The 57,671-nt window shown below is 44.3% G+C and carries 48 protein-coding genes (1 of these 48 running past the window's edge); 19 read left to right on the forward strand and 29 right to left on the reverse strand.

Annotated features, from left to right (window positions below; genetic code table 11):
* Nucleotides 1–964: 964 nt before the first annotated feature.
* Together ACRD7A_RS07575 and ACRD7A_RS07580 are read right to left on the reverse strand one after the other, a co-directional pair.
* Nucleotides 965–1,576 carry a hypothetical protein gene (locus ACRD7A_RS07575; RefSeq protein WP_430810863.1) on the reverse strand — a complete coding sequence of 204 codons (612 nt, stop codon included), beginning with the start codon at nucleotides 1,574–1,576 and terminating at the stop codon, nucleotides 965–967.
* 9 nt (nucleotides 1,577–1,585) lie between these two features.
* Complete coding sequence (locus ACRD7A_RS07580; protein WP_430810862.1) at nucleotides 1,586–2,056, reverse strand: hypothetical protein; 471 nt, start codon at nucleotides 2,054–2,056, stop codon at nucleotides 1,586–1,588.
* 227 nt (nucleotides 2,057–2,283) lie between these two features.
* On the opposite strand from ACRD7A_RS07580, the gene aroB reads away from it, so the two are divergent.
* The 3 genes from aroB to ACRD7A_RS07595 all read left to right on the forward strand — a co-directional run bounded on the left by aroB (nucleotide 2,284) and on the right by ACRD7A_RS07595 (nucleotide 5,831).
* Nucleotides 2,284–3,357 carry a 3-dehydroquinate synthase gene (gene aroB, locus ACRD7A_RS07585; protein WP_430810861.1) on the forward strand — a complete coding sequence of 358 codons (1,074 nt, stop codon included), beginning with the start codon at nucleotides 2,284–2,286 and terminating at the stop codon, nucleotides 3,355–3,357.
* 65 nt (nucleotides 3,358–3,422) lie between these two features.
* A complete protein-coding gene (locus ACRD7A_RS07590) occupies nucleotides 3,423–4,661 on the forward strand; it encodes a 3-phosphoshikimate 1-carboxyvinyltransferase (RefSeq protein WP_430810860.1) in 1,239 nt (412 codons plus the stop codon).
* 573 nt (nucleotides 4,662–5,234) lie between these two features.
* Nucleotides 5,235–5,831: a porin family protein gene (locus ACRD7A_RS07595; RefSeq protein WP_430810859.1), complete on the forward strand. Its 597-nt coding sequence runs from the start codon at nucleotides 5,235–5,237 to the stop codon at nucleotides 5,829–5,831.
* 82 nt (nucleotides 5,832–5,913) lie between these two features.
* On the opposite strand, the gene ACRD7A_RS07600 is transcribed toward ACRD7A_RS07595, so the two are convergent.
* The 7 genes from ACRD7A_RS07600 to ACRD7A_RS07630 all read right to left on the reverse strand — a co-directional run bounded on the left by ACRD7A_RS07600 (nucleotide 5,914) and on the right by ACRD7A_RS07630 (nucleotide 11,375).
* Nucleotides 5,914–6,960: a type I restriction endonuclease gene (locus tag ACRD7A_RS07600; RefSeq protein ID WP_430810858.1), complete on the reverse strand. Its 1,047-nt coding sequence runs from the start codon at nucleotides 6,958–6,960 to the stop codon at nucleotides 5,914–5,916.
* On the reverse strand, nucleotides 6,944–7,723 hold the full coding sequence (locus ACRD7A_RS07605; RefSeq protein WP_430810857.1) for an ion transporter: 780 nt from the start codon (nucleotides 7,721–7,723) through the stop codon (nucleotides 6,944–6,946). The genes ACRD7A_RS07600 and ACRD7A_RS07605 overlap by 17 nt, the downstream gene beginning before the upstream one ends.
* 102 nt (nucleotides 7,724–7,825) lie before the next feature.
* Nucleotides 7,826–8,449: a GTP cyclohydrolase I FolE gene (folE, locus tag ACRD7A_RS07610; RefSeq protein WP_430810856.1), complete on the reverse strand. Its 624-nt coding sequence runs from the start codon at nucleotides 8,447–8,449 to the stop codon at nucleotides 7,826–7,828.
* 107 nt (nucleotides 8,450–8,556) lie between these two features.
* Nucleotides 8,557–9,267 (reverse strand): peptidase associated/transthyretin-like domain-containing protein, encoded by a 711-nt coding sequence (locus ACRD7A_RS07615; protein ID WP_430810855.1) that lies wholly within the window; start codon nucleotides 9,265–9,267, stop codon nucleotides 8,557–8,559.
* A 135-nt stretch (nucleotides 9,268–9,402) separates the two neighbouring features.
* Nucleotides 9,403–9,966, reverse strand: coding sequence for a nitroreductase family protein (locus ACRD7A_RS07620; RefSeq protein ID WP_430810854.1), 564 nt, complete (start codon nucleotides 9,964–9,966; stop codon nucleotides 9,403–9,405).
* A gap of 103 nt (nucleotides 9,967–10,069) precedes the next feature.
* Complete coding sequence (locus ACRD7A_RS07625; protein WP_430810853.1) at nucleotides 10,070–10,645, reverse strand: superoxide dismutase; 576 nt, start codon at nucleotides 10,643–10,645, stop codon at nucleotides 10,070–10,072.
* Nucleotides 10,646–10,772: 127 nt separating this feature from the next.
* Entirely contained in the window at nucleotides 10,773–11,375 is a 603-nt protein-coding gene (locus ACRD7A_RS07630; protein ID WP_430810852.1) for a superoxide dismutase, read from the reverse strand.
* Nucleotides 11,376–11,701: 326 nt separating this feature from the next.
* Between ACRD7A_RS07630 and ACRD7A_RS07635 the strand changes: the two genes are divergently transcribed.
* On the forward strand, nucleotides 11,702–12,997 hold the full coding sequence (locus ACRD7A_RS07635) for an MATE family efflux transporter (protein WP_430810851.1): 1,296 nt from the start codon (nucleotides 11,702–11,704) through the stop codon (nucleotides 12,995–12,997).
* 82 nt (nucleotides 12,998–13,079) lie between these two features.
* Here ACRD7A_RS07635 and ACRD7A_RS07640 read toward each other — a convergent pair whose 3' ends face one another.
* Nucleotides 13,080–13,991, reverse strand: coding sequence for a proline dehydrogenase family protein (locus ACRD7A_RS07640; protein ID WP_430810850.1), 912 nt, complete (start codon nucleotides 13,989–13,991; stop codon nucleotides 13,080–13,082).
* Nucleotides 13,992–14,299: 308 nt separating this feature from the next.
* On the opposite strand from ACRD7A_RS07640, the gene ACRD7A_RS07645 reads away from it, so the two are divergent.
* Nucleotides 14,300–18,685 carry a PKD domain-containing protein gene (locus ACRD7A_RS07645; RefSeq protein ID WP_430810849.1) on the forward strand — a complete coding sequence of 1,462 codons (4,386 nt, stop codon included), beginning with the start codon at nucleotides 14,300–14,302 and terminating at the stop codon, nucleotides 18,683–18,685.
* 11 nt (nucleotides 18,686–18,696) lie between these two features.
* A complete protein-coding gene (locus ACRD7A_RS07650) occupies nucleotides 18,697–19,752 on the forward strand; it encodes a PorP/SprF family type IX secretion system membrane protein (RefSeq protein WP_430810848.1) in 1,056 nt (351 codons plus the stop codon).
* Between the two features lie 97 nt (nucleotides 19,753–19,849).
* Here ACRD7A_RS07650 and ACRD7A_RS07655 read toward each other — a convergent pair whose 3' ends face one another.
* The 4 genes from ACRD7A_RS07655 to ACRD7A_RS07670 all read right to left on the reverse strand — a co-directional run bounded on the left by ACRD7A_RS07655 (nucleotide 19,850) and on the right by ACRD7A_RS07670 (nucleotide 22,571).
* A complete protein-coding gene (locus ACRD7A_RS07655; protein WP_430810847.1) occupies nucleotides 19,850–20,257 on the reverse strand; it encodes a hypothetical protein in 408 nt (135 codons plus the stop codon).
* A 122-nt stretch (nucleotides 20,258–20,379) separates the two neighbouring features.
* Nucleotides 20,380–20,808 carry an Hsp20/alpha crystallin family protein gene (locus ACRD7A_RS07660; protein ID WP_430810846.1) on the reverse strand — a complete coding sequence of 143 codons (429 nt, stop codon included), beginning with the start codon at nucleotides 20,806–20,808 and terminating at the stop codon, nucleotides 20,380–20,382.
* 497 nt (nucleotides 20,809–21,305) lie between these two features.
* A complete protein-coding gene (locus tag ACRD7A_RS07665; protein WP_430810845.1) occupies nucleotides 21,306–21,899 on the reverse strand; it encodes an outer membrane beta-barrel protein in 594 nt (197 codons plus the stop codon).
* Between the two features lie 27 nt (nucleotides 21,900–21,926).
* Nucleotides 21,927–22,571 carry a DUF4136 domain-containing protein gene (locus ACRD7A_RS07670; RefSeq protein WP_430810844.1) on the reverse strand — a complete coding sequence of 215 codons (645 nt, stop codon included), beginning with the start codon at nucleotides 22,569–22,571 and terminating at the stop codon, nucleotides 21,927–21,929.
* A gap of 143 nt (nucleotides 22,572–22,714) precedes the next feature.
* On the opposite strand from ACRD7A_RS07670, the gene ACRD7A_RS07675 reads away from it, so the two are divergent.
* Entirely contained in the window at nucleotides 22,715–23,185 is a 471-nt protein-coding gene (locus ACRD7A_RS07675; protein WP_430810843.1) for a hypothetical protein, read from the forward strand.
* 25 nt (nucleotides 23,186–23,210) lie between these two features.
* On the opposite strand, the gene gdhA (ACRD7A_RS07680) is transcribed toward ACRD7A_RS07675, so the two are convergent.
* From gdhA (ACRD7A_RS07680) to ACRD7A_RS07690, 3 genes are all read right to left on the reverse strand, one after another.
* The gene (gene gdhA, locus ACRD7A_RS07680; protein ID WP_430810842.1) at nucleotides 23,211–24,548 is read right to left on the reverse strand and encodes an NADP-specific glutamate dehydrogenase; all 1,338 of its coding nucleotides are present in this window, start codon (nucleotides 24,546–24,548) and stop codon (nucleotides 23,211–23,213) included.
* A gap of 185 nt (nucleotides 24,549–24,733) precedes the next feature.
* Nucleotides 24,734–27,712 carry a PEP/pyruvate-binding domain-containing protein gene (locus ACRD7A_RS07685; protein WP_430810841.1) on the reverse strand — a complete coding sequence of 993 codons (2,979 nt, stop codon included), beginning with the start codon at nucleotides 27,710–27,712 and terminating at the stop codon, nucleotides 24,734–24,736.
* Nucleotides 27,713–27,740: 28 nt separating this feature from the next.
* A complete protein-coding gene (locus ACRD7A_RS07690) occupies nucleotides 27,741–31,958 on the reverse strand; it encodes a PEP/pyruvate-binding domain-containing protein (protein WP_430810840.1) in 4,218 nt (1,405 codons plus the stop codon).
* Between the two features lie 225 nt (nucleotides 31,959–32,183).
* Between ACRD7A_RS07690 and gdhA (ACRD7A_RS07695) the strand changes: the two genes are divergently transcribed.
* A complete protein-coding gene (gdhA, locus tag ACRD7A_RS07695; RefSeq protein ID WP_430817939.1) occupies nucleotides 32,184–33,536 on the forward strand; it encodes an NADP-specific glutamate dehydrogenase in 1,353 nt (450 codons plus the stop codon).
* Between the two features lie 83 nt (nucleotides 33,537–33,619).
* Here the strand turns inward: gdhA (ACRD7A_RS07695) and ACRD7A_RS07700 are convergent, their stop codons facing one another.
* From ACRD7A_RS07700 to ACRD7A_RS07735, 8 genes are all read right to left on the reverse strand, one after another.
* The gene (locus tag ACRD7A_RS07700) at nucleotides 33,620–34,093 is read right to left on the reverse strand and encodes an ExbD/TolR family protein (protein ID WP_430810838.1); all 474 of its coding nucleotides are present in this window, start codon (nucleotides 34,091–34,093) and stop codon (nucleotides 33,620–33,622) included.
* 1 nt (nucleotide 34,094) lies between these two features.
* Entirely contained in the window at nucleotides 34,095–34,670 is a 576-nt protein-coding gene (locus ACRD7A_RS07705) for an ExbD/TolR family protein (protein ID WP_430810837.1), read from the reverse strand.
* 39 nt (nucleotides 34,671–34,709) lie between these two features.
* Complete coding sequence (locus ACRD7A_RS07710) at nucleotides 34,710–35,165, reverse strand: hypothetical protein (protein WP_430810836.1); 456 nt, start codon at nucleotides 35,163–35,165, stop codon at nucleotides 34,710–34,712.
* Between the two features lie 8 nt (nucleotides 35,166–35,173).
* Nucleotides 35,174–35,986 carry a MotA/TolQ/ExbB proton channel family protein gene (locus ACRD7A_RS07715; protein WP_430810835.1) on the reverse strand — a complete coding sequence of 271 codons (813 nt, stop codon included), beginning with the start codon at nucleotides 35,984–35,986 and terminating at the stop codon, nucleotides 35,174–35,176.
* A gap of 320 nt (nucleotides 35,987–36,306) precedes the next feature.
* Complete coding sequence (locus ACRD7A_RS07720; protein WP_430810834.1) at nucleotides 36,307–37,335, reverse strand: asparaginase; 1,029 nt, start codon at nucleotides 37,333–37,335, stop codon at nucleotides 36,307–36,309.
* Nucleotides 37,336–37,352: 17 nt separating this feature from the next.
* Nucleotides 37,353–38,117 carry a TatD family hydrolase gene (locus tag ACRD7A_RS07725; protein ID WP_430810833.1) on the reverse strand — a complete coding sequence of 255 codons (765 nt, stop codon included), beginning with the start codon at nucleotides 38,115–38,117 and terminating at the stop codon, nucleotides 37,353–37,355.
* A gap of 145 nt (nucleotides 38,118–38,262) precedes the next feature.
* Nucleotides 38,263–39,603 (reverse strand): NADP-specific glutamate dehydrogenase, encoded by a 1,341-nt coding sequence (gene gdhA / locus ACRD7A_RS07730; protein WP_430810832.1) that lies wholly within the window; start codon nucleotides 39,601–39,603, stop codon nucleotides 38,263–38,265.
* Between the two features lie 346 nt (nucleotides 39,604–39,949).
* A complete protein-coding gene (locus ACRD7A_RS07735; RefSeq protein ID WP_430810831.1) occupies nucleotides 39,950–42,871 on the reverse strand; it encodes an FAD-binding and (Fe-S)-binding domain-containing protein in 2,922 nt (973 codons plus the stop codon).
* 109 nt (nucleotides 42,872–42,980) lie between these two features.
* Here ACRD7A_RS07735 and ACRD7A_RS07740 point away from each other — a divergent pair, with 109 nt between their 5' ends.
* The 9 genes from ACRD7A_RS07740 (at nucleotide 42,981) to queG (ending at nucleotide 51,113) form a co-directional block, all read left to right on the forward strand.
* Nucleotides 42,981–43,421 carry a group III truncated hemoglobin gene (locus ACRD7A_RS07740; RefSeq protein ID WP_430810830.1) on the forward strand — a complete coding sequence of 147 codons (441 nt, stop codon included), beginning with the start codon at nucleotides 42,981–42,983 and terminating at the stop codon, nucleotides 43,419–43,421.
* A 288-nt stretch (nucleotides 43,422–43,709) separates the two neighbouring features.
* A complete protein-coding gene (gene sufB, locus ACRD7A_RS07745) occupies nucleotides 43,710–45,158 on the forward strand; it encodes a Fe-S cluster assembly protein SufB (protein WP_430810829.1) in 1,449 nt (482 codons plus the stop codon).
* A gap of 48 nt (nucleotides 45,159–45,206) precedes the next feature.
* Nucleotides 45,207–45,959: a Fe-S cluster assembly ATPase SufC gene (gene sufC / locus ACRD7A_RS07750; RefSeq protein WP_430810828.1), complete on the forward strand. Its 753-nt coding sequence runs from the start codon at nucleotides 45,207–45,209 to the stop codon at nucleotides 45,957–45,959.
* A gap of 98 nt (nucleotides 45,960–46,057) precedes the next feature.
* On the forward strand, nucleotides 46,058–47,443 hold the full coding sequence (gene sufD / locus ACRD7A_RS07755) for a Fe-S cluster assembly protein SufD (protein WP_430810827.1): 1,386 nt from the start codon (nucleotides 46,058–46,060) through the stop codon (nucleotides 47,441–47,443).
* A gap of 120 nt (nucleotides 47,444–47,563) precedes the next feature.
* Nucleotides 47,564–48,784, forward strand: coding sequence for an aminotransferase class V-fold PLP-dependent enzyme (locus tag ACRD7A_RS07760; RefSeq protein ID WP_430810826.1), 1,221 nt, complete (start codon nucleotides 47,564–47,566; stop codon nucleotides 48,782–48,784).
* A 50-nt stretch (nucleotides 48,785–48,834) separates the two neighbouring features.
* Nucleotides 48,835–49,257, forward strand: coding sequence for a SufE family protein (locus ACRD7A_RS07765; RefSeq protein ID WP_430810825.1), 423 nt, complete (start codon nucleotides 48,835–48,837; stop codon nucleotides 49,255–49,257).
* A 105-nt stretch (nucleotides 49,258–49,362) separates the two neighbouring features.
* The gene (locus ACRD7A_RS07770) at nucleotides 49,363–49,680 is read left to right on the forward strand and encodes an SUF system Fe-S cluster assembly protein (RefSeq protein WP_430810824.1); all 318 of its coding nucleotides are present in this window, start codon (nucleotides 49,363–49,365) and stop codon (nucleotides 49,678–49,680) included.
* 51 nt (nucleotides 49,681–49,731) lie between these two features.
* Nucleotides 49,732–50,184, forward strand: coding sequence for a hypothetical protein (locus tag ACRD7A_RS07775; protein ID WP_430810823.1), 453 nt, complete (start codon nucleotides 49,732–49,734; stop codon nucleotides 50,182–50,184).
* A complete protein-coding gene (gene queG / locus ACRD7A_RS07780; RefSeq protein WP_430810822.1) occupies nucleotides 50,184–51,113 on the forward strand; it encodes a tRNA epoxyqueuosine(34) reductase QueG in 930 nt (309 codons plus the stop codon). The genes ACRD7A_RS07775 and queG overlap by 1 nt, the downstream gene beginning before the upstream one ends.
* 51 nt (nucleotides 51,114–51,164) lie before the next feature.
* Here the strand turns inward: queG and lpxA are convergent, their stop codons facing one another.
* From lpxA to ACRD7A_RS07800, 4 genes are all read right to left on the reverse strand, one after another.
* Nucleotides 51,165–51,953, reverse strand: a complete 789-nt coding sequence (gene lpxA / locus ACRD7A_RS07785) for an acyl-ACP--UDP-N-acetylglucosamine O-acyltransferase (protein ID WP_430810821.1) — start codon at nucleotides 51,951–51,953, stop codon at nucleotides 51,165–51,167.
* A 66-nt stretch (nucleotides 51,954–52,019) separates the two neighbouring features.
* Nucleotides 52,020–53,417 carry a bifunctional UDP-3-O-[3-hydroxymyristoyl] N-acetylglucosamine deacetylase/3-hydroxyacyl-ACP dehydratase gene (locus ACRD7A_RS07790; protein WP_430810820.1) on the reverse strand — a complete coding sequence of 466 codons (1,398 nt, stop codon included), beginning with the start codon at nucleotides 53,415–53,417 and terminating at the stop codon, nucleotides 52,020–52,022.
* Nucleotides 53,418–53,457: 40 nt separating this feature from the next.
* On the reverse strand, nucleotides 53,458–54,483 hold the full coding sequence (gene lpxD / locus ACRD7A_RS07795) for a UDP-3-O-(3-hydroxymyristoyl)glucosamine N-acyltransferase (RefSeq protein WP_430810819.1): 1,026 nt from the start codon (nucleotides 54,481–54,483) through the stop codon (nucleotides 53,458–53,460).
* A 128-nt stretch (nucleotides 54,484–54,611) separates the two neighbouring features.
* The gene (locus ACRD7A_RS07800) at nucleotides 54,612–55,868 is read right to left on the reverse strand and encodes an HD domain-containing protein (protein ID WP_430810818.1); all 1,257 of its coding nucleotides are present in this window, start codon (nucleotides 55,866–55,868) and stop codon (nucleotides 54,612–54,614) included.
* A gap of 165 nt (nucleotides 55,869–56,033) precedes the next feature.
* Here ACRD7A_RS07800 and rimP point away from each other — a divergent pair, with 165 nt between their 5' ends.
* The gene (gene rimP, locus ACRD7A_RS07805; protein WP_430810817.1) at nucleotides 56,034–56,498 is read left to right on the forward strand and encodes a ribosome assembly cofactor RimP; all 465 of its coding nucleotides are present in this window, start codon (nucleotides 56,034–56,036) and stop codon (nucleotides 56,496–56,498) included.
* A gap of 15 nt (nucleotides 56,499–56,513) precedes the next feature.
* Nucleotides 56,514–57,671, forward strand: partial view of a transcription termination factor NusA gene (gene nusA, locus ACRD7A_RS07810; protein WP_430810816.1) — the 5' portion only. 78 nt of this gene lie beyond the right edge of the window; only the first 1,158 of its 1,236 coding nucleotides appear in the window; it begins with the start codon at nucleotides 56,514–56,516; its stop codon lies off the right edge, out of view.

The following is a 57,671-nucleotide window of genomic DNA, read 5'->3' on the forward strand; positions in this document are numbered from 1 at the left end:
CACTCATAATGATTCTAAGATATATAATTTAGAGCCATATATCTTAACTTACTGTCCTTACAAATGTAGCAGGTTCAACCGATTTCGGCAGAAAGTTAATCTGTGTTCATCTGTGAAATCTGCGAACAGAAATTGAATCCCCCTGAGGCGTTTGAGTTGAGGGTTGCTGATAAATTAATCCCCCTTTGCAAAGGGGGATAATCCTTTTTAGCTAGTTATGTAGCACATAATCAACGCTACAACAGTGACTTCCACAGGAAAGTAATCTGTGTTCATCTGTGAAATCTGCGGACAAAGGTCAATCCCCCTGAGGCGTTTGAACTGAGGGCTGTTGATAGCTTAATCCCCCTTTTCTAAAGGGTATAATCCTATTTAATTAGTTACATAGCACATAATCAATACCATAACACCGATTTCGGCAGAAAGTTAATCTGTGTTCATCTGTGAAATCTGCGAACAGAAATTGAATCCCCCTGAGGCGTTTGAGCTGAGAGCTGTTAATAAATTAATCCCCCTGTGCAAAGGCGGATAATCCTTTTTAGCTAGCTAAATGACACATAATCGAAACTATAACATCCTCTTTCCGCAGGAAAGTAATCTGTGAGCATCCGCGTAATCTGCGGACAGAAGTTCAATCCCCCTGAGCGTTTGAGCTGAGGGCTGTTGATAAATTAATCCCCTTTTCTAAGGGGTATAATCCAATTTAGCTAGTTACACAACACATAATCAAAACTATAACATCCACTTTCTGCAGGTAAGTAATCTGTGAGCATCCGCGTAATCTGTGGACAAAGGTCAATCCCCCGGAGGAGTTTGAGTTGGGAGCTGTTGATAAATTAATCCCCCTTTTCTAAGGGGGATAATCCCTTTTGATTAGCCAAAGATCACATAATCAACACTATAAGCTTCTTTTACTGAAGAATTCGTTTCATTCGCCGTAATTCAACCAATCCGCAAACCTATATCAGAAGCGAAGGTGTGGTATGCGAAAGGTGATACCCGTGGTAACCAAGCCCATGTTACCGTGTCCAAGCTCCAGTAACATACAAACATTGTCGGTTACAAAGTAGCGAACCCCGAACATAGGACGCACATTAAATTTTAGCTCAGACTGCTCTGCGCTATTAAAATGTTGCATACTTTGATTCCACACATCTTCTTCCCTTACTTTTTGCCATTCCAGCATACAACTTAAGCCGGCATAGATATCCCAGTCACCCAGAAACACATTGTAATTAGTCCATTGCTCTATCCAGCCTGCCACATGCACATTGGCTAGCGCGCCAAGGGCAAAATTAGAATAGCGATGCACATTGCTCGCCAGGGTATCGTTCACATACTTATCACGACTCAAGCCCATCAATGCTCCCACACTCAAGAAATCAGTAAGCCCCTTTTCGGCAGCCACAGAAATGGGAGGTACCTTATGAATACTGTATCCATCCCAATCGTTACGATCGCTGTAGTCGGCAAAAGAAATCTTAGGACTAATATACCAGTCCTTATTGCTAAATTGTCCTGCGGCATTTACATAAGCCACCAAAAGAAGCATTAAGACTATTACTCTGTTAATCATTTTGTTTATCTATTTCAACTTTGACAGATGTGCGGCGTACTCTTTCAAAGCGCTAATGTGCTGTTTGTGACAAGCACTTAAGCCCACCGCCGGAAACGTGGCAATACGCCCCTTTATCCGTCCGCAAATTAACAAAGCAGCGCCCACATTACCTAATCCCGCTCTCACTTTCACAGATTTGATGCGATCAACAGGTATCACAATGCGTTTATACTCCCGCCAGAATGGAAACAAACTGTAATATTTCACATCCAGCTTAGCAGCATTACCCTCCACCTCAACATAGCAAAATCCACCTGTGTAATACAAGGCGATCACAATGATAAGAAAGAGCCAAATCGCCATTTCCACCATCTTATCACTCGTCTCAATCCACAAATAGTTAATACCAATGGGCACAATGGCCAGCATTACTAGAATACGCAAGATCGTACTTACACGTCGTGCTTCCTTTTTATTATCAAATTTAATATCCATCATCTCCTTACTTAAAGCTAACAGAACCCCTGTCAACTTTCAATATGACATTTATCACTCTTGTTTAATCACAAATCATCGCATTTTACCAAAGCCTGATAAAAAGATATTTTCAATCGCTAAAAATAACTATTTTTGCAAGCATGGCAGTCATTATATCATTTGTGTTTTACCATTGACAGCGCCAACCTAAGAATTAAAACAGCTTGTATCATCATTAACCGTGTGGCATGTTTCCGTTAGTATCAAAAGAATCGAAGGTATTTATTGCAGAAAATTTAGTGGACGATCTTAAGCAACTGATCAGTGACTACCCTCAGGACAAGGTTTTTTTACTGTCCGACGAAACAGCCTACCACCATTGTTTCTCTAAAATTGAGAGGGTGAGCGCACTAAGTCCGGAACGCACCCTTATCATTCTATCGGGCGACCACAACAAAGGCATCGACTCTCTGTCGAAAGTATGGCAGTTACTGAGCCGCGGTGGTGCCGACCGAAAATCACTGCTCATCACCCTGGGTGGTGGCATGCCCTGCGACCTGGGTGGCTTTGCGGCTTCAACCTTTAAGCGCGGCATCGATTTTATCAACCTGCCCACCACCCTGCTATCGCAAGTTGATGCTTCCATAGGAGGAAAAACAGGGATCAACTTTGAAGGCTATAAAAATGAGGTGGGTGTCTTCAATCAGGCAAAAGCTGTCCTCATCGATACCGCTTTTTTAGACACACTAGATTCAGAAAATATCATATCCGGTTTTGCCGAAATGATTAAACACGCCTTTATCTATTCACCCGATCACTGGGAACACCTAAAGGCCTTCAATCTGAGACAGCCCGACTACCAGCAGTTAAAAAAGCTGGTGGCTAACTCCATCAAGATCAAAGCTTATTTTGTGGAGAACGACCCGCTGGAGAAAAATATACGCAAGGCACTTAACTTTGGGCATACGGTTGGTCATGCTTTTGAGAGTCTGGCTCTGCACGAAAAACGCCCCTTGCTGCATGGCTATGCGGTAGCCTTCGGCATGGTATGTGAGCTTTACCTGTCGCACCTGCGCCTGGGATTCCCATTGGTTCAGGTAGAGACTTTGGCTCGACAGCTACAAGAGATATACGGCCATTTTACATTTAATGAAGAAGACTACGAAACGCTGTATCAGTTAATGACGCATGATAAGAAAAATGAAGCCAACCAAATTAACTTTACTCTGCTGGAAACCGTCGGACAAATAAAAATAAATTGTGGAGCCACGAAAGCGGAAGTATTTGATGCCCTTCGCTTCTACAAGCACCTCAACCAGTAAAATCATCGCTATCATAACCTTCGTTGGGAAGGGCTCATATCATTATCAATACAAAAATCAAAAACATGAAATATCGTTTATCGACCCAAAATACAAGTGGTAAAATAGAAGTACAACTGCCCTCATCCAAGAGCATCAGTAACCGACTCCTCCTCCTCAATGCACTTAGCTATAGCCCCTACGAGATAAAAAACCTATCGGATAGCGATGACACCAAAGCAATGCTGGGCGTTCTCAATGCCAACAGTAATACCTTTGATGTGGGCGCCGCCGGCACTTCCATGCGTTTCCTTACTGCGTTTCTTTCGAAAATAATGGGCGAATGGATATTAACCGGATCGGAACGTATGAAGCAGCGCCCCATCAAGACACTGGTGGATGCGCTCAATAAGCTGGGTGCGAAAATTGAATATATGGAGAATGAGGGCTACCCCCCACTTCGCATCTTTGGCAGCAACCTGGAAGGTGGCGACCTGGAACTACCCGGCAACGTAAGCAGTCAGTATATATCAGCCTTATTAATGATTGCCCCCACTATACAAAATGGTCTTCGTCTCACCCTAACGGGCGACATCATATCAAGACCCTACCTGGAGATGACCCTGGCACTGATGAAGGACTTTGGTGTAACGAGCCATTGGAAGGGAAATGTAATCACAGTACCTGAGGCAGCCTATCAGCCCAAAATTATGACGGCCGAATCGGATTGGAGTGCCGCCAGCTACTGGTATCAGATGGCAGCATTGAATCCCCAGCTGGAAATCACTTTGAAAGGGCTACGTAAAATAAGTCTGCAAGGCGATGCCAACGTAAAGACCATGTTTGATAAGCTGGGGGTTAAAACCAAATTCTCGCAGAAAGGAACCGTACTTAGTAACACCGGTGTACGTCCCACACGATTCAGCTATAACTTTATTAACGAGCCCGATCTAGCACAGACACTGGCGGTTACTTGCTGCCTACTTAATGTTCCTTTCAATTTCACAGGCCTTCAAACGCTGAAAATTAAAGAGACTGACCGTATCAGTGCACTTATCAACGAGCTAAAAAAAATGGGCTTTGTACTGCAAAGTAACCAGCGCGATAACCTAAGCTGGGATGGTGAGCGATGCGACTACGATCAATCGGCACCAGTGGTGATTGATACTTACAAAGATCATCGCATGGCCATGGCCTTTGCACCTGCTGCCTGCTGTTATCCTAATCTGGTTATCAACGATCCCATGGTAGTAAGCAAATCCTACCCCAACTATTGGCAGGATATGGCTACAGCAGGTATCATCAACGAAACGGTGGAAGGATAATTTGGGAACAAAGATTCAATCCCCCTGAGGCATTTAAGTTGAAGGCTGTTGATAAATTAATCCCCCTTTTCTAAGGGGGATAAGCATATTTGACTAGTTACATAGCATATAATCAGTACCATAGCATCCGCTTTCCGTAGAAAAGTAATCTATGTTCATCCGCGAAATCTGCGGACAAAGGTCAATCCCCCTGAGAGGTTTGAGCTGAGGGCTGTTGATAACGCAATCCCCCTTTTCTAAGGGATAAGCATTTCTTAACTTGTTATATCTTTAATGAATAGCACCTTACATCTTGTTATCGAATAAACAATTCGTTTAATTCGCGGAATTCATGATCCTCATTTTTCACTCAGCTCTTCCTGATTTATTGTATTTTATAGTAGACGAGTTCAGAAATACTCATAAATGCACATTTTTTCTTACGTGTAGCAGATTCCACAGCTGTCATATTAAGGCAGAAAAAAAACATTATTAACCTATCGTCATAAAACAAGCCCTTGTTTAATCCTACTCGCACAAGATTATGATTATACGGGCAAGTTACATGTGGCTATTGATTAACAAATTATAGACATGAAAAAGATTATTTTTTGCTTAACGCTAATCGCGCTAGCAGCCGGAGCATCTGCTCAGGATCGTATTGCGCTGGGATTAAAAGCAGGCTTTAACTCAACAAAAATCAACCTAAGCGATGTACCGGATAACACCACCATAAAAAATGAAGCCAAGAGCGGCTTTCTCTTTGGTGCCTATGGTCGCATTCGCTTGGTAGGAAGCTTGAGCTTTCAGCCCGAGATGTACTATGCTAAGAAAAAATCCAATGCCAATGGAATGATTGGAGATAATTCATTCAATAACAACGTTACCTATCACACATGGGATATTCCCCTATTGGCCAACCTACAACTAATTGATCTCAAAATACTAAAGATATATGGTGTAGCTGGTCCGGTAGCCTCCTTTAATGCTAAGACGACATCGGATCTGCCGACATTGGAAGACCTTGACAAAACCAACTGGACCCTTCAGGCCGGACTAGGTGCCGAAGTGTGGCGTCTAACAGCCGATTTCCGTTACGAATGGGGCATCAAAGATATCTCGAAGGCGCAAGTAGGTCAGAAAACCGATGTTCTTACTTTTTCACTGGGCTATAAGCTGTTTGGTATTTAAATACCCTTGAGAAATAACATTAATAAATAATAAAACCGGCATTAACGCCGGCTTTATTATTTATTTTCCTGCAACTGACTTACTAGTTCAAATGACGAAGTACAGTATCAATTAATTTGTCGGCATGCAAAAATATATCATCCAACTTCTCAATTAATACTCGTTCTTCCTTCTTATCCTCATCGAAAAGCCCCAAATACTTTTTACCACCATTTAAATGTAGTCGACAAATCGGCTTACGATTATTATCATCTACTAAGACTCCAAAATAAGATTGGGTATCGCGATAAACCACTCTATCTGCATCAATTTTTGTCCTAACGATTGACCGAACAATATGATAACCCTCTATCTCTTCTTCTGTTGTCTCAATTTTACTAATAGCAACTTCTTCTTGCGACTCCTCAACTAACTCTTCTTCCTTCTTCAAAGCAGAATGTAACCTATCATTCACAAGCTCTTTAATGGATTGATTTGTAGCCTTCTTAACAATTCCCGTCAATTGCTCTATAACTTTTGCAGTTAATTTTCCTGAATATATCTGTTTGCCAAAAAACCTAACAAATTCTTCACTTGGTTCATTTAGCTCCTTCTCTAATATCTCCTTAATTGCCGAAGAATACTTTAACTCACTTGCGCTATCTATAATTTTATCAACATCAAAACTAGCCTTTTGAAACTTTTTTAATTCATTGACTTCATGGTCCTTTAAATTTTCAAAATCAATAATTAGAAATGGTTCATCATCCATCTTATTTGACTCCTCCAAATCTGTATAAAAGCGATACTCAGCGCCGTTTGTTAATAAACCAAAACGAGCCTTACTGACATGAAAATACCTATGAAGCTGTGAGTTATGCACATCCAAATTCTCTTTCCAATGCTTGCACTCAATAATCATTATTGGCGTATTTTCTTGAAGAATTGCATAGTCAACCTTTTCACCTTTCTTGGTGCCAAGATCTGCTATATATTCAGGGATAACTTCCATTGGATTAAAAACATCATATCCTAACAATTGAATGAAAGGCATGATTAATCCATTTTTGGTAGCTTCCTCTGTTTGTAAGTTCGGCTTAAGAGTTAAAACCCTATCAGTAAACGCTTTTAGGTTAGTTTGAAAATCCATTTTTGTCAATTTTTTCGATAAGATTATTTATTTGAAGTTCTAATGTACCAATTTTTTCCTTAAGCTCATCATTATTATCACTTACCATTGCATCTACAAATATTGAATTAACCAAAGATAAGCCAAGAATACCTCCACTTAATACCACGAAAATAAAATACAAATGTCCAAAAAAAGCTTTTGTATGACCCAGACTAGAAACGACAGATTCAGACACTTCATACCACCCTTCCACTGTAAACATTTTAAAAATTGTGTACATGGAACACAATGGATCGCCAAAATAATCAGGAGCAGTTTTCGCAAATACTTGATGTGAAAAAATGCTGATGATGAATATATATACAATAAACCCAATTATAACTATAATAGATGCCTTAAGCGCACGCTGAACTCCTCTTAACAATTGGTCTATTCCAGGAACAAATTTTAAAAACCTAAACGTCTTAAAGACCCTAAAAACTCTTAATATCAAGAGGTAACTAAAGTCAATCTGTGAAATATCAATAAAAATTGTTATCAATGTCGGTAGTGAAATGACAATAAGCAAGAAGTCAAATACATTCCATCTCGACTTAAAATAATTAGCCCCGTAAGTTTGTATCTTGACTAATAACTCCCCGAAAAATAGAATGGTAATAATATTATCAATGCCCCTAATCGTATAATTTTCAGGCGTAAAACCCAATACAAAAATTGTTAGTGCATTAACAAGAATTAAAGAAAGAATAAACCAATCTTGTAAAAATAATCTTTTAATCATGACTCTATTTTATGTGTGTAACTATCTATATTACAAACATAAAAAATCCCACCAGGCATCAAGCAGCCGTAGTGGGATTATTACTATAATTCGTTTATTAGCTTAGTGCAAATTGGCACTGATTATCTTCATAAACTCTTCCCGTGTTGCCAGGTTTTTCTGGAAAGCACCGGTAAAATCGGAGGTGGTAGTTACTGAATGCTGTTTCTGCACTCCCCGCATCTGCATGCACATGTGTTGGGCTTCAATCACCACGGCTACACCCAGTGGGTTAAGGGTATTCTGAATACACTCCTTAATTTGGGTAGTTAAGCGTTCCTGTACCTGCAGACGGCGGGAGAAAGCCTCCACTACACGTGCCAACTTACTTAAACCGGTAATATGGTGACGTGGTATATAGGCTACATGCGCCTTACCAAAAAAGGGCAGCATATGATGCTCACACATCGAATATAATTCTATATCTTTCACCACTACCATCTGCTGATAATCCTCACGAAACATGGCAGATTTAATGATCTCCTCAGGATCCATATGGTATCCCTGTGTGAGAAACTGCATGGCTTTGGCCACACGCAAGGGTGTTTTCTCCAATCCTTCACGCTGCGGATCTTCACCCAAAGCGCTCAATATCTTATGGTAATTAGCTGACAACTCTTGTGTGGTATCATCATCGTACGATTCCACTTTTGTATAACCTTGCTTTCCGTTTAAAGTAAATTCCATTGTGATGTATTTGATTGTACGCTAGCTTGCGCAATGCAAAATTGCTTATTTTCTTTGAATAATCAGACGATATTTTTCTGTTTTAAGCACTTGGGCATACCTTTTATTTAGGGAATAGGCTGATTAGCAGCCCTTCGCTGCTCATAAATGCGTAATATTAGATCCAGTTCGTTACGATTGAGCGGCTGCACACCAACTGCCCGTATTTTTTGTTCACTCTTGGGAAGGAAGAGACGCATCTGTGCCATATTATCGGGTGTGATGCCCAGTGTTTGGTTGGGTGGTATTTGTGTTTTATAAATGGTACTCCAGGTGTGCTCCTGAAGCACCATACGTTGATTCATCTCTGCATCCATGCGCAAAGGCGTTTGTGTTAAAGCCTGCCGGGTTGAGGATCGAACATTATTCGTGGCGTAGGCTTGCTCAGGAGTTATCACCAACGGCATAGTTTTGGCCTGAAGTGCCAGATTCTCATATCGAGGCATTACAATAACCTCCCCAATCTGTATGGTGTCGCGCGCTAAGAAAACCCCCAAAAGGTAATTACGATGTTGCATAGAATCATTAATCTGCACGTAAGTATCTTTATAGCCCAAATGAGAAAAACGCACTACTTCACCCCGCTTGGCCCAGAATGAAAACTGACCGGCTTCGTCAGACATAAAAGTATCGGAATGAAGATTGAATCGCGAATAGGGCAAAACCAGCAAACTGTCCTGCTCAAGCACAACGCCGGTAACACGCACCGAGTCGGGTTCATTTACCTGAGACATGGCCAACAGGGGACACAGTAATAAGAGGGCCGATAAATACTTCATAAACGTGGGTTTTTGAATTGTTAACATTGCCTTTGCATAACTATAACAAGCTAAGAAGCGCATTGTTGGCAAGGTAACCCCACGAAAAAGCCCGGCACTAACATTACCGGGCTAAAAACAAAATTAATCAGGTAATTAAACGATTACATCCTTCAGATCTCTTTTAGGCACATGATGAATCTGATCTACATCGCGCCAATACTTAACATCATCATCCTTCATGGCTTCCAGCTGAACCACCTCTTTGGGCTCACCCAGCGCTATAACGTGCACAATCTTTAGGTTATCGGACAAACGCAACTCGCGATGTAACTGAAGCCGGTTAAGTGATCCTACAATACATCCGCCCAATCCCTTTTCAACGGCACCCAGCAAAATACTTTGCGAGGCTATGCCGTCATCACAGAAGTAGTTGGCTGAGATATCCGTATCATTCAAAAGGATAATATAAGCAGCAGGACGCTCTCCCTTCTGCGGACCCGGCCAGTCTTTCAGATAACCTGCCCACGCCAAATGAGGAAAAATCTTATCGTTAATTTCGGGTGAATTAGACAAGAAATATTTAAGCGGTTGTGCATTACGGGCCGAAGGCGATAGACGAGCCAGATCTACCAGTTCGTGCAAAACCTCCATGGAAACAGGTTTATCCTCATGAAAGCGTCTGTAACTACGGCTCTTACGAATTAAATCTTTCAGCATAAGATCGAATTTTAGTGATTGATATTAGGGTGCTAAAAAGCGAGACTTAATATACAAATAATGTAATCAAGTCTCGCTTATAATTCGCTTATTTTTTTATTGCTTAGTAACGAGCCGAAATGCGCTCCCAATCAAGAATACTAAAGAATTCTTCGATGTATTTGGGACGTAGATTCTGCTTATCCAGATAATAAGCATGCTCCCACACATCACACGTAAGAATTGGTGTTAAACCGTCGCGTAAAGGATTACCGGCATTTCTCTCCTTCACAATGGCAAGACTACCATCCGCTTTCTTCACCAGCCAGGCCCAACCCGAACCAAACAAGGTTGCCGCTGCAGCCGAAAATTCTTCTTTGAAATTATCAAAGGATCCAAAGGATGCATCAATTGCATCGGCCAGTGCACCTGTAGGCTGCCCGCCACCATTGGGCTTAAAAGACATAAAGTAGAAGGTATGATTCCAAACTTGAGCACCATTATTGAAAATGCCACCCTCCGATTGCTTAACGATCGTTTCCAGGTCAGCGTTCTCAAACTCAGTACCCTTCACCAGCGTATTCAGGTTATTAACATAAGCCTGATGATGCTTACCATAATGAAATTCCATGGTCTTCTTTGAGATAACAGGCTCCAGCGCGTCGAGCGCATAAGGTAATTTTGGTAATTCGAAGTTCATATTTGTCCGTTTTAAAGATTTGTCTTTGTGTTGAACAAACTTAACATTTTTATGTTTTCAAAACCCTTAAAAATTCAAAAAGGGAACTCACGTTTGAATTCCCTTTTTCCCAGACAAAATGAACAAACTAAACTTTAAAACGTCTCGTTACTTCGTCCCAGTTGACAACATTCCAAAATGCACCAATATAATCGGGACGTCTATTTTGATAGTGTAAGTAATAAGCATGCTCCCATACATCTAATCCTAAGATGGGTGTACCTTTCACCTCAGCGATATCCATCAAAGGGTTATCCTGATTAGGCGTAGAGCTCACCACCAGCGAACCATCGGTCTTCTTCACTAACCAGGCCCAGCCTGAACCAAACCGTGTGGCTGCCGCCTTGTTAAAAGTATCTTTGAAAGCCTCGAACGAACCGAAAGCCTTGTCGATGGCTGCCGCCAACTCACCACCGGGTGCACCACCCCCGTTGGGTGACATCACGGTCCAGAATAAGTTATGGTTATAAAACCCGCCACCATTGTTACGCACTGCTACCGAATGATTCGACACATTGGCCAAAATATCTTCGATAGGCTGTGTGGCCAAGTCTGTTCCCTCAATCGCGGCGTTAAGGTTATTGGTATAGCCAGCATGGTGCTTGCTATGGTGTATCTCCATGGTACGTGCATCTATGTGCGGCTCGAGCGCATCATAAGCATATTGTAATTTTGGTAATTCAAAAGCCATATTTATTAATGCTTAACAGGTTTAAAATTTGTTTACGATTCAAAAATAGAAACTATTTAGAATTAGTCCAAATAAATTAAAGATATTTTTGTCTTTTATTTAATTTACACCAACACTATGGCCTCTATTAATTACTAACCAGGTAGTTACCAGCGCAGTAGTGAGCTCAATAAGTTTTAGGGAAACGTTCTCTAGCGTATGATGCCTATAAAGAACGATTCCGTAAATACTTAATTAAAGTGGAATTTTCAGAACTTACTACTAGGCAATCAAGAGGATAGCATTTCAAGACATAAAAACTATCTTTGCCGGTTTAAACATACACTATGAATAAAGATATCCTGAAACTGGCGCTACCAAATATATTAACCAACTTAACTGTACCCCTATTGGGCATGGTTGATATGCACCTGATGGGTTATCAGGACAGCTCGGTATTTATGGGCGCTGTAGCACTGGGAAGTGTGATCTTTAATTTTGTGTATTGGGGCTTTGCCTTTCTGCGAATGAGCCTGAGCGGCATGGCGGCGCAGGCATACGGAAGTAACGATAAGCACGAAATGGCCATGATGCTTTTCCGGGGTCTTTTTCTTGCCTTTAGTGCCGGTCTGCTGCTTCTACTATTACAGGATGGCGTAGTGGCGCTAAGCTTAAAAATACTAGAGGGTAGCAATCAAGTAAAAACCCTGGCGAGCGATTATTTTTATGTACGTATCTGGGCGGCTCCACTGGCCATCGCTCTGATGGTGATTAACGGCTGGTTTCTGGGCATGCAAAACGCCATTTATCCTATGATCATATCCATCACCATTAATGTGGTTAACATCAGTGCCTCCTACTTTTTTGTACGGGCACTGGGTATGAAGGTAGAAGGCGTTGCACTGGGATCGGTAGTGGCCAACGGGGTAGGTTTTATCCTATCACTAGTCCTGTTTCTTAGACGCTATCGCTTTATCCTGGGCGAATTTCATCTAAAGACCGTTTTCAAGAAGTCCGGACTGCTGCGTTTTCTCGATGTGAGTGGCGACATCTTCCTACGCACACTGTGTATCATCGTTGTTTTCACCTTCTTCACCTCTAAGTCGGCTGGCACCGGCGACCTCATACTGGCTGCCAACAGTGCATTGCTACAATTTCTATTTTTATTCTCCTACTTTCTGGATGGCTTTGCCTATGCTGCCGAAGCACTGGTGGGTAAGTTCACCGGCGGACGCAACCTCAAGGGCATAAAAAAAGCTGTGCGCTATCTGTTTGGTTGGGGACTGGGCTTTGCATTGATATTCCTTATCGCCTACTCACTGGGCGGTCCATATCTACTGCTGCTCTTCACCAATCAGCCCGATGTTATTGAGACTGCCCTGGAATATTTACCCTGGCTGATGATATTACCCCTCACGGGTTTTGCCTCATACATCTGGGACGGCATTTACATCGGAGCCACCGCCTCGCGATTAATGCGCAACACCATGCTATTGGCCACGCTTATTTTCTTTGTCGTATTCATCTCTTGCCGTCCCAGCTTGGGCAACAACGCCCTATGGCTGGCTATGAACTGCTTTATGCTATCTCGCGGCCTCTTTCAAACGCTTCTTTACAAAAAGTTATCAATTTTTAAGTCCTGAGACCCGATCCATAGAAAATAAATAGATCCCGGCATACCTAATTTTATGGCACTGCCGGGAATAACGTACACCCAACGTTAGATCATCCTCTTATAAATAAAGATTTAATTATGTGTGCAGCCATTTTCGGGTTTTCCTTCAAACGACGGGTGCTATAACCAAACCAATCCTTTCCGTAAGGCACGTATATTCGCATCTTAAAGCCTTGATCAATAATCTCCTGCCTCAATTCAGGCGTTACACCATAGAGCATCTGAAACTCAAATTGCTCTTTAGCAATACCGTACTGCTCAATAATTTTCAAAGATCCTTCCACCAGCTTACGATCGTGCGTGGCAATACCTACATACACATTATTCTTTAGCAGGTACTCCAAATCCTTTAGATAATGCTCATTAACACGCTGATAATCTTTGTAGGCAATCTCCTCCGACTCCACATAAATACCCTTACAAAGTCGATAATTAAGAGGTACATCAGCAGTTTGCAAATCCATTAAAGCCTCCAGATCGCCCATGGTACGCTTGAGGTAAGCCTGAAAAACCAAGCCTACATGCCTGGGATAGTCAGCCTTTAAGCGTCTGAATAAATCTATCTCCATGTCCACACACTTTGAGTCTTCCATGTCGATGCGAACAAAATTATTGGCTGCGGCAGCCCTGTCTACAATCTCACGTACCAGCTCATAACAGATTTCAGGGTCAATTAACAGACCAAAACTTGTAGGTTTCAATGAGTAGTTACCCCGTATTTTATCGTCCTCAAAACGATCGATAATACGCAAGTATTCATCCTTATTTTGTCGCGCCTGATCCAGATTGGTTATGAACTCACCCAGCAGATCAACAGTTACCAGCATCCCTCTTTCATTCAGCTGTTGCGCAGCCATTATGGCTTCGTCAATGGTTTCGCCGGCAATGTATTTCCTGGAAAACAGCCATACAAACTTCTTCGGGAAATAGGGCAGTGTGCGCGCTATTAATTTATTCATCATTGTAGATTTTCATTTTAGTTAGTTCTGAAAAAAGTTGCTATTTACCGGAACATAAAAGCAATAACTGCGTAATACCGACAGGTGTCAATAGCAATGATAAATATTCCCGGGAAGTGATTTTGAATTCTTTAGGTAAATTTTGGAACACTTTCGAAGATAAAAAATGACGAAACTCATCTTTTAGCCAAAGTACATCATTGCATGATATAAATCATCATAATAAGTGCAGCTTATAGTCGTACACAGTGCGAATCAATAATATACACCTGTTCGGCAGAAAATAACAGGGTCATCGTATTAAAATGCTTATGGACGGTAAAATAAAAGCGGTTTTAATAGTATTCGGCATACTATTTTCTTTTTTTCCTGGCAAAGCGCAGGAGTGCAATGTTAATGTACTAACACGTGGGGGAGATTTCACACCACTTAACTTGTGTGCACCTGTTACCATCGAATGGGAACCCTTTTATACGCTGGCCGAAGATATCCAGGGCCGCCAAGTTGAATTTTTATTTGACTGGGATGATGGCTCGGTTGAATATGTTACCGCATCACTGATTGATGCAGCCGCTAAAAAATGGGCCATACCCCTTATTACACACACCTACGACAGTGACAAATGCCATTACAAACCTGCACTTTATATTGTAGTTGACGGAATAGTTTGCGAGAATTCTTTGCGTTCTGAAACCGTGATTGTGTGGGATACTGATGATCGAAATGGGGGCACAATATCCATTAATCCAAAGGTTTTCCCAATCTGTATTGGCAACAGCGGCAGTGTTACCTTTATGGATGAGAGCGAGTGGAATTGTGTGCCGCCCGTTGAAGATGACTCGCCCAATAACTATAAGCGATGGATACAATGGATATATGGGACCAACAATGGATCAGCGAACTTTATCAATAATGCAGAGGTTAACGGAGCTGTGCGTAGCTATCCTTACGCAGGCAGTATTGATGTTACCACAGAGCCCATATTAGGACCTTCCACTCCCTGGAATGAAGCATTGCCCATATATGTTCCGGCCGGACATGCAGTGGGCGATGCATTTGAAATAACGCTCAACAATTGGAACTATTGCAATCCCTACGATCAGGGTTTCCCCCCGGTGAGCTCCACTGCCATCGTACTCATTGTTGACAACCCTGATGGCAGTATCAATCCCTCAGGCCCCCTTTGCGAGAATGATAATCCCATTAACCTAAGCGCGGTTACGCCCGGTGGTCAATGGTCGGGTCCCGGAATTACGGATGAGTGGAACGGCACTTTTGACCCCTCATTAGCCGGCCCCGGCACGCACACCATCAACTATTATGTGGAGGATGGCAATAGCTGTAGCGCCACCGGATCAACCACCATAACCGTATTGGATTCGCCCCTGGCCACCCTAAGCACAGGAAACGAGGCCCATCTCTGCCCGGGTACACAATTGCAAATAACAGCTAATAACACTCAGGGCACAGCACCCTATACGCATTTATGGACCGGTGACACTGCCCCCTTGAGCGAAACAAACATCCACAATCCTGAGTTCCTAAGCATTAACGAAGGCACTTACATGCTTACTTACCGCGTTACCGATGCTCTGGGATGCTTCGATGAACAAACCATTAGCATTGGGGTGGATTCGGTAAACATTAGTTTTACCAATCAACACCTGAGCCTTTGCTCGGGCATCACTCAGTCATTAGAGCCCAAACCAACAGGTGGCTCCGGCACTTTTGTCTATCATGAATGGCGCGGTGATCGTCTGGACTTGCTCTCGGCCACCAATATTGAAAATCCTGTTTTTAATTCGACTACCCCCGGAAAGTATAAGTACCTATATATTGTGCGCGATGAGTACGGCTGTGAAGATATGGACAGTATTTTTGTGGAAGTACACGAACAGCCGGCCAGTCAGGCGGGGCCCAACGCAACGGCATGTGGCCTAAGCTACACCTTAAAGGCAGTGCCCTATGTGGGTAATGGACAATGGCATGTTAGTACTGGTGCCGGTTCCGTTAGCTTCTCCGACATTAATGCGCCCAACGCCACCGTTAGCGTGGATCAGTATGGCGATTACAGCTTTATCTGGACCGAAAACAACAACGGCTGCGTAGATGCGGATGAAGTAACCATTACCTTTGTGGAAATACCCCATCCGAAAGTGATGGCACCCCGCGACACCTGTGGGCTCGAGCATAAACTGCGAGCTACCCATGATATTGGTATCGGACAATGGCAGTTGGTAAACGGCCCCGGTCTGGCCATCATTAACGATGATCTGACGCCGACCACCACGGTAAGCGTGGATACACCAGGTGATTACACTTTTGAATGGACGGAGGACAATGTGGGCTGCCTGGGTAGCGCCGATGTTACGCTCACCTTCTATCCCCTGCCCAAACTACAACTACAAGCCTTTGACAATGAACAATGCGGCCCTTCGGAAATCACGTTCATCAATAACTCGAAGGATGCCGATCAGTATCTTTGGGACTTTGGCGATGGCTACATATCCAACCAAAAAAATCCCAGCCATATCTTTGTCAACACTACAGTAGAACCCATTGACTATACCATTCAACTAAGTGCAAGCAACAGCTATGGCTGTGCCGACACCAGCGAATACAATATACGCGTATTGCCCACTCCTGTGGCTAAGTTTGATAACGAGGACGAGCCAGCTTGCAGTCCTCTGTCTATTGATTTCAACAATCAATCGGAAGGAGCCACACATTACCAATGGCTGTTTGGCGATGGTAACAAAGACAGTACCGAACATGTGAGCCACACCTTTGTGAATGCCGAACACTATGTACAATCCTTCAACGTAAGTTTGGTGGCCAGCAATACGTATGGATGCCGCGATACGATAAACAAATACATTACCGTATATCCAACCGTGAGCTATGCTTTTGATGCAACACCCCTCGAAGGCTGCCATCCCCTGCAAGTAGACATGGTGGCCCAACCCGGCGCCTACACCTACCAATGGGTTTTTGGTGACGGACAAAGTCTGGACGGGGCAAATATCGCTTCCCACATTTTTCATAACAAGAACGAGGCGCCACAGGAATTCACGATTAAGCTGCATACGAGCTCGGTATTTGGCTGCCGCGACTCATCGGAAGCCAAGGTGCGGGTACTGCCCTCTCCCACCAGCCACTTTGAGCTGTCGGATAACGAAGGCTGCTCACCATTTGACGTAGCTTTCACAAACCTATCATCGGGAGGCAACAGCAGCATCTGGTCATTTGGCGATGGCACAAGCACTGAGACAGGCGGAACGGGCAATGCCAGCCACCGCTTTGTTAATTCGGAACTTGCTCCCATTACTTATCAACCCCAATTGGTGGTAAAAAACAGCTACGGATGCAGCGACTCCAGCCGTCATCATTTGAATGTGTTTCCAAAAGTAACTGCTTCCATTTCCGATGGTGGCGCCGGCTGCACACCTTATTCCGAGAGCTTTTTGAACAATTCCATGGGTGCCAATCAGTTTACATGGGACTTTGGCGATGGTAATATATCCAATAGCTTCAACGGACATAACACCTACACCAACAGTAGCTTTGATGATATAAATTACAGGGTGGAGCTCATTGCTGAGTCGCCTTACGGATGTAGCGACACCGCGCACACAAACGTGCTGGTATACCGCCGCCCTGTACCTGAGTTTTCATTGACACCGCAGGAACTGCAAATGCCGGAATCCACCATTACCATTACCAACCAAACACAAGGCTCCAACTGGCAATACAAATGGCAGTTTGGCGATAATGAAACCAGTAATGCTCAGCACCCGGGTACGCACAGCTATGGCGCATCGGGCGACTACGAGGTATGGCTAAAGGCTAGCGGAGAACATTGTGCCGATTCACTGATGCAAACAGTACTGATCTACCCCACCTTGCCGGCGCTTGATTACGGCCCTAATGCTGAGGGGTGCCCGTCTCTCGATGTACAATTTTACAATAATACGGTGGATGCACATACCTATTTCTGGGATTTTGGCGACGGCAATGTGTCATCTGAGAAAGCGCCTTTACACAGCTACCATACACCGGGCAAATACCGCGTTAAGCTGATTGCCGAAGGGCCGGGTGGTATGGTTGAGGCCGATCATGTGGAGGTATGGGTTTACGATCGTCCATTGGCCAACTTTGAAGTACGACCTACCTTAGTTAAACTGCCTGAAACGGTCTCATTTATTAATAAATCAGAAGGGGCAGTGAGTTACCTCTGGGATTTTGGTGATGGTCAGCGCTCCAATGACCATTCGGTGCAATATCTTTATGAGCATCCGGGCATATACGATGTAAGCCTACAAGCCACCAGCAACAAAGGCTGTACTGCCGAGTACATTATGCGCGAGGCCGTAATTGCGGAAGAAGCAGGGAGTATTCTCTTCCCTAACGCCTTTACTCCGAATCCCTCAGGGCCATCAGGCGGACACTATCAGGCAGGATCGTCAGATAACTATGTATTCTATCCCTTTGTACATGAAGGACTAGTAGAGTATGAACTGCGTATTTACACGCGCTGGGGCGAGCTTATTTTTGAGAGTCATGATATTAACATTGGCTGGGACGGCTATTATCGCGATAAGATATGTCCGGGCGGCGTGTATATCTGGAAGGTGAACTGCCGCTTCTCCAATGGCAATATGGAAGTAAAAACAGGCGATGTAACACTCTTCAGGTAAGGAATAGCACAATGAGAAAAGCAATATATATACTATTAATACTAAGCAGCCTAATCGCCAGGGGGCAGGATCCACATTTTTCACAGTTCTATGCCAACCCACTGTACCTAAGCCCGTCACTGGCCGGTGCCACCGATGGGGGGCGTCTTATTGTGAATTATCGCAATCAGTGGCCCGAGGTATCCAAGGCCTTTTCTACCTACGCCATTTCATTCGATAATTTCTTTGCCTCCTTCAACAGTGGCATCGGTTTCTCGCTGATGCAGGACAGAGCCGGCAGTGCAGGATTAACCACTACGCAGGCTGCATTTCAGTATTCCTACAACCTGATGATAACGGATTACTGGCAGCTGGTGCCAGCCATACAATTTGCCTATGGTAATAAAAAAGTGGATTTCTCAAAGGCCATATTCCCCGACCAGCCCCCTTCAACAGGCGGTTCATCGGGCGCCTACAACCGACTTAGTAACGAACAGGTTCATTATATCGACCTGGCCTCGTCGGTATTTCTCTACTCGCCCAAATACTGGGTTGGACTAACGGTTGATCACCTGGCCAAACCCAACTATACCTTTCTCAACGAAGAATCAAAAGCCGAATTGAAATTCACATTATTTGGCGGCATGAACATCTGGCGCGAGCGTAGCAGGCATAAATCCAACCGCGCCTTCTCGGCCAGTTTCCGCTATCAGAAACAAGCGGAATTTGATCAGCTAGACCTGGGTGTATACTGGCACAACGCGCCATTGGAGATTGGTATGTGGTACCGGGGGCTTCCATTAATCAATAAAGTGGAGGGCAGCAAAGCCGCTAACCAGGATGCCATTATCGCCCTTTTAGCCTATGACCTGGGCCCCTTACGCGTTGGTTACAGCTACGATATTGCCATTGGCAGTCTGGGGTGGTCAACAGGTGGAGCCCATGAACTGTCCCTGATTTTTGAGTTTAACCAGCGTAGTCGCCTGCGTTCAGGTGGTCGTCGTCCGGCAGTACCCTGCAGCGAGAGCGCTAACCCACTGAATAGCATCGGCGGGAAATACACCCGTAAGAAGCGTCGATTGTATTAGCAAAGAATTCTATAAATTTTAGGGAGCAGTTCTCTCGCGTAAGATAGTTATAATGAACCGTTCCGTAAATGCTTCATTAATGTGAAACTTTCAGAACTCACCACTCCTCATCATCGTAGTCATACGGATCCACCTCAGAGTATTGCAGATCCAGATCCAGATGATCATATTCATTACCATAGAAAAGGCGATAGAAGGTAAGGGTTACCTTTTCGGTGCTGCGCGAAGAAAGATAGGAAATATAAGCATATTGCTTCTCTATAATTTCCCCGTCTTTGCTTAAGGTAGCACACAGACGCACATCGCATGCAGCCCGGGATCCCTTATTTCGAATGCTTACATCCAACTGCGATCTATTGGACGAAAGGCGCCGCATGTCCGATTGATCTACAACTTCGCAGCGTGCATTATAAAGAGCATCATCAATTATATCCTCGATGATCTGCTCGCACGAAAGCAAAGACAAGCACACAAAAAACAGGGCAAAAAAACTTAGTTTCCTCATAGCTAAATACTGACTTTACTATTTGACAATTAAAGAAGATAAGGCACGTATGCTAAGGGATGCACTTAAAAACAAAAGGCCACCCTAAGGCAGCCTTCCTCTTACATTTATGAAAGAATAGTTTAGAAAATATTGATCATACGCTTGGGCTTCACTTTCGCCTCATCTTTTTTCGGCAACCGGATGTTAAGAATACCATTCTCGTATTTGGCCGAGATCTTTGATTCATTAACCGCATCTTTGGGCAGAACAAAACTGCGTTGAAACGAGCCGTAACCAAATTCATAATGCGAATACTGATGCTTTTCTTTCTTCTCCTCACAACTTGCCGAAATGGTCAGACGATCGTTATCTACCTCAACATTAAAATCCTTTTTATTGTAACCGGGTGCAGCCACTTCAATGGCAAAAGCATCTTCCATCTCTTCAATATTCACCTTAGGTGTATCGCAATTACGAGTATTGGATTCATTAAAAAAATCATTCGCCCACAGGTGATTCAACATGCTTGATGTTTGAGGAAATCCGTTGTTAAATTTTACCAGTCTCATAATATTATCTCCTATTGTTAAAAGTTTAATACTCCTTAATATCTTTCTGGCCTATCTATTTCAATGATGATGCCAACAGCAATAGTGAGTAACTTTGACACAGAAATACCTTACACTACTGACCATTTGTCGCCTAATGAGCTTTAATGCTGTCATAGTGTCACAAATAACCATGTATCTTCTCTATTAAACTTAATATTGTATTAATAAATCCCTAACATGCATTAGGGCGAATATGCTGATATTTGTATTGTCATGAGAGAGTCACTTTCTCTAGACATTTCCTGTGTGCAGAGAGGTTGTTAACAGCAACCTCTTTTTCTATTAGTAGTGATATCCATAGGAGAATATGTTTAATATTTACGCCCACATAAAGAAAAACGCAAAGACTATAGAGGAATAAATTCTGTGAAACATCCCTTTACAATCTTTACGTTTTACTTACTTCACGATGCTGCAGAATTTCGCAGCCGGCAGTATTTCATATCAGACAACGATTAGTAATCCCAGCTAAAGCCCACATTAATACCCAACCAATTATGACGATCGAGCTCAGATGACTTAAACGAGGTACTATAATCAAGGCTCACTGCCAGGCTTGCCCTGAAGTTAATGGGTATTAAAAGGCCGGCTTTGGGTGCCAGCGACCAAGTCCAGCCATCATAACTTGTTGAAAAAAGACCATTATCAATACGCTGCTCCATGTAATAGGTCCCAGCAGCCAAACCCACAAAAGGTCGGATAGGCGCATCATCATCAGCAAAATAATATTTTCCCGTTGCCTGAATGGGAATGGCATTGAGGTAACGATATTGGTTACTGGTGATAGAACCATTATTCAGTGGGTAGGTATCCCGGTCTTTGGCTTCATAAAAGGTATTCCATCCCACTAATATTCCGAGTCCAACATTCGGATTCACAAACTTCTCGTACTCAATGCTAGCGCCCCTGAAACTGGCAGGGTTAATGTAATCCTTGGTATCTGCCATAGGCAGAGCGATTCCATAGAAAACGTTCGTCTTGGTTTGAGCAACTACCCCGACACTGATCAAGGCCAGCGCTGCTATCATTAAATATTTTATGCGTTTCATTACTTTCAGTTTAATGGGTTGAGGAAGTTAATTATTACTGATGACATGCTCAAAAGGCGGATGACTAAAGACCTCGTCGAGACCCCGATCGAGCCGATAGCTGGCGTAATCCTTACTGCCTTGCATCAAACCATCCAGCACACCAATAAACACCAGTGGCGGTTGCTTACTCTCTTTTTTGTTGAAATCAGCGATTTCAACCACTACGGAACCAGTTTTATAATTGTAATACACAGGATACCAGGGATAATAACCACCCCAACCCCAATCGGGATACCAGGGATACCAACCACCCCACCAGCCGCCGCCGGGAATCCAACCCACGCTCTGATTATTCTGCTCAATAATGGTAACCGCCATGGCCAAGGCCGTATCAACATTAGCAACAGCAGGCTGCATACCTTCAATCTCCTCCAGATGATACCTTATCTTAGCCAGGATCGCTTCATCATGGGTACGATCAGGCTTTTCATTTTCCTCGCCATTCTTAATGTGCAAAATTTCATCCGGAAGGTAATAATGCGCTCCATCCAAATTATTCCATCCATAGTCAGGATCGTATTTCGAGATCGATGTATCTAACTCATCGACATACTCCGCCCCGCCGGGATAACAGCTGCTCACTGCTATCATTAGTGCCGGAATAATCATCAACTTCAGTAGTGTCTTCATAGTTCCTCATTTAGTTTAGTATAATTAACAAAGCCTTCTATTCATCATGTTCAATATAATCAGCCTTTTGCAGAAGCAGTTTAACAACAAAAATACGATACTATTGTTTATTAAGTCAAGTATAACTTTCAATTTAATAAAGCATGAGAAAAAGGCTATTCCCACTACTTGTATCACTGCTTATAACAGTTGGCATCAAGGCTCAGAACAGCGATCAGGAAATCGATCTTATAAGTTCTATATTAAAATCAGAAATCAAGGTTTTCTTTGCACAAAATATGACACTAAGCACCCACGAAGCCGAAAAATTCTGGACCCTTTACGATGCCTACGAAGAAAGCCTGAAGCCTTTATCAAATCAACGTATCAATATGATGAAGGCAGTTATATCCGCCGATAAAGATATTAGCGAGGAAGCACTGGATAAAAAAATTATAGAACTCAGCAAAATACAAAAGGCACGACAAAACCTGCGACTAAAATATTATAAACGCATAAAAAAGGAATTGGGCATTCCTATCGCATCGCAGTTTTACCAGATCGACGGCTATATCTACACCAACATAGCCGCTTCGCTGAGCCAAAGTATGCCCATTATCGTGCCGGGAAAGTAAGCGATATTATTTTAATGGGTGCCAGCTAAACGGCACCCAGATCAATCATTGCCTCGGCCACTCGCTGAAAGGCAGCTACATTGGCACCCACCAGGTAATTCACACTACCGTTTTGTTGCACGCCATGCTGCCGGCACAGCTGATGGGTACGTTCCATAATGTTCTGAAGGCGGGCATCCAGCTCCTCATCCGTCCACTGCATCTGCATATTATTTTGTGCCACCTCCAAGGCCGAGATGGCAACACTGCCCACATTGGTAGCTTTGCTGGGCACATACGCAAGCCCCTGCTCGCTGAAAAACTGTACAGCCGCTTCGGTACAGGACTGATCGGCAGCCTCAACTACATAAGCGCAATTATTATCGGCCAGTAAGGACGCCTCATCGCTGTCAATCTCATTTTGTATGGCACAGGGTATGGCAATATCACATTCCACCTCCCAGGGCTTCTTGCCTTCCTTGTAAAAAGTTCCCGGAAACTCCATTGAATAAGGCCTAACCAAATCCTGCGAAGTAGCACGCAACTCCACAAGGTATTCAAGCTTAGCCTCATCAATGCCCTCCGGATCATAAATATAACCATCGGGACCTGAAATGGTAATTACTTTGGCACCCAAGGCTGTAGCCTTTTTAATAACCCCGTGTGCCATGTTGCCAAAGCCCGAAATCGCAATCTTTTTCCCTTGCAGCGTATCGTTATGGGCAGCCAACAACGACTTAAGAAAATAAACAACACCGTATCCGTTGGCCTCGCCCCGGAGCCGGGTGCCACCCCACTCAGGCGACTTACCCGTGAAGCTGCCTGTATGACGGCGACTCAGCTTTTTATACATACCATAGAGATAGCCTATCTCGCGACTGCCCACACCAATATCGCCCCCCACAATATCGCTATCCGATCCCAGCACATCCCACAGCTGAAGCATATAACTTTGGCAGAAACGCATAATTTCCGCTTCTGACTTTCCTTTGGGATCGAAATTAGCACCGCCCATGGCACCTCCCAGGGGCAATGAGGTAAGGCTGTTTTTAAACACCTGCTCGAAGGCCAGCATCTTAACCGTTCCCAGGCTCAGCGCCGGATGAAAACGCAATCCGCCCTTGTAAGGTCCTAATGCATTGTTATACTGAATGCGATATCCTCGATTCACCATTACCTTACCCTGATCGTTCAACCAGGGCACTTTAAATATCAATACCCTGTCCGGCTCAATCAGGCGCTCTAGTATAGCGGCACTGCTCAGGCGAAAATCATCGACCACACGCTCTTTTACCGAGCTGAGAAACACCCGCACGCCCTGCACGAACTCATCCTCATTGGCATTGTTACAGTCTAAATAATGAAGAAATTTATCGAAGTTCATAGTTTATTTTTTAAACGTGTATTTCACTTAGTGATTGAAATTATATAATCCATCTGTCTATTCTGCAATATATTGAAATAACCAGTAGAGCGTTCAATAAGTTTTAGGGAACGACTCTCTTGCTTAAGATGCTTAGAAAGATCCGTTCCGTAAATGGTTTATTATTATGGAACTTTCAGAACTTACTACTTGTCCTTTGCAGCATCGGGCGGTAGCACAACACCAATACCCTTTTGCCCATCTATTTTAATACAACAGGGCGCGGGCAACTGCACATGTCGTATATAATCGTCTTCATAAACAGCAGGCAAGGCATCAAGATAAGCCATATTCACGTATCCATCATTCACGCTGGGGGTTACAGTGAAATATCCTACACGCAAGCTCGTCAGGTTCTGAAAAAAATGGGTACCCTGACTGGGATCCACGCGGTAATTTTCAAGCCCCATCTCCACAATGAGTCTTGCCCCGGATATTTGGGTCCATTTCACCGGAATACCCAGCCATGGATCTTGCGAGCCCCAGCGCCCCGGCCCAATAAGCACATAACCCTGCTGCCGTGCATGAAACGGAGCATTCAACCGATCAAATATGGGCACTAGCTTATGATTATTGGCCGGTTTAAAATTATCGTTCCTCACATATATAATGTCCCTGACATCATCAATAGCACCATTGCCCAAAGCCGACATCGAATGAATTAGCGTAGTTTTCGGTTGAATCTCCTCCAAGTTTTCCTGGATGGTTTCTTTGGAATCAACAATGGGTCTGATCTGCAAAAGATAAAATACCGGCTTTTGACCTTGCGGTACCTGTAGGTCCACAGCAAACTCCACCTCTACAGGCTGGTTCATCTCGCGCTGCCCTATCTCCAGCACTTTATTGATGATGGGAGCCAAAGGAAAGGCATCGTATTTTAACACATTGGCAAAGGTTACCAAACGTAATCCCTTGGCCATTAAACCATCACGAATCATGTGATTATCATAGTCATAAACTGAGCCCAGCCAGCGTAAGGTTCCATGGTCTTCGGCCTGCTTCACATCCATCTTTACAAGATTAACCGCATCATTCACCGAAGGGTGAAAACTAGCAGATTTCATGTCGAGGGCGAAAAAATGCTTCTGCGTTTCGCGCACTGCCATATCGGTGCTTGACAACTGTAGTATCTTCTGTGGGTATTTGGGCGAGAAGCGTAAGGAAGCCCCCCCTTCCACAATGTACTTACCCAGGCCCATGGCCACATTAACGGTAGCATCCTCGGCTTTCTCCGGATCGATAGGGTAGAAATTAACCGAGCGCCCCACCCCCGAAAAAGTTGGGTAAAACACATCGCCATGGCGCTGCCCCACAAGCTCCTGCAGGACAATGCCCATACGCTCTTCATCAATCACATTCATAGTCGCTTCCATATACCGCTTACTTGACTTATAAAAGGCGGAAGCATAAACGCACTTAATGGCATTACAAAGCTGGTCAAGCACCACCTCTTCAGCATCATCATTGGCAATCATATAGGTTGAATAGATACCCGCGAAAGGCTGATAATGGCTATCCTCCAATACACTGGAAGAACGCACTGCTACCGGCCCCCGTGATATGGTGATGAACTTACTGAGGTCGCCGTGTATGCGCTCTGGCAGATGAGCCTGTAAAAAGGCAGCCAGCACCTCCTCATCACTCTGTTCTGACAAGGCTGTGGGGTACAGATTATTACTCTCCATGAACTCTTCAAACACGTCGGTACTCAGCACCACGGTGCGTGGTATGGTTACGATGACATCCTCAAAAGCGTGAAAAGCATTGTATTTCTTAATCAGCAGATTAAGAAAGGCAAGCCCACGGGCCTTACCTCCAATGGTACCATCGCCAATACGGGTAAATGTCAGATACTCATCAAACTTATCGCGATAGAACTTGGCAATAACACCCCGTGCCTTGTTGTATCGAAACTGCGCGATGGTGTCGATCAAAAAGCGCTTAGTAGCATCTAAATTATCAAAATCATCCACACGCAAATGCTTAATCACCTCAGCCACCGAAAACAAGGCACGGGCATTCAGCCACTTTGATACATGGTCGCGCTGGAAATGGTACAGTAAGGACTCATCAGGTATCTGAAACAGCCGCTCTTGCAATTCCTTCAGATTACTTACTCTCCCCACCTCCTGACCTGTTTGTGGGTTGATAAAAACAAAATCGCCAAAGGCCAGGTATTTGTTAATAAAATGTTTGAGACGACGCAGTAAAGAAGAGGAATGTTTATAAAGAAAACCCACCCGCAAATCTTTGGCAGTAGTTTCAAGGCTCCTATTGGATGACTGAAGCAAAAAGGGCATGTATTTATTGCGCTGCTTCACATATTTTGCCAGTTTAATTCCCGCCTCACTATCCTTCACGCCTTCTTTTTCATACGAAACATCAGAGATAATACCCAGGAGATTATCTTCAAACTTATCGTAAACAGCAATGGCTTCTTCATAGGTACGGGCCAACAATATCTTTGGACGTCCTCGCATGCGCATCATCTTCTGATGCTCATTAAGTCCTTCGTCCATAAACTTTTTAGCCTGGGTTAATATGATCCGATAAATCAAGGGCAGATAACTGGAATAGAAACGCACCGAGTCTTCCACCAGCAATATGGTTTGAACGCCTACTTCTTCCACATCGTGCTCCACGTTCATTGTATCCTCAATCAACTTAATAATGGCCAGCATTATATCGGCATTGCCCAGCCAGCAAAAAACATAATCGATGGCGCTTGTGTCTTCGCGTCGCATTCGCACCGATACCTCACGCGAAAAAGGCGTAAGTACAACAATGGGTATTTGAGCATATGAAGATTTTACCTTTTTTGCCATGGAGAAAGGATCCATCCCCCCGATACTGAGCATGGTAATTACCAGGTCTATGTGCTCACGCTCCAGCACCTCCATGGCAGCCTCCGACGTTTCAACATGGATGAACTGAGGCGGATAACGTAAGTTTAAGGAAACATATTCATTAAATAGCTGCTCGTCGATGCGGCCATCTTCATCAAGCATAAAGGCATCATACCCGCTGCATATTAACAGCACCTTGTGTATGCGCCTTTGCATGAGGCGGTCAAAAGCCATTTCTGAAAAATAGCTTCCCTCGTGTATCGTTTGTAATTTTGTCATTCAATATTTATTTAAACCACTCCGCCTTTCATTCCGGCAAAGTAACTACTGCTTTCCTTCTTTTTCCATCCATCCGAATACTAAGGGGGCGATCAAAGCGAACGTGGCGAAAATAAGTGCTTCGCTCCACCTCATGACCCTGCTTCAGCAGCTCCCAATTAATGAAGGATTCGGCTTCGCTGCGCACTACCGAGCAATAGCCCACCTGCATAGTGGTAACATTATGAAAGAAATGTGATCCTCCGGATGCTTCCAATGGAAAATCATCAAGATCCGTTTCTACAATCATTTTAGCATGTCCTATCTGAGGCCATGAAACCGGAATACCAATCCAAGGATCACGCGTACCCCAGCGGCCGGCACCAATCAAAATATAATGTCGTCCAGACTTCTTCATTTTAGCATTGAGTTGCTCAATTTCCTTACTCATCGCTCGTGTTTGCGCTTTATCAAAGGACTCGCTATCAACATAAATAATATCGGAAATATTTTCATTGATGCCGTTGCCCATGCTCTGTACCGATTGCAATAATATCCTGTCTGGATTAATGTGTGCCATATCGATGCTGTAGTTCTGGTCACTCCCCAGTAAGGGCTTAATCTGCAAAAGATAAAAAGTAGCCCGCCCCTCTTTATCTTTCTTCAGATCTACCGCAAACTCAATTTCAACGGGCGCACCCATGGCCTCCCTCACCACATCGAGCACCACCTCCAGCGTCTTCGACAGCGGGATGTAATTGTATTTTAGAATGTCGGCAAAATTGATAATGCGCGGACCACTTGCATCCAGCCCGGCCTGTATGGTATTGTTATCGGGGTTATATACCGAGGCCAGATGCGCTAAGGTGCCATGCATCTCAGCATCATAAATATCCATGCGTTTTAATCCGGCCATGTCGCCCTCCAGCAGGTTCAGCTCTTTCTTTTCCAGGTCGATGGCATAAAACTCAGTCTGTGAATTCTTCAGTTGATCTTTGGGTGCATTATTATCCAAATCGGGATAGGCAGGACAGAAGCGCAAGGCTTTCTCGCCATCTACCACATATTTACCAAAACCCAGGGCCATCACTGCGAAACCATCCTCAGGGTTCATATGGCCAAAGGAATAATAATTATACGACTGTGCCACCCCACTGATGGAAGGGTAAAAAACCTGGCCATACTGATGACCCACGGCTTCCTGTATTACCACCGCCATCTTCTCCTCTTCAATTTTAAAATCAACGGCTTCAGTAAAAGCACGGGCGCTATCGCTGTATACCGAGGCGAACACCAGCTTAACCGCATTACAGAGATCCTGCAAGCGCGCTTGCGGTGTATCGGCATTATTAGGCAGCAGATAGGTCTCAAACACACCTGAGAAGGGCTGCTTCAAACTATCTTCAAGCAGTCCCGAAGAGCGAACGGCAAGCGGCCCGGTAAACAAACCCAACAGGCGCTTTAGGCGCTGAACAAGGCTGGATGACAACTCACCCGCCATAAAGAGCTTCTTAATACGGTGATAACTCAGGTCGCGAAAAGCAACGTCGCGCAGCTTATTACGTTCAATAAACATCTCAAACTCATCGGTTCCCACCACGGTAGTGCGGGGAGTTCGAATTTTAATACCGGGCACGTGGCGCTCAAAATCAAAATTAAATAACAGGGTGTTGATAAAAGATAGCCCCCTTCCCTTACCCCCGAGCGAGCCACCCGACAAGCTTACTATTTTGGTATCATCGATGGCATCCACCTCGTCAAAAGCAATGACCTTGCCTTGGTTCTTCTCTTCGCGATGATGCGTTATTACATCCAGCAGATACGAGCGGATATGTTCAGAATCCTCAAAGTCAGAAATACGATAGGGCGCAATCTTACGGGCAATTTTTATCTCCCCCCGTGCCATCAGCCACAAGGAAAAATGATTTTTACGTGCGTGGTAAACGATGGACTCCACGGGTACAGTGCGCATGGCACGCTCAAACTCTTTAAGGTTACGTGCCACCGCAATGGTTCTGCCGCCCGCATCTTTATACACAAAATTACCAAAGCCCAGGTAACGACTGATAAAAGTTTTAATATCCTGAATAAGGCTGTCGGAATACTTGTTAATAAAAACAGTTTTCAGCTCGTAGGCATCCTGCGAATACTCTATCTTGGCCGACTGAAGAATCACCGGCAAGTCTTTGATCTGTTGCTTGGCATAGCTTACCAGGTCAAAGCCGGCATTCACATCGAGCTTTCCCTCTCGCGAAAACTCCACATCAGAGATCATGCACAACAGGTAATCGCGATATTTATCAATGATGGCCTGTGCCTCTTCGTAAGTGCGGGCCAGTATAATTTTGGGTCGGGCCTTGAGGCGCAGCACCCCATACAACTCATCTTCCTTCACATCATCAATCAGTCGCTTGGTTTGCTCCAACACACTGGCGTACAGCAAAGGCAAATACTTGGAATAATAGGTAACCGAGTCTTCCACCAGTAAAATGACCCGCGCCAGCCCGATAGCCGTATCATTCTCAATATTCACCTGATCCTCAAGGTGAAACACCATGGATGAAAAAACCTTAGGATCACCGTTCCACACATAAATCTCATCGAGTACGCCTAGCTCCTGCTGCCGCTCCTGAAAATAAGGAATATCGGCATCGCTATTAAGCAGCATAAAAATAGGAATGTAAGGATACTCTTCTTTCACCATCTGACTCAAAACCATGGGTTTTTGCTTCTCCACACCCACCATCACAATAATCAAATCAAAGTGCTTCTCATTAAGTTTACTGATGGCCTCCTCGTAGGTGGTAACCCCGGTTACCCGCGGCAGCAGCGAGAGGTGCAACTGATGAAAACCGCCCATCACCTGTTCGGTAAAGCGCCCTTCGTTTTCAATGGCATAAGCATCGTACAGGGTTGCCACCAGCAATATTTCTTTCACCCTGAAGGGCATCAGATCGTGATAGATATCACGAGCCGCATTGTTGTGGTGCATAAAGTTTTGCAGCAGGTGCTTACCGGGCTTACGTCCCTCCTCGGCCGATGTTGCCGACATTTTTCGCCGATCCATACTGCTGTGCGATTTTACGCGCTCCATCAGACGGCGCGCCTCCAAACCATTCAGGTAGCCCACTATTAAATGACAGAGGTTTAGCACCAGGTCATTCTCCTCATTCAGAAACAGCTCTTCGCGCGTTTTGGCCAACTCTTTGAGATAATAAATTTCGACGCTTCCCTTTTTTCCATGTATCGTTTCAAAGGAATGATGCAATAGCCAGGGCGTCTCAGCAAAACCGGGACTCACAAACTCAGCCTCTTCGAAACGTATCCGTGCCACCGAATAATTAGGATACTGCATACCAGCCGGCAGCTTATCAACAACCTGCTGCAGGGTATCGCGGGGCGGCAGTTGCAGCGCCAGTATACGTGCGGTTTCGTTGATGGTATGCAATTCTTTCAAACGCTCATCATGCTCTCGCATTTCACGGGCGGCCAGCCGATCATTCATAAAATCAGTGATGAGGCGCGATAAGGTGATTAACAGGTCGCGCTCTTCAGGCAGAAAAGGATCTCCATTAACGGCGGGGAAGGACTTGGTATAAAATATATCGATGGATCCATGCTGCCCATCCCGTGTTTGCAATCGCTGTGTCTGCACCCATTCCGTTTCAATAAAATATTCGCTTGTATACACTTTGTCCCCCAGCTGAATGCGCGCCACGGTATATTCCGGATATTGCCATCCCTGCGGAGCGATAAAAGCAATCTGCTGTAGCACACCATCTACCGATTTCCCTTCGTTGATGATACGTGTAGTACGATTAATCGTTGATAACTCCTTCAATCGCTCTATGGATTCGGAATGTTGCTGTTGAGCCAGTCCCTTGTTCAGGTAATCACTAATCATACGCGCCACCTGATTAATCAAAGATCGTTCATCGCGTGTAAAAGCACCTTCATCTCTGGGGGCATGCTCATTGCGGTAATAAACATCAATAACCCCTTTGGCCCCATCAATAGTTGAAAATCGTTCGGTGAGACCCGCCATACTTTCCTCAAAGCCTTCGCTCTGGAAGGTTTTGTTACCATAACGAATACGAATGCACACATCCTTATGTGAAAAGCCATCAATCATGCTTTCAACAACGCTTTGCAGGCTGGCTGATACAGCGCCATCCTGTTGTAGCATAGCCAGTACCTTATCCAATGCCAACAGCACGCGCTGCGAACCCGGTTCCGTAGATGATCTGTGAGGCCTTGTCTTTGTCATTATAATCAAGTATAAAATGCATAAGTTACACAAAAAGTTGAAAACACAAGGCCAATTAGCCTGCATTAGTCTTCCGTGAACTCGCTTATCAAAAATAAAATTTCTACCTTTATCATTGCTAACTACTCCTTGTTAATCCCAATATGGGTGATTGATGAGCTATTCGCTGCTACCTGCCTCTTGGCGGTGCAAATCGCCCAATAGCAACTCTTTAATTGCACAATTATGTCACATTCTTCATCACTTGCAACAAATGCCTTTATGGCTGAATTAATTGCAAAAAATCCGGCCGAACCGGAATATCATCAGGCCGTACACGAGGTCGTTGAATCACTCGATCATTTTTTGAGTGAGCATCCTAAGTATAAGCACGCGCGTATCCTTGAACGCATCGTTGAACCCGAGCGTATCATAATCTTCCGCGTTCCCTGGGTCGATGACAAGGGTATGATGCGGGTGAATAGGGGCTACCGCATTGAAATGAACAGCGCCATTGGTCCTTACAAGGGCGGTCTGCGTTTTCACCCCACCGTTAACATGGGCATTCTCAAGTTTCTTGCCTTCGAACAGGTATTTAAAAACAGCCTTACAACCCTACCCATGGGAGGTGGCAAAGGTGGTAGTGATTTTGATCCCAAGGGCAAATCGGACAATGAAGTAATGCATTTTTGCCAAAGCTTTATGACGGAATTACACCGACACATAGGTGCCAACACCGACATTCCGGCAGGCGACATAGGCGTAGGCGGACGCGAAATAGGCTATCTTTTTGGTCAATACAAACGCATTGCCAATGAGTTTACCGGTGTATTAACCGGTAAAGGCCTGAATTGGGGCGGCAGTCTCATACGACCCGAAGCAACCGGCTATGGCAATGTATACTTTGCACAGGAAATGCTAAAAACACGCGGAGAAGACATCAAAGGAAAGACGGTATTGGTTTCAGGCTCCGGTAATGTGGCGCAATTCACCGTTGAAAAAGTCAATCAGTTGGGAGGTAAAGTGCTTACTCTCTCCGACTCCAGTGGTTATATTTATGATCCGGACGGGATTGACAATGAGAAGTTAAAGTATGTAATGTACCTGAAAAATAATAAACGGGGTCGCATTAAAGAATATGCCGATAAATACGGTGTGAAGTATGAAGAAGGCAAACGTCCCTGGGCCGAAAAAGCACAGATTGCACTGCCCAGTGCCACCCAGAATGAAATTAATAAGGAAGAAGCACAACTATTGGTAAGCAATGGATGCATCTGCGTATCAGAAGGAGCGAATATGCCGTCAACACCCGAGGCCATAGAGGTATTTCTTGATAAGGGCATTTTATACGGACCGGGTAAGGCTGCCAATGCCGGCGGCGTAGCGGTATCGGGACTAGAGATGACACAGAACAGTATGCGTCTGAACTGGACCGCCGAGGAGGTAGATAAGCGGCTTCACCTGATTATGCAAAGCATACACGCCACCTGCTGTAAATACGGCAGAAAAAGTGACGATTACGTCAATTATGTGGATGGCGCTAACATTGGAGGCTTTGTAAAAGTAGCAGACGCCATGATGGCGCAAGGCGCTGTTTAAATGCGATCACCCCCAAGATCAATAACCATAAAAAAAGAGGGAAGCGATACGCTTCCCTCTTTTTTTATATCACGATAAATAAATTATCTGTTTTGAACTAATTCAGCAGCTGAATAGTTAAGTTTCAATGCTGCCGCCTTACGCAAAGCCTGCTTAATATCAGTGATAATACCCATTGAACACTCTTTATCAGCTTTGATCGATACAATCATCTTCGATTGGTCGGCTTCCGTCATGTTATCACGCGACTGTGCGATATAACTCTGAATGTCTTCCACTGTTGAAAACTGATCGTTCAGCTGAATACGAGGTTCACTTCCGTATAAAGACTGATACTTTTTGGCCGGCACCCCTACATAAATAAAGGTTACCAACTCTTTTCTTTCAAGCTTTACCAATTCTGTTGCCTGAGCAGGTCTCACTACTACGTTGAGATCTACCTCCTTCATGGTTGTTGATACCATAAAGAAGAAAAGCAACATAAATACGATATCGGGTAACGAGGCCGTGTTAATAGCTTGCTGGCCACCGCTCTTCTTTTTTCTGAACTTTGCCATGCTAGTTTCCTCCTATGTTTTTAGGTTCTGCCTCTGAAATTTTACGCGGGTAAATGGTACGAATAGCTTTTTGCTCTTCGCTCTCGAGCTCCTCGTAAGATTTACCAAATTTCTTTTTAGCAAGATCCTCTCTCAACTCATTGATGGCACGCGACAATTCGTTTTGCACCATTAAATAAGTCTGATATTCAGTATCACGGTCGTTCTGTAAAGATATTATACCTTTTCCGATTTCCACAGTACCAAAGAATTCAACCTCCTTAACATTCTTTTCCGGTAGGTTTTCATCATCGTTTGGATTGACAACAAATTCTTTCACTGCTTCCGTCAGGTCCCTTATCTCCATTGGTTTACCCTCTACCAACAACTGATTCTGGCTGTTGATTAGCACTGTAAATACGTTCCGCTCTTTAACAGGGGGCGTATCTTCAGGCTCTTCTTCCACCGGTGGTGGAAGAAGCGTTGCTAAACCAGTATCGGTATCCATGGTAGTGGTTACCAGGAAGAAGATAAGTAACAAGAAAGCAATATCTGCCATTGACCCTGCATTAACTTCTTGTACTTCTCTTTTTGCCATAGATAATTAATATTTATGATCCCCAAAGGGATCGGGCCATTATTTAAACAGACGCGATAACTCTGTGTACAAAATCGCTGCAACAACGATTCCAAACAAGAGGTATGTTCCATACAACATGGTACCCGCCATGGTTAACATGCTTGGAACGTTATCAGGACCTTGATAACCGATTAGGTGAAGCGGCGTGTCATCAGACAAGCTGTAGGCCACCAATACAATTACCCCCAAAATAGCAATCGATATTAGCGAACGAACTGCATTTTTTGGATTCAGTACTAAGTGGAACACTTCAAATAATACGGATACACCGGCTGCAATATAAATCAACAACTTCGCCCAATTAAGGAACGACTCGGTATACACCGGCGTGTCGTGCGCTACACCGTCTGCCTCTGTTAACCATGGCCCGAAAAAGAACATTCCGGCAAAAACCAAGGTTACGGCTAGCAGCAGGTATAAAACGCTACTTAAGATTTTTGAAAGCTTAGTCATAATGACAATTATTTTTTCATGTTATATTTTACCAAAATATCAAGCAATGAGATAGAAGCATCTTCCATAGTATTTACAATACCATCGATTTTAGATACGATGTAGTTGTAGAATACTTGCAGGATGATGGCTACGATCAAACCAGATACTGTGGTAATCAGGGCCACTTTAATACCTCCCGCTACAGCGGTTGCAGAGATAGTACCCATTGCCTGAATGTTATCAAACGCTTCAATCATACCGATTACTGTACCCATAAAACCAAGCATAGGTGCAAGCGAGATAAATAATGAAATCCAGGTTAAACCTTTTTCCAAAAGACCCATCTGTACTGAACCGTAAGAAATAACTGATTTCTCAACAACTTCGATACCTTCGTCGAAACGATCAAGTCCCTGGTAGAAAATAGAAGCTACCGGACCTCTTGTGTTACGACACACTTCTTTCGCTGCTTCAACACCACCGTCATTCAAGGCGTTCTCGATGTTCTGAAGCAACTTCTTAGTGTTAGTAGAAGCCAAGTTCAGGTAAATAATTCTTTCGATACAGATTGCCAAACCAAAGATCAAGGCTAAAAGTACAAAGCTCATAAACATTGCACCACCTTCGATAAATTTGGCTTTTATCTGCTTGTGAATACCCTTAGGAGCTTCGGCCACATCTTCTTCAACGGCCGCAGCAGGAGTTTCACTTGATGCCGCTTCCTGTGACACCTGTTCTGTAGCTTCACCGGCTACACCTTCTTCTTCCTGAGCGTAAACGGCATTAGCACCGGCACTCAGCATTCCAATTACTGCTAAAAACGCAAATAGCTTTTTCATAGTCTGCTAAAAATTTTGATTTGTATTAGTATTGTTAATACTCAAAATAGTTTAATGTTGTCCCCTTCTCATAGCCCGATAAAACAGGTGAAAAAAGGTTCAAACCCTTTAATTTTTCAGGGTTGCAAATTACAAAAAAAAAGTCAAATACAAACTTTGAACTGTTAATTTTCGTTATCTGCAACATATTGTCCAAGGGCTGATTAGGGCTGCTCGAATTAAAATTACAAACTATTAACTATCAACGCACTAATCAAACCCTTTGCCAATCATTCAATGTGAGGCGCGGCAAAATGGATGTACCTGCTACGCCCCTTGCTTTAAATATGAATCTCTCCCTGTAGCGATTTATTCAACCCAGCCTTCACTTCTTCATTGGACGAGGTATTGGCCAACAGATACATTAGCTTAGTAACCGCCGCCTCGGTTGTCATATCATAACCACTAACCACACCTAACCCGAGCAAATGCACACCCGTTTCATAACGCCACATTTCCACACTCCCGGCCAGACATTGCGTAACATTTAAAATAATTATACCCCGATCCAAGGCCAACTTCACCTCATCTAAAAACCATTGTTTGGTTGGCGCGTTGCCTGAGCCATAAGTCTCCAATACAACCGCTTTTATATTGGGAGCATTCAGTACCGCCTTTACCACATCCTGGTTAATACCCGGGAAAATTTTTAATAATGCTACATTGGTATCCATTTTGGTAGCCACCCGAAAAACTCCATTAAGCGTTGTATACCGAATATATGGATAATTGTATTTAAGGTGAATCCCCGCCTCGGCCAACGGTGGATAGTTATCGGAGCGAAAAGCATGAAAATGTTCAGCATTGTATTTTGTGGTGCGGTTTCCCCTGAATAATTTATCCTTAAAATAAATACACACCTCAGGCACCAGGGCCATACGATTTTTCTGAGCTGCGGCAATCTCCAATGCGGTGATCAGATTTTCCTTACCATCGGTACGTATGGTACCCAGCGGCAGCTGACTACCGGTAAGCACAACAGGTTTTTTAAGATTTTGCAGCATAAAACTTAAAGCACTGGCTGTATAGGCCATCGTATCGGTACCATGAAGAATGACAAAGCCATCAAACAAAGAATAATTTTCTTCGATAAGACCTACCAGCTTAATCCAAACGTCCGGATGCATATCGGATGAATCAATAAGCGGGTCGAAAGAGATACTCTTCACCTGAAAATCGAACTTCCGCAATTCGGGCACATGCCTGGAGATACTTTCAAAATCGAAGGGCACAAGCGAATTGGTCTCCGGATCGATGACCATACCAATGGTACCTCCGGTGTATATGATCAGTATCTTTTTTTCTTCCATCAAAAACTCCTCATTCGTTAAAGGGCAAATAACCGTTGGGCATTCACCGTTGTTTGATTTATCACATCTTCGGTGCTACAATTATTAACTGAAGCAATGGTTTCGGCTATCTTTCCCAAATAAGAGGGTTCATTACGTCGTCCTCGCTTGGGAACCGGTGCCAAGTAAGGAGCATCGGTCTCCAGCACCAAATAATCCATCGGCACCTTCGCAAGTACCTCGCGCAGATTAGTGTTTTTAAAAGTAACCACCCCGTTAATACCGAGCATAAAATTACCATAGTCCATTATACGTTGTGCCTCAGCATCGCCACCGCCAAAACTGTGAAATACACCCCGCAAATGCTCATCGGCATGTTTATCCACCACTTCAAAAACCTCATCAAAGGCATCGCGACAATGTATCACAAGGGGCAAGTTTTTCTGCTTAGCCCAAATTATCTGCTGCTCAAAAGCCTGCGTCTGCTCATTACGGTAGGTTTTATCCCAATAAAGGTCAACTCCCACCTCACCCACAGCTACATAAGGGCGGGTATCAAGGTGTTTTTTAATAATTTGCAAAACAGCTTCATAATTTGCCTTTACCGAGGTAGGATGCAAACCCATCATGGACTGACAATAACCTGCGCTGCACGTTTCCAGCTCATGCATAGCCGCTATGGTTGTCTCATCCACATTGGGCAGCAACAATGTTTCTACGCCGGCCTCCTTGGCGCGACGAATCACATCATCTCTGTCGACATCAAATTCGGGCAAATAAATATGCGTGTGTGTATCAATCACCGTTATTTTCTTTTAGTAAGCTCCAAAAATACCAATGTTTATTGAGTTTTCGTGTGTATCCATAGGTATTTTGCCTCACGCAGGTATGACAAGAAGGCCGCCCCGGGGAGGAGACGGCCTTGTATTTGTTGCATCCTGAAAATATTTAAACAATACCCTGAGCCATCATTGCGTCGGCCACTTTCACAAAACCGCCAATGTTTGCTCCTTTGATGTAGTTTACCTTACCATTGGGTTCTGCCCCGTATTTTAAACAGGCAGCATGAATATCGGTCATAATCTGATCCAGGCGCTCATCCACTTCTTCGCGCGACCAGTTCAGACGCATACTATTCTGTGTCATCTCCAAACCGGAAACAGCAACACCACCGGCATTCACTGCTTTACCCGGCGCAAAAGTAATCTTCTCGCTGGCCAGGAAGGCTGCTTCAGCTGTACAGCCCATGTTCGATGCTTCAGCCAGAATCTCACAACCATTGGCGATCAACGTCTTGGCATCCTCCTCATTGAGCTCATTCTGAATAGCACAAGGAATAGCAATATCTACTTTCTGCTCCCAAGGCTTTTTCCCGGCAAAAAATTCAGAACCAGCAAAGCGCTCGGCATAAGGCGCTACGATATCCTGATTTGAAGCACGCAGCTCCAGCATATAATCAATCTTTTCACCCGAGATACCATTAGGATCATAGATATAACCATCGGGTCCGGATATGGTCACTACCTTAGCACCATACTCAACAGCTTTTAGCACAGCACCCCAGGCCACGTTACCGAATCCTGAAATTGCCACAGTTTTACCTTTCATGCTATCTCCTTTGGCTGCCAGCATTTCGCGAACGAAATAAATAGCACCAAATCCCGTTGCTTCCGGACGAATAAGACTACCGCCGAACTCGCGCCCCTTGCCGGTAAGCACACCTGTAAATTCGTTGCGTAATTTCTTATATTGACCAAACATATAGCCTACCTCACGGCCTCCAACGCCAATGTCACCGGCTGGTACGTCGGTATTAGGACCAATATGACGGAATAGTTCACTCATAAAGGCTTGGCAGAAACGCATAATTTCATAATCTGACTTGCCCTTTGGGTTGAAGTCGGAACCTCCTTTACCTCCCCCCATGGGCAGTGTGGTTAGACTATTCTTAAACGTTTGCTCGAAGCCTAAGAACTTAAGTCCGCTTAAAGTTACACTGGGGTGAAAACGAATACCACCTTTGTAAGGACCAATGGCTGAGTTAAACTCAACACGATAGCCACGATTAACATGCACTTCGCCACTGTCATCAACCCAGGGAACACGGAACATAACAACCCGCTCTGGCTCGCACATACGCTCTAGTATCTTAGCCTTTTTGTAGTGAGGATTTTCCTGATAAAAATCCCATACGGTTTCTACTACTTCTTGCACTGCTTGCAAAAATTCGTCTTCACCAGGGTTTTTTACCCTTACACCATCCATGAATTCTTTCATCTTAGCGTCCATATTGAATAGGTATTAAATGTTGGATCTTGTTAGTTGTAAAATATTATGCTTCAAAAATAGACATTTTTATATAACCACCTTATAATTTGTAAGATATTTTCAATGTCACCAATAAAAACACTAAGTATTGATTATTAGTTACATATATCTATTTTAAACATGTTATTTAGCACTTCCTGACATATATCACCTCAAGCAACATCAATAGATTGTCCAAAATTGTAAGCATGTGTCATTTGTCATGTTTTTAAAACACTCCCAAAGCCTGTATATAACGCAAAAAATACACTTACTATCCATCAATTCGGAAGCCAAGCTACTCCATGGATTATGTATACTTCAACGGCTATTTTAAGGCACGGTATAACACCTGTGCCGGATGCAAGGAACTTACACCTGCTCCATCGCTTATCTGATGCCGACATGAAGTGCCGGCTGCCGCAATAAGGTATTGGTCTTTATGCTTGCGTACTTCAGGTAATAAAACCAACTCACCAATCTTCATGGACAAGTCGTAATGCTTCTGCTCATAGCCAAAGGCACCGGCCATACCGCAACAGCCCGACGGAATTTCTTCAGCAGTATAATTAAGCGGCAACTCCAGCACTTTTTTTGTGAGGCCTGTATCCGAAAGAGCCTTTTGGTAACAGTGCCCATGGAACTTAATTTGTCGGGCTTGCTCTTCAAACAAATGAACATCAATATGTCCGGAATCCTGCTCCCGCACCATAAACTCCTCAAAAGTATAAGTATTCGCCGCCAACTCCTTCGCCGTCTCCCTTAGCTCCGCCCCCACCAACTCAGGATACTCATCGCGAAAGCTTAATATGGCCGACGGCTCAATGCCCACCAACGGTGCTTGATGGCAAACAGTAGCAGACAATTGTATCACATTTTTTCGGGCAATACGCGCCGCTTTATCCAGCAATCCCTTGGACAGATAGGTACGACCACTCACTATATTATCAATCAACCGCACTTCATAGCCCAACTTCTCCAACAACAATATTGTCTCCACACCAACATTTACATCGTTATAATTGGTAAACTCATCTACAAAAAGATAAACAGCCTTTGAAAGACCAGCTGGACTGCTGCGCTTTCGACTCCAATGACTCAGAGAATGATTTGCCAGGAGCGGTAACTGCCGCTTGGCCGAAATCCCTACAACAAGCTGAGCCAATCGTTTAAATAATGTCAGCTTAAGACCACTATTGTATAGGTAGGAAAACGGCATGAGCCACTTATTGATTATTGGCAAGGCGGCAACAAGGCGGGCACTAAGCGGAATACCAAAACGCAGATGATAATGATGCATAAACTCAGCCTTCAGCTTACTCACATCCACATTACTGGGACACTCAGTTTTACAGGCCTTGCATGACAAGCATAAATCCAGCACCTGCTTCACCTCATCATAACCTAAACGATTAGATGGTATGGTACCTGCAAAGAACTCGCGTAACATATTGGCACGTGCCCTTGTGGTTTGCAGCTCATCGCGCGAACCCATATAACTGGGGCACATGGTACCGCCAATAAGATGACTCTTACGACAATCACCCGAGCCTGTACATTTCTCAGCTGCCCGAACCATCCCCAATGTTGAAGACCAGTCAAAAACCACCTCCTTTTCATACGCCTCCTCGGCTTGCTTATAACGCAGTGAGCTGTTCATGGGGGGTGTATCCGTAATTTTGCCGGCGTTAAACACAGCCTTGGGGTCAAAAATGTTTTTCACCTTTTTGAAAAGTGCATAGTTATGTGCACCCACCATCTTTTCAATGAATTGACCTCTCAACCGTCCATCACCATGCTCACCACTCAAAGATCCCCGATACTTCTTAACAATGGCTGCTGTGTCATTGGCTATCTGATAAAACAAATCCACATCATGCGGATCCTTCATGTTTAATACCGGCCTTAAATGAAGCTCACCGGAACCTATATGTGCATAGTAAACACATCTTTTACCATAGCCATCCAACATGGCAGTAATATCTGCTACAAAAGCAGGTAAATCTTCAGGACGAACAGCCGCATCTTCAATCACAGGCACCGGACGCTCATCCCCCGGCATATTGGCCAATACTCCAAGGCCCGCCTTACGCAAACTCCATACTTTACTTATCTCAGCCCCATATAACACCGGATAGGCATAGCCAAAGCCGGCATTCTTCATCTCAGCAATCATCGCATCAGCTTGCTTTTCCACCTCGTCCAGGCTGTGCCGGGCAAACTCCACCAGCAAAAGCGCTGCGGGATCGCCTTCTACAAAAAAGCGGTTTTTATTCTGCAGGGCATTCTCCTTCGTTAAATCCATAATGGTTTTATCCATCAGCTCAATGGCCCCGGGGCGATATTTAAGCCCAATCAGATTGACTTCCAGCGCTTCCGCTAGTCGATTAAAATGCACACAAACCAATCCCTTATGCTGCGGTGGCTTTTCAACAAGATGTAAAGTAATCTCCGTAGTGAACATTAGCGTCCCCTCTGAACCGGCCAGCAAGGAACACATATTAAATGTATCGTCGCCATCGGCAAAAGGATATTGCCTCATTAACTGATCAAGGGCATAACCAGTGTTACGACGATGAATATCAGGATGCGGAAACTCACGACTTATGGCAGCACGGTTTCTTTCATCGCTCAACAATGCACCTAGCGATTTATAAATTTCTCCTTCAAAGGAAGAACGTTGACACTTCTGCTCAAACTCACGCTTATTAATCCGCTCAAAAACTACCTCGTCACCATTACTTAGGTAACCTTTTAGGGCCAGGGTATGATCGCGCGTACTGCCATAAATAAGGGAATGCGCACCACAGGCATTGTTACCTACCATACCACCTATCATGCAACGGTTGGCTGTGGATGTTTCCGGGCCAAAAAACAAACCATGCGGCGCCAGATACTGATTGAGCTCATCGAGCACCACACCAGGCTGCACTTTCACCCATTGTTCCGCCACATTAAGATCCAGTATTTTATTCATATAACGCCCGGCATCAACGACTAAACCATTGCCCACCACCTGCCCCGCCAGCGAAGTCCCCGCGGCGCGTGGTATCAGCGTAATTCCATAAGTCCCTGCAAACTCAATAATCGCTTGCACATCCAGATTATCGCGCGGCATTACCACCCCCAGCGGCACTTCAAAATAAGCCGAGGCATCGGTGCTATATGCAATCCTCGATGTCTGATCAAGCTTCAGATCGCCTTTAATTTTATCAGCCAACTGCTGAAACGGGTATACCTCTTTTACCATTGCGCAATATTCAAAAATTAATCTACACTCGCTATCATCTTAAATTACATCATAGGCACTAAACAAAATTACAGCACCTCTGTTTCGGAGATAGATAATAAACAGACAAATGACGAAACCAAATTTACAAACACGCAACGATATAGAGAAATTAGTGCGAGCCTTTTATAGCAAGGTACAAAAAGACGACACACTGGGACCATTTTTTAATTATGCCATTAAAACACCAGAGGCATGGGAACAACATTATCAGTTGCTAAGCGATTTCTGGGCGCTCAACCTATTGGATCAAAAGGGCTTTGATGGCAACCCGGCACGCGCCCACAGTGGTATTGACAAAGCCTTTAAACAAGCCATTACAACAGCCCACTTTGATCGCTGGGTGCAGCTATGGCACGAAACCATTGATGAATTATACACAGGCCCCATCGCCGACAAAGCCAGGATGCGCGCACAAAACATGGCGCGGGGAATGTATAAAAAAATTGTGGATCAACGCCCGGGTGGCTTTGTACTGCCCGGAGATGCGTCCGGACTTTCATTCGGATAACAATTTAGGTAATTAAAGTACTTCATATTAATCAATACACCCAAACACCATGAATCAAGGGCGCTTGCACATGAACTAATTAAACCAGCTTCATTATCATGAAAACGAAGGCCTTGCTAGATGTAATAAAGCAAGGAATTCGGTATTTCAAATTTTTATTTAATCTTAATAATTACTTATTTTTGCCCTTCCTCGAAGCAAAGCAATTGCTTTTAAACGAAGATTTTTCTGCAATGAACTTAAAATAGGCTTCATTGTTAGATTGACGAACATGAGTTAAAGTATAGTATGGCTGAAGATCAAGATAAAATATTAGAAGAAGTAACCGGAGGGGAATACAAATATGGTTTCTATAGCGATATAGAGATGGAAGAGTTTCCTAAAGGCCTTAATGAGGACATTGTTCGTATGATTTCGGCAAAGAAGAATGAGCCCGAATTTATGCTGGAATTTCGCCTCAAAGCATTTCGACACTGGCAAACCATGGAGCAGCCCAACTGGGCGCACCTGAAAATACCACCCATCGACTTTCAGGATATCATTTATTTTGCCGTGCCCAAGAAAAAACCTGAGTTGGAGAGCATGGACGATGTGGATCCCGAACTGAAGGCGACTTTTGATAAACTGGGCATTCCCCTGGACGAGCAAAAGGTATTGGCCGGCGTAGCCGTGGATGCAGTGATAGACAGTGTATCGGTGAAAACCACTTTTAAAGAGACTCTGGCCGAGAAAGGTATTATCTTCTGCTCCATTAGCGAAGCGGTGCAGGAATACCCCGACCTTATAAAGAAGTATCTGGGATCGGTCGTACCGCATCAGGACAATTACTTTGCCGCCCTTAATGCTGCTGTATTTAGCGATGGCTCCTTTGTTTACATCCCTAAAGGGGTACGTTGCCCCATGGAACTGTCCACTTATTTCCGCATCAATGCCATTAACACCGGACAGTTTGAACGCACCCTAATAGTGGCCGACGATGATAGCTACGTGAGTTACCTGGAGGGCTGTACGGCTCCCATGCGTGACGAGAACCAGCTGCACGCCGCCATTGTTGAAGTGATTGCCATGGATCGTGCTGAAGTAAAGTATTCCACCGTACAAAACTGGTATCCCGGCAATAAAGAAGGTAAGGGAGGTATCTACAATTTTGTGACCAAGCGAGGCATCTGCAAGGGCGACTACTCAAAGATTATGTGGACGCAGGTGGAAACCGGCTCAGCCATCACCTGGAAATACCCCAGCTGCATATTGCAGGGCGACCACTCGGTAGGCGAATTTTACAGCGTAGCGGTCACCAATAATTACCAACAGGCCGATACCGGAACCAAAATGATTCACCTGGGTAAAAACACACGAAGCCTCATTGTTTCGAAAGGAATATCAGCTGGTAAGAGCCAAAATAGCTACCGCGGACTGGTCAAAGTTTCAAAAAAGGCAGAGAACGCCCGTAACTTCAGTCAGTGCGACTCTTTATTACTGGGCGACAAATGTGGGGCACACACCTTTCCCTACCTGGAAACGGCCAATAGCACTGCCATGGTAGAGCACGAAGCTACTACTTCTAAGATTGGAGAAGACCAGATTTTCTATTGTAACCAGCGAGGTTTAAATACCGAGCAGGCCGTTGGACTCATCGTTAACGGTTATGTGAAAGAAGTAATCAATCAGCTGCCCATGGAATTTGCCGTTGAGGCGCAAAAGTTACTCGAAATAAGCCTTGAAGGCAGTGTGGGCTAAGCCCTTTATTAGTTAATCAATTACAAAAAACAAACACAGTACCATTATATGTTAGTCATTAAAGATTTACACGCCAAAATAGATGATAAGGAGATATTAAGAGGTATTAACCTGGAAGTGAAACCGGGCGAAGTGCATGCCATTATGGGTCCCAACGGCTCCGGTAAAAGCACCCTGTCATCAGTATTGGCCGGTAACGATAAATTCGAGGTTAACGAAGGATCCGTTACCTTTAATGATAAAGATTTATTGGATCTTGCCCCCGAAGATCGTGCCCGCGAGGGTGTATTCCTGAGCTTTCAATATCCTGTTGAGATACCTGGGGTAAGCATGGTCAACTTTATGCGAACCGCGGTAAACGAACATCGTAAGTATAGAAACGAGACTCCTTATTCAGCCAGTGAATTTTTAAAGCTCATGCGTGAGAAGAAATCACTTGTTGAGATAGACTCCAACCTAACCAACCGATCAGTAAACGAAGGTTTCTCGGGCGGCGAAAAGAAGAAGAATGAAATCTTTCAAATGGCCATGTTGGAACCCAAACTGGCTATTCTGGACGAAACAGATTCAGGACTCGACATTGATGCCTTGCGCGTGGTGGCCAACGGAGTGAATAAACTTAAATCGCCCGATCGTGCTACCATCGTAATCACCCACTATCAACGCTTGCTCGACCATATTGTGCCCGATTTTGTGCATGTTCTCTACAAGGGGCGCATCGTAAAATCGGCTGGCAAGGAACTGGCACACGAGCTGGAAGAGAAAGGCTATGACTGGATTAAAAAAGAGTTTGAGGATTAATATTTTAGTAGTGAGTGCAGAGCAGTGAGCCATGCTGACTATTCTTGCCCATAAGCCCAATACTTTGTACTTAATACTCAATACTAAATTTTGTGACTATGAATAAAACTTGCCGAATTGTTAATCTGCAAGATGAATACAGCCAGATATATAAGGATAATTTACCCTTCCTTAAAGCCGGTGCACCCAATAAAATGAATGCGCTGCGCGATGATGCCTTTGAGCTATTCAATGTCAAGGGTATTCCGTCGAACAAGGTAGAGGAATACAAATACACTAATCTACAGCCCTTTTTCAAAGGCACTTTCGATATTGCTTTTTCATCCGAATCAGCCATTCAGAACAACGACCATTCGTTTACCTGTGGCGTTCCTAACCTGGATACCCATAACGTATTTTTAATCAACGGATGGTTCAGCAGTCAGGATGCCACCGATAAACTACCGGAAGGCGTTGTGGTGGGTAGCATTAGAGAAAAAGCAGCAGACTATCCTGAGGTATTTGAGAAATACTACGGTGAGCAAAGCAATGATGGTGATGCCATGGCTGCCATGAATACTGCCTTTGCACAGGATGGCGCTTTTATTTATGTACCCAAAGGCGTAGTTGTTGACAAGCCCATTCAATTGGTAAACATCATGATTGGTGAACAGGATCGCTTAGTTTTCCAACGTAACCTCATTGTGATAGAAGAAAATGCACAAGCAAAGATAATGCTGTGCGACCATACCATGTCGGCACAAAAGTTTGTTATCAACAGCCTATCGGAGGTGTTTGCTGCAACAAACAGTGTACTCGATCTGTACAATATACAAAACCAACATAACCTGACGACTCAGGTAGCGAGTGTGTACGTCAATCAGAAAAAACACTCCAACGTACTGACCAACAATCTTACTTTACACTCCGGCATTACGCGCAATAACATACGCGTAACACTGGATGACGAATACTGCGAGAGCCACGTATACGGTTTGTATCTTAACGACAAAAACCAGCATGTGGATAACTACTCTTTCATCGACCATGCCCAACCGCATTGCGAAAGCTTTGAGCTATTTAAGGGTGTGATGGACGACTCCTCTTCGGCAGCTTTTACAGGTCGTGTTATGGTAAGGCCCGATGCACAAAAAACCAATGCCTACCAAAGCAATAACAACCTGTTGCTTACCGATAATGCCAAGATCAACAGCAAGCCGCAACTGGAAATATATGCCGATGATGTAAAATGTAGCCATGGTGCCACTGTAGGTCAGCTTGATGAGGAGGCTATGTTTTACTTGCGATCGCGGGGCATTGATGAAAATGAAAGCCGCATATTGCTAATGTATGCCTTTGCCTACGAGGTGATCGAAAAAATACGGGTAGAAGCCCTTAAAGAAAATATTCGCAGCCTGGTTGAAAAACGCTTTAGGGGCGAATACGACAAATGCGACTCGTGTGTGATTTGTGGTCAGCAAGGTGTGAGCGCAAGCTGCCTGTAGCCAACAAGCCACAATAACACATAAAACCCGAGATCCATCACCAAGACACCAAGGTCACAACGCGTAGCTTACGCCGCTTGTGCTCTTCGTGTCTTTGTGCTTAGAATAAATAAACAAAACATGAATATTAATATTGACAAAATACGCAGTGATTTCCCCATATTGGGTGAGATGATTTACGGAAAACCATTGGTTTACCTCGATAACGCTGCCACAACTCACAAACCTCAGGTGGTAATTGATGCGCTGGCAGACGTATATCAAAAATACAATAGTAATATTCATCGGGGTGTCCATTACCTAAGTAACGTATGCACCCAGGCACATGAAGATGCCCGTCGTAAGGTACAGGACTTCATCAAGGCACAGCATACCCACGAAGTCATTTTTACGCGGGGCACAACAGAGGCCATTAACCTGGTCGCCAACTCATTCTCCGACACTTTCTTAAAGGCAGGTGATGAAATACTGGTAACACAAATGGAGCATCACTCCAATATTGTACCCTGGCAACTGCTCGAAAAAAGAAAAGGCATAGTTGTTAAATACATCCCCATTAACGAAGCAGGTGAGCTAATACTCAACAAACTGGATGAGCTGATCACCGAAAAAACGAAATTGGTTACAGTGGCACATATTTCCAATGCCCTGGGTACCATTAACCCCATTAAGCACATCATTGATACAGCACACAACCATGGCATACCGGTGCTGGTGGATGGGGCGCAGGCCGTACAGCACACACCAGTTGATGTGCAGGCGCTCGACTGTGATTTTTACGTATTCAGCGGACACAAATTGTATGGCCCCACCGGCATTGGGGTACTGTATGGCAAAGAGAAGTGGCTGGATAAGATGGAGCCCTATCAGGGCGGTGGCGAGATGATACATACTGTATCCTTTGAAGGAACCACCTTTAATGAACTGCCCTTTAAATTTGAGGCCGGAACACCCGACTTTAGCGGCTCTATTGGGTTGGGAGCGGCCATTGACTACGTGAATAACATTGGCCTTGACAAAATAGCTGCCTACGAACAGGAGTTACTGGACTATGCCACCGAGGGACTGGCCACCATTCCCAATTGTCGCTTTTTCGGTACGGCGCAACATAAAACAAGTGTTATCTCGTTTTTAATCGGCGAGATACATCCCTTTGATATCGGTACCATGCTCGATAAAATGGGTATTGCCGTGCGTACCGGGCACCACTGCGCCCAACCGCTGATGCAGTTTTATAACATACCGGGCACCATACGTGCCTCATTTGCCATTTACAATACCAAAGAAGAAATTGACAAACTGGTGGATGGAACCAAACGCATTGCACAGTTGTTTGGTTGATTCGCCATAAATTATCAATTTTGGGCATTGATTAATATTACAGCATTACAATGACAATAAACGAAATACAAGAAGAGATCATCGAGGAATTCTCGGCTTTCGACGAATGGATGGATAAGTATGCTTACCTGATTGAGATAGGCAACGATTTGGAAGGTTTTAAAGACGACTGGCGACTGGAACAAAACCTCATTGAGGGCTGTCAGTCGAAAGTATGGGTACACGCCGAGCTGGACGGAGATAAAATCATCTATTCGGCCGACAGCGATGCCATTATCACCAAAGGCATCATCGCCCTGCTGATTCGTGTTCTGTCGGGCCGCACACCGGATGAAATACTGAACGCCGACCTTAACTTTGTAGAGGCCATCGGCCTAAAAGACCACCTGTCGCCTACACGGTCCAATGGACTATTGGCCATGATGAAACAAATGCGCTTATACGCTGTTGCTTTTAAAGCAAAGTTAGGTTAGTTCAACATGGTCTGAGCAAATGAGATGCAGACCCTATTTTTAAAAAAGCATTTATACACAGTGAGTGGATAATTAGCCACAGCTGTGAGCCTTAAAAACAGAAAGATGGGAAATGAATTTTTACAGCTGGAAGGCAAGATTATAGAAGCGATCAAAACGGTTTTTGACCCTGAGATACCGGTCAATGTGTACGATTTAGGCTTGATATACGAGATTGATGTGAATGAGGAAGGAAAAGCCCGTATTGTGATGACACTGACATCACCGAATTGTCCGGTTGCCGAATCACTACCCGAAGAGGTACATGAAAAAGTGGCCGCCATCGATGGGATTACCAGTGTAGAGCTGAACCTGACCTTTGATCCGCCCTGGACCAAAGACATGCTGTCGGAAGAAGCCCTGCTTGAGCTGGGACTACTCTAAAATAAAAGACCTCAAGGCTCTCTTATGAGGGCTTTTTTTATAAGCAATTACATGGAAGGATTATACATTAACCTCATCAAGAAACAGCCGATCAACTACCTGCGGCTCATTGCCGGCGTCATCATGACGGGTGCCGCCCTTTATCTTGCTTTCTTTACACAGCAGGAGCGATTTTCAGCGCTGCACCTCACGCTATTTTGTGCTGCCGGCCTTTATTACGCACTGATGGGCATCGGTCTTAATCCTCTTAACCTTATGGGCAAGGCCTACATAATAGTTAACCAGCAAATGATTACCGTAAAAAAATCAATCTTTACCAAGGCAATTGTCATTGATTGGACGACAATTGAAGAGCTGCAAGTTAACATTACAGCAATTCGAATAAAAAGGAAGAACGGCGAACCATTTTCCTTTGACTATCAGATGCTGGATGAGGACACGGCACATGAACTAAAAACACGCCTTGCCCTAACGGCCAAAAAGCAAGGAATAACCGTAAGCTAATGTCTCTCATCAGCCTTTTACAGGAGGAATCCATAAGAAGCAAAGCCCTGGAACTGGGATTTGCAGATATTGGCTTTGCCCCGATTGAGACGCTCGAAGATGATGCCCGCCATTTGCGTCGCTGGCTCGATGAAGAGCAGCATGCCGGCATGCAATATATGGCCAATCACTTTGAAAAAAGAATTAATCCGGCAGCCCTGGTGGAAGGAGCTCACAGTATAATATCGGTCCTGCTCAACTACACACCACAAGAACTTCAGCAGGATGAGACAGCGCCTAAGCTGGCACGCTATGCCTATGGCAAAGACTATCATTTTGTTATAAAGGATAAGCTTCAGATCTTATTCGATTATATCAAAGCCAACATTGAACCTGAGCTCGAAGGCCGCTGCTTTACGGATTCAGCTCCCGTGCTGGATCGTGCCTGGGCCGTCAAAGCAGGACTGGGCTGGATCGGTAAAAACACCCATCTCATTCACAAAAAGCTTGGCAGCTATGTACTGATTGGTGAACTCATTACTAACCTAAAAGTTAAAAGTGGTAACGCCATAAATGAAGCCTGTGGCGGCTGCCAACGTTGTATTGATACCTGCCCCACCGGTGCCCTTACAGCGCCCTATCGGCTCGATGCCAACAAATGCATCTCCTACCTCACCATTGAACATCGTGAGGATATCCCACCAGCTTTTAAAGGGCAGTTTGAAAACTGGGCCTTTGGTTGCGACATCTGTCAGGAAGCCTGCCCCTGGAACTGGAAAGCTCGCCCCACAAAGGAAGAAGCCCTTCAGCCTCACCCCGATTTATTACAGTTAAGCAAAGAAGATTGGCACACGATGAGCGAGGATCGCTTCCGTGAACTATTCCGTAAGTCGGCGGTAAAAAGAACAAAATACACAGGCCTCAAACGCAACCTTAAGTTTTTAGAATAAGGCACAAAAAAACCGGCGTCCGGCCGGTCTCCCTGTTCTGTTATTTCAAGACTATGCTTTGTCTGGATAATATCCTTTAATGATACCACGCTGCGAATTGCGCACAAACAGAATAATTTCGTCACGCTCTTTTGAAGCAGGCAACTCGGCTTCAATACGTTCAATGGCCTCTGAATTATTCAAACCCATCTGAAACAGATAACGGTAAATATTCTGGATATCACGAATCTGATCGTTGGTATACTGACGACGACGCAAACCAATGGAGTTAACACCGGCATAAGAGATACGCTCACGTCCCGCCTTCACATACGGAGGTACATCTTTACCGATAAGCGTTCCACCAGACACCATAACATGCGCACCAATATGTACAAACTGATGAATAGCCGAAGTACCGCCAATAATCGCGTAATCGTCGATAACCACTTCGCCGGCCACCTGCACAGCATTTGCCAAAATCACATTATCCCCAACAATGGCATCGTGGGCAATATGAGTATAGGCCATCAGCAGACAGTTACTACCCACCACTGTTTTGCCCTTTGCTTTGGTGCCCCGGTTAACGGTAACACACTCGCGTATGGTAGTGTTGTCGCCAATCTCAGCTGTTGTTTCCTCGCCCGCAAACTTTAAATCCTGCGGTACAGCGCCAATAACAGCGCCGGGGAAAATTTTACAGTTCTTGCCAATTCTTGACCCTTCAAGGATGGTAACATTGGATGCTATAGTGGTTCCCTCTTCAATGACAACGTTTTTGTCGATGGTAACAAAAGGTTCAATAACAACATTGGGAGCAATCTTTGCCTCCGGGTGGATATATGCCAATGCTTGTTTCATTTTCTGTTGTTTTAGTTCAAAAAGCCGGTCTGCCCTTTGCAGACCCGCGATATTTTGGGTGGAAAATTACTTATTCTTTACTACTTGTGCCATATACTCACCTTCCGACACTACCTGATCGCCCACGAAAGCTGTCCCTTTCATATTGGCCATACCCCGTCGGAATTCCGATATCAACTCCAACTTAAAAATAATGGTATCGCCTGGCACCACCTTCCTGCGTAACTTCACATTATCAATTTTGAGGAAGTAAGTACTGTAGGCCGATGGTTCATCGAGCTGGCTGAGAATAAAAATACCACCAGCCTGGGCCATGGCTTCAATCTGCAACACAGCAGGCATTACCGGTTCGTCGGGGAAATGCCCCACGAAGAATGGCTCATTCATGGTAACATTCTTCACTCCCACAATCGATTTCTCCTTCAGATCGATAATCTTATCAATTAGCAAGAACGGAGGACGGTGCGGCAACATTTTCTTTATATCATTGATATCATACACTGGTGCCTTGGTAGGATCATAACTGGGCACATTCGGCTTTAGCGCCCTCTTCTTAATCTCTTTACGAAGCAACTTGGCAAACTCTACATTGGCCATGTGCCCGGGCCGGGTAGCAATGATACGCCCCTTAATAGGCATACCGCACAAGGCTAGGTCACCAATCACATCCAACAATTTATGCCGCGCAGGCTCGTTGGTATACACCAGGTCAACATTATTAAGGATGCCTGTAGGCTGTACCTCTACGCGTGGCTGTTTAAACAAATCAGCCAACTTATCCAGCTCTTCCTGGCTTATTTCTTTATCAATGATAATAATGGCATTATCTAGATCGCCGCCCTTAATCAAATTATTTTTTAACAACGGCTCCAACTCGTGCAAGAATACAAAGGTGCGACAAGCCGCCACTTCCTTTTCAAAGTCATCAAGCTTATCCAGGGTGGCGTACTGGTTAGACAAAAGCAGCGATTGATCGAAAGAAATCTTCACATCCAGACTAAACTCATCGTCGGGCAAAGCTACAATCTTAATTCCACGCTCTTCATCTTCAAACACCATCTTCTCCTTCACCTCAAAGAAGCAACGCTCAGCATCCTGCTCTTCGATGCCTGCTTTCTTAATGGCTTCCACAAAAAACTTAGCACTGCCATCCAGTATGGGAGCCTCAGGTCCATCCACTTCAATCAGACAGTTATCAATTTTAAGGGCAGTAAGTGCAGCCAGGCAGTGCTCAATGGTACTTACCTTAGCATCACCTTTTTGCAACACGGTACCTCTTTGCGTAAAAGCCACATTATCGGCCAGCGCCTCAATAACAGGTTGCCCCTCCAAGTCAATCCGTTTAAACTTATAGCCGTGGTTAACAGGCGCCGGCAACAAGGTGAAATTCACTTTAACACCAGTATGAAGCCCGGTTCCATTAAGCGTCACGGGCTCTTTTATAGTTCTTTGTCTTTCAGTCATAGCTTATCACTTCGATCTTACGAAAATGTATTATGAGCGATTACTCCTCTATTTTCTTTTTCAATTCCTCTAACTGTGCCTTTAGCTGTGGCAGGCGCCTAAACACCACAAACGAACGATTGAAATCGCCCATATCCATGGTTGGCGAGCCAAACTGCACAGAATTCTCCTTCTTAATCGACTTATTAATACCGGTTTGAGCACCGGCCTTTGTGCCATTGGCCACAGTAAGATGACCGGCAATACCTACCTGTCCGCCAAACATACAGTCGCGTCCTATCTTGGTCGATCCGGCAACCCCCGACTGAGCAGCTACCACCGTATTTTCTCCTACCTCCACATTATGCGCTATCTGAATCAGATTATCCAGCTTCACACCTTTGTGCACAACAGTAGATCCCATGGTAGCACGGTCAATGGTGGTATTGGCGCCAATCTCAACATGATCGTGCAGCACCACATTACCAATCTGTGCCACTTTTTTGTATTCGTTGTTTGCGTTGGGGGCAAAGCCAAAACCATCGCTACCAATAACTGCGCCGGCATGCACGGTACAGGCCTTACCAATCACACAATTCTTATAAATTTTAACTCCGGCATACACCGTAGTACCCTCGGCGATCTTTACATTATCGCCAATATAGGCATGCGGATATATCTTTACATTGTCACCCAATTGTACATTCTCGCCTATGTAGGCAAAGGCGCCCACATAAACAAAATCGCCCAAACGAGCTGACTCATGTACAAAAGATGGTTGTTCGATACCGGTTTTCTGCGGCTGACTCTGCTCGTACATTTCCAACAACTGCGCCAAGGCCTCATAGGCATTGGGCACACGTATAAGGGTGGCTTTCACTTCACCTTCGGCTTCAAAAGAGTCATTTACGATAACCACATCGGCTTTCGTTGTATATAGGTACTGATGGTATTTAGGATTGGCTAAAAAGGTAAGCGTCTCTGGCTTACCCTCTTCTATTTTCGATACATTCCTTACAATAGCATCTTCATTTCCTTCTACTTTACCCTTGAGTAATTCGGCAATCTGACCGGCTGTAAATTTCATCTATTACATTGCTTTATTAGTCAACCCCTTACCACAAATATTCATCGAAGCCAAAGGCCCCGATGAGATTCATATCTAACGAGCTAAACGTCAAAAAATTTGGTGCAAATCTAGTAAATAAATTTACTTTAGAAAAGTCCGACCCGCGATTGCAGTACGGCTTCAATTTGCTTGGGATAACACAGGTAATGTTTTCTAACGGTTTTACTCAACACCGAAAGGTTAAGCATATCGGAAGCCTTGGCGATATCTTTTAATTCCTTATTTTTATACAAAATTTCAATTTTGTCATCCTGCACACTGTAGGCGTTATTGGTAATCGCATCAGTAAACACCAGATAGTCGGCATCCTGCGCCTTTAATCCATAAGCCTCACAGGCAACAGCTTTCAGTTCCTTAACCCGAGCCATATCAAAAGCCTCGTTCTGCAAATGTATGCGCCATAGTCTGCGATTAACAAACCCTTTGGCCAACGATGACAAAACCACATCGGGATGCAGGGTCCATGCTTTTATCGAGCACATTATATCATCATCATCCAGCAAAGTGAAATTAAGGAGGACATTGGGATCGGCATAAAAGTCGTCAATATTAGGCTTACGCTGCATAAAAAAGAGCAACTGTGGAGGAGCAAATAATTCATGTCCTTGTGCGATCAGGTACTTGGCCCGCTTGAGCAAATGCACCAACATTTGTTCTGCCGCCAATGCTGTTTTATGCAAATATACCTGCCAATACATCAGGCGGCGTGCCACTAAAAACTTCTCGATAGAATAAATACCCTTCGACTCGACCACCAGCTTATCATCCACTACATTCAGCATCTTAATAATCCGATCGGAACCAATAACCCCCTCCGACACTCCGGAGTAAAAACTATCGCGCTTCAGGTAGTCGAGCCGATCCATATCCAACTGACTTGACACAAGCTGATGCAGAAATCTTTTAGGGTAAGAGTCGTTAAAGATTGCAATAGCGGAATCCAGCAGACCTTTAAACTCGCGATTTAATTGCTGCATAATCAACTGGGATATCGCCTCGTGCGAAACCTCTACAAGTGAATGCTCCAGCACATGACTAAAAGGGCCATGCCCTACATCGTGCAACAATATAGCAGCGTGCACCGCCAGGGATTCATCGGCTGTAATCACCTGCCCCTTGGATCGCAAAATCTCAACAGCCGAACTCATCAGATGCATGGCTCCCATGGCATGCTGAAGGCGGGTGTGCATGGCTCCGGGATATACAAGGTGCGTAAGCCCCAGTTGCTTAATGCGCCGTAAGCGCTGAAAATAGGGGTGCTCCATTAAATCGTACAACAAGGCGTGTGGCACCTTAATAAAACCATGTACCGGATCATTTATTATTTTTTTCTTGTTCACCATCGCTCAAATAGCTTAGCTGGCAATATACAAAAAAATGAATCGACCACTTAAACAATACTTTACTGCATTTGGATAAGTGCACTGATATCATTATCTTTGCGCTTGATTTACCGGGTGGAATGACTTAGGGGACCAGTTAGTCCCCTATTTTATTAGACAAAAAACATGATTAAGGAAACGCAAATACAAAGCATAATTGATGATAAACTGGCGGCTGACGGTATGTTCCTCGTTGAACTGAACGTGCGGCCCGGCAATGTCATACAGGTAATAGTTGATCACGACAATGGCGTACCCATCAACTATTGCATCGAGCTGAGTAAACACATTGAAGCAGGCCTTAATCGGGATGAGGAGGATTTTGAACTTGAAGTGGCCTCAGCCGGCATCGGCCAACCCTTTAAAATAAAGCGCCAGTACCTTAAGAATATTGGTAAGGAGATTGAAGTGTTGCGAGCCGATGGCATCAAGCACACAGGCAAACTCATTGACGTAAGTGACGAGGGCTTCAGCTATGAAATTGAAGAGAAGGTGAAAGTTGAAGGCAAGAAACGCAAAGAATTGCAGGTGCGCACGGTAAATTGTAAATTTGACGAAGTAAAACAGGTAAAAGACATTATATCTTTCTAAAATATTCCTTAGGGCATGGAAAATATTAATCTGATAGATACGTTTTCGGAGTTTAAAGAACTCAAAAACATTGATCGTGCAACGATGATAAGTGTGCTGGAAGATGCATTTCGAAGCGTACTGATCAAGCGATTTGGAACAGATGAGAATTTTGACGTTATCATTAACGACGACAAAGGAGACTTTGAAATATGGCGCAACCGCGAAGTTGTTGCCGACGATGAACTGGAGGATGAAAACCTGCAGATAACACTATCAGAGGCCAAAAAAATTGATGCCGACTACGAGCTGGGCGAAGAAGTAACTGACGAAGTGAAATTTCTTGATTTTGGTCGTCGTGCTATCCTAAGCCTGCGTCAAAACTTGTCGGCCCGCATCCTGGAACTAGAGAAAGATAATATATATCACGCCTATAAAGATCGTGTTGGCGAAATTGTAACCGGTGAGGTTTATCAGATCTGGAAACGTGAGATTTTAATTATCGATGACGAAGATAATGAGTTAATCTTACCCAAATCGGAGCAGATCCCTTCGGATTTCTTTCGTAAAGGCGATAGCGTAAGAGCTGTTGTTGTGAAGGTTGAGATACGCAACAACAATCCCCTCATCATTCTTTCGCGTACATCACCTGTATTCCTTGAGCGCTTGTTTGAGCTGGAGGTACCGGAGATTTTCGATGGCTTAATCACCATCAAAAAGATTGTACGTGTTCCTGGCGAACGCGCCAAAGTAGCCGTAGAATCGTACGATGACCGCATCGATCCGGTAGGTGCCTGTGTGGGCATGAAGGGATCGCGTATCCACGGCATTGTACGCGAGCTGCGTAACGAAAATATTGATGTAATTAATTACACCACCAATACTCAGCTCTTTATTCAAAGAGCACTGAACCCGGCAAAGATTACCAATATTAAAATTGTGGAAGACGACAAGCGCGCAGAAGTGTACCTGCGTCCCGAAGAAGTGTCGTTGGCCATTGGTAGAGGCGGCTTAAATATTCGCCTGGCGGGTCAGCTCACTGGCTATGAGCTGGACGTTTATCGCGAATCGGAAGAGGACGATGAAGACGTGAGCCTGGATGAATTTGCCGACGAAATTGATGCCTGGGTATTGGGCGAACTCAAAGCAATCGGATGTGACACCGCCAAATCCGTGCTGGATCTGTCGGTTTCA

This window comes from Carboxylicivirga longa (genome assembly GCF_050589825.1).
Classification (GTDB): domain Bacteria; phylum Bacteroidota; class Bacteroidia; order Bacteroidales; family Marinilabiliaceae; genus Carboxylicivirga; species Carboxylicivirga longa.

Bases quoted from the DNA above. Each gene is read 5' to 3' on its own strand.
- ACRD7A_RS07645 (WP_430810849.1), top strand. From the start codon at position 14,300: ATGGACGGTAAAATAAAAGCGGTTTTAATAGTATTCGGCATACTATTT.
- ACRD7A_RS07630 (WP_430810852.1), bottom strand. From the start codon at position 11,375: ATGGCTTTTGAATTACCAAAATTACAATATGCTTATGATGCGCTCGAG.
- gdhA (WP_430810842.1), bottom strand. From the start codon at position 24,548: ATGAACTTCGATAAATTTCTTCATTATTTAGACTGTAACAATGCCAAT.
- ACRD7A_RS07685 (WP_430810841.1), bottom strand. From the start codon at position 27,712: ATGACAAAATTACAAACGATACACGAGGGAAGCTATTTTTCAGAAATG.
- ACRD7A_RS07790 (WP_430810820.1), bottom strand. From the start codon at position 53,417: ATGACTGAAAGACAAAGAACTATAAAAGAGCCCGTGACGCTTAATGGA.
- ACRD7A_RS07635 (WP_430810851.1), top strand. From the start codon at position 11,702: ATGAATAAAGATATCCTGAAACTGGCGCTACCAAATATATTAACCAAC.
- ACRD7A_RS07705 (WP_430810837.1), bottom strand. From the start codon at position 34,670: ATGGCAAAAAGAGAAGTACAAGAAGTTAATGCAGGGTCAATGGCAGAT.
- ACRD7A_RS07775 (WP_430810823.1), top strand. From the start codon at position 49,732: ATGGAAGGATTATACATTAACCTCATCAAGAAACAGCCGATCAACTAC.
- ACRD7A_RS07625 (WP_430810853.1), bottom strand. From the start codon at position 10,645: ATGAACTTCGAATTACCAAAATTACCTTATGCGCTCGACGCGCTGGAG.
- folE (WP_430810856.1), bottom strand. From the start codon at position 8,449: ATGGAATTTACTTTAAACGGAAAGCAAGGTTATACAAAAGTGGAATCG.
- ACRD7A_RS07660 (WP_430810846.1), bottom strand. From the start codon at position 20,808: ATGAGACTGGTAAAATTTAACAACGGATTTCCTCAAACATCAAGCATG.
- gdhA (WP_430817939.1), top strand. From the start codon at position 32,184: ATGTCACATTCTTCATCACTTGCAACAAATGCCTTTATGGCTGAATTA.
- gdhA (WP_430810832.1), bottom strand. From the start codon at position 39,603: ATGGACGCTAAGATGAAAGAATTCATGGATGGTGTAAGGGTAAAAAAC.
- ACRD7A_RS07615 (WP_430810855.1), bottom strand. From the start codon at position 9,267: ATGAAGTATTTATCGGCCCTCTTATTACTGTGTCCCCTGTTGGCCATG.
- ACRD7A_RS07690 (WP_430810840.1), bottom strand. From the start codon at position 31,958: ATGACAAAGACAAGGCCTCACAGATCATCTACGGAACCGGGTTCGCAG.
- ACRD7A_RS07580 (WP_430810862.1), bottom strand. From the start codon at position 2,056: ATGATGGATATTAAATTTGATAATAAAAAGGAAGCACGACGTGTAAGT.
- ACRD7A_RS07800 (WP_430810818.1), bottom strand. From the start codon at position 55,868: ATGGTGAACAAGAAAAAAATAATAAATGATCCGGTACATGGTTTTATT.
- ACRD7A_RS07665 (WP_430810845.1), bottom strand. From the start codon at position 21,899: ATGAAACGCATAAAATATTTAATGATAGCAGCGCTGGCCTTGATCAGT.
- ACRD7A_RS07650 (WP_430810848.1), top strand. From the start codon at position 18,697: ATGAGAAAAGCAATATATATACTATTAATACTAAGCAGCCTAATCGCC.
- ACRD7A_RS07575 (WP_430810863.1), bottom strand. From the start codon at position 1,576: ATGATTAACAGAGTAATAGTCTTAATGCTTCTTTTGGTGGCTTATGTA.
- ACRD7A_RS07720 (WP_430810834.1), bottom strand. From the start codon at position 37,335: ATGGAAGAAAAAAAGATACTGATCATATACACCGGAGGTACCATTGGT.
- ACRD7A_RS07770 (WP_430810824.1), top strand. From the start codon at position 49,363: ATGGGAAATGAATTTTTACAGCTGGAAGGCAAGATTATAGAAGCGATC.
- ACRD7A_RS07715 (WP_430810835.1), bottom strand. From the start codon at position 35,986: ATGAAAAAGCTATTTGCGTTTTTAGCAGTAATTGGAATGCTGAGTGCC.
- sufD (WP_430810827.1), top strand. From the start codon at position 46,058: ATGAATAAAACTTGCCGAATTGTTAATCTGCAAGATGAATACAGCCAG.
- lpxA (WP_430810821.1), bottom strand. From the start codon at position 51,953: ATGAAACAAGCATTGGCATATATCCACCCGGAGGCAAAGATTGCTCCC.
- ACRD7A_RS07640 (WP_430810850.1), bottom strand. From the start codon at position 13,991: ATGATGAATAAATTAATAGCGCGCACACTGCCCTATTTCCCGAAGAAG.
- ACRD7A_RS07735 (WP_430810831.1), bottom strand. From the start codon at position 42,871: ATGGTAAAAGAGGTATACCCGTTTCAGCAGTTGGCTGATAAAATTAAA.
- ACRD7A_RS07740 (WP_430810830.1), top strand. From the start codon at position 42,981: ATGACGAAACCAAATTTACAAACACGCAACGATATAGAGAAATTAGTG.
- ACRD7A_RS07700 (WP_430810838.1), bottom strand. From the start codon at position 34,093: ATGGCAAAGTTCAGAAAAAAGAAGAGCGGTGGCCAGCAAGCTATTAAC.
- ACRD7A_RS07675 (WP_430810843.1), top strand. From the start codon at position 22,715: ATGAGAAAAAGGCTATTCCCACTACTTGTATCACTGCTTATAACAGTT.
- aroB (WP_430810861.1), top strand. From the start codon at position 2,284: ATGTTTCCGTTAGTATCAAAAGAATCGAAGGTATTTATTGCAGAAAAT.
- ACRD7A_RS07655 (WP_430810847.1), bottom strand. From the start codon at position 20,257: ATGAGGAAACTAAGTTTTTTTGCCCTGTTTTTTGTGTGCTTGTCTTTG.
- rimP (WP_430810817.1), top strand. From the start codon at position 56,034: ATGATTAAGGAAACGCAAATACAAAGCATAATTGATGATAAACTGGCG.
- ACRD7A_RS07670 (WP_430810844.1), bottom strand. From the start codon at position 22,571: ATGAAGACACTACTGAAGTTGATGATTATTCCGGCACTAATGATAGCA.
- ACRD7A_RS07605 (WP_430810857.1), bottom strand. From the start codon at position 7,723: ATGATTAAAAGATTATTTTTACAAGATTGGTTTATTCTTTCTTTAATT.
- queG (WP_430810822.1), top strand. From the start codon at position 50,184: ATGTCTCTCATCAGCCTTTTACAGGAGGAATCCATAAGAAGCAAAGCC.
- ACRD7A_RS07595 (WP_430810859.1), top strand. From the start codon at position 5,235: ATGAAAAAGATTATTTTTTGCTTAACGCTAATCGCGCTAGCAGCCGGA.
- ACRD7A_RS07600 (WP_430810858.1), bottom strand. From the start codon at position 6,960: ATGGATTTTCAAACTAACCTAAAAGCGTTTACTGATAGGGTTTTAACT.
- ACRD7A_RS07710 (WP_430810836.1), bottom strand. From the start codon at position 35,165: ATGACTAAGCTTTCAAAAATCTTAAGTAGCGTTTTATACCTGCTGCTA.
- sufC (WP_430810828.1), top strand. From the start codon at position 45,207: ATGTTAGTCATTAAAGATTTACACGCCAAAATAGATGATAAGGAGATA.
- ACRD7A_RS07590 (WP_430810860.1), top strand. From the start codon at position 3,423: ATGAAATATCGTTTATCGACCCAAAATACAAGTGGTAAAATAGAAGTA.
- sufB (WP_430810829.1), top strand. From the start codon at position 43,710: ATGGCTGAAGATCAAGATAAAATATTAGAAGAAGTAACCGGAGGGGAA.
- ACRD7A_RS07765 (WP_430810825.1), top strand. From the start codon at position 48,835: ATGACAATAAACGAAATACAAGAAGAGATCATCGAGGAATTCTCGGCT.
- ACRD7A_RS07620 (WP_430810854.1), bottom strand. From the start codon at position 9,966: ATGCTGAAAGATTTAATTCGTAAGAGCCGTAGTTACAGACGCTTTCAT.
- lpxD (WP_430810819.1), bottom strand. From the start codon at position 54,483: ATGAAATTTACAGCCGGTCAGATTGCCGAATTACTCAAGGGTAAAGTA.
- ACRD7A_RS07760 (WP_430810826.1), top strand. From the start codon at position 47,564: ATGAATATTAATATTGACAAAATACGCAGTGATTTCCCCATATTGGGT.